This is a genomic window from Novipirellula herctigrandis, assembly GCA_007859835.1.
In the GTDB taxonomy this organism is placed as follows: Bacteria; Planctomycetota; Planctomycetia; order Pirellulales; family Pirellulaceae; genus Novipirellula_A; species Novipirellula_A herctigrandis.
This window is the reverse complement of the sequence record SJPJ01000001.1, coordinates 6,406,317-6,463,987: the sequence shown is the minus strand read 5'-3', so window position 1 is coordinate 6,463,987 and position 57,671 is coordinate 6,406,317. Positions and strand designations below refer to the sequence as shown.

Annotated in this window: 42 protein-coding genes and 1 tRNA gene (2 of these 43 cut by a window edge); 17 read left to right on the top strand and 26 right to left on the bottom strand. The window is 52.1% G+C overall.

Annotated elements, in window-relative coordinates; all coding sequences use genetic code 11:
• Positions 1 to 184, top strand: partial view of an AraC family transcriptional regulator gene (locus CA13_RS23660; RefSeq protein WP_146400893.1) — the end only. It extends 836 nt beyond the left edge of the window; only the last 184 of its 1,020 coding nucleotides appear in the window; its start codon lies off the left edge, out of view; it ends in the stop codon at positions 182 to 184.
• Positions 185 to 660: 476 nt separating this feature from the next.
• Here CA13_RS23660 and CA13_RS23655 read toward each other — a convergent pair whose 3' ends face one another.
• A complete protein-coding gene (locus CA13_RS23655; RefSeq protein WP_146400892.1) occupies positions 661 to 2,529 on the bottom strand; it encodes a hypothetical protein in 1,869 nt (622 codons plus the stop codon).
• Between the two features lie 118 nt (positions 2,530 to 2,647).
• Complete coding sequence (gene gnd, locus CA13_RS23650; RefSeq protein ID WP_146400890.1) at positions 2,648 to 4,099, bottom strand: decarboxylating NADP(+)-dependent phosphogluconate dehydrogenase; 1,452 nt, start codon at positions 4,097 to 4,099, stop codon at positions 2,648 to 2,650.
• Between the two features lie 407 nt (positions 4,100 to 4,506).
• Between gnd and CA13_RS23645 the strand changes: the two genes are divergently transcribed.
• From CA13_RS23645 to CA13_RS23635, 3 genes are all read left to right on the top strand, one after another.
• The gene (locus tag CA13_RS23645; RefSeq protein WP_146393859.1) at positions 4,507 to 5,973 is read left to right on the top strand and encodes an ISNCY family transposase; all 1,467 of its coding nucleotides are present in this window, start codon (positions 4,507 to 4,509) and stop codon (positions 5,971 to 5,973) included.
• A gap of 283 nt (positions 5,974 to 6,256) precedes the next feature.
• Positions 6,257 to 7,789, top strand: a complete 1,533-nt coding sequence (locus tag CA13_RS23640; protein ID WP_419194735.1) for an autotransporter-associated beta strand repeat-containing protein — start codon at positions 6,257 to 6,259, stop codon at positions 7,787 to 7,789.
• 176 nt (positions 7,790 to 7,965) lie between these two features.
• The gene (locus CA13_RS23635) at positions 7,966 to 9,240 is read left to right on the top strand and encodes a tetratricopeptide repeat protein (RefSeq protein WP_146400888.1); all 1,275 of its coding nucleotides are present in this window, start codon (positions 7,966 to 7,968) and stop codon (positions 9,238 to 9,240) included.
• Between the two features lie 77 nt (positions 9,241 to 9,317).
• Here the strand turns inward: CA13_RS23635 and CA13_RS23630 are convergent, their stop codons facing one another.
• On the bottom strand, positions 9,318 to 10,448 hold the full coding sequence (locus tag CA13_RS23630) for a VWA domain-containing protein (protein WP_146400886.1): 1,131 nt from the start codon (positions 10,446 to 10,448) through the stop codon (positions 9,318 to 9,320).
• Positions 10,449 to 10,804: 356 nt separating this feature from the next.
• Between CA13_RS23630 and CA13_RS23625 the strand changes: the two genes are divergently transcribed.
• The 4 genes from CA13_RS23625 to CA13_RS23610 all read left to right on the top strand — a co-directional run bounded on the left by CA13_RS23625 (position 10,805) and on the right by CA13_RS23610 (position 17,051).
• A complete protein-coding gene (locus tag CA13_RS23625; RefSeq protein WP_146400884.1) occupies positions 10,805 to 11,506 on the top strand; it encodes an AIM24 family protein in 702 nt (233 codons plus the stop codon).
• 465 nt (positions 11,507 to 11,971) lie between these two features.
• Positions 11,972 to 15,394, top strand: coding sequence for an archaeosortase/exosortase family protein (locus tag CA13_RS23620; RefSeq protein ID WP_146400882.1), 3,423 nt, complete (start codon positions 11,972 to 11,974; stop codon positions 15,392 to 15,394).
• Positions 15,391 to 16,053 carry an exosortase-associated EpsI family protein gene (locus tag CA13_RS23615; RefSeq protein ID WP_146400880.1) on the top strand — a complete coding sequence of 221 codons (663 nt, stop codon included), beginning with the start codon at positions 15,391 to 15,393 and terminating at the stop codon, positions 16,051 to 16,053. The genes CA13_RS23620 and CA13_RS23615 overlap by 4 nt, the downstream gene beginning before the upstream one ends.
• A 14-nt stretch (positions 16,054 to 16,067) precedes the next feature.
• On the top strand, positions 16,068 to 17,051 hold the full coding sequence (locus CA13_RS23610; RefSeq protein ID WP_146400878.1) for a S1 family peptidase: 984 nt from the start codon (positions 16,068 to 16,070) through the stop codon (positions 17,049 to 17,051).
• A 212-nt stretch (positions 17,052 to 17,263) separates the two neighbouring features.
• Here CA13_RS23610 and CA13_RS23605 read toward each other — a convergent pair whose 3' ends face one another.
• The 17 genes from CA13_RS23605 to CA13_RS23525 form a co-directional block, all read right to left on the bottom strand.
• Positions 17,264 to 18,661, bottom strand: a complete 1,398-nt coding sequence (locus CA13_RS23605) for a sugar porter family MFS transporter (protein WP_146400876.1) — start codon at positions 18,659 to 18,661, stop codon at positions 17,264 to 17,266.
• A gap of 186 nt (positions 18,662 to 18,847) precedes the next feature.
• Positions 18,848 to 20,434: an alpha-L-fucosidase gene (locus CA13_RS23600; RefSeq protein WP_419194734.1), complete on the bottom strand. Its 1,587-nt coding sequence runs from the start codon at positions 20,432 to 20,434 to the stop codon at positions 18,848 to 18,850.
• A 57-nt stretch (positions 20,435 to 20,491) separates the two neighbouring features.
• The gene (locus CA13_RS23595; RefSeq protein WP_146400874.1) at positions 20,492 to 21,268 is read right to left on the bottom strand and encodes an SDR family NAD(P)-dependent oxidoreductase; all 777 of its coding nucleotides are present in this window, start codon (positions 21,266 to 21,268) and stop codon (positions 20,492 to 20,494) included.
• A complete protein-coding gene (locus CA13_RS23590) occupies positions 21,265 to 22,296 on the bottom strand; it encodes a zinc-binding alcohol dehydrogenase family protein (protein ID WP_146400872.1) in 1,032 nt (343 codons plus the stop codon). The genes CA13_RS23595 and CA13_RS23590 overlap by 4 nt, the downstream gene beginning before the upstream one ends.
• Positions 22,297 to 22,321: 25 nt before the next feature.
• Positions 22,322 to 23,554 (bottom strand): UxaA family hydrolase, encoded by a 1,233-nt coding sequence (locus CA13_RS23585; protein WP_146400870.1) that lies wholly within the window; start codon positions 23,552 to 23,554, stop codon positions 22,322 to 22,324.
• Complete coding sequence (locus CA13_RS23580; protein ID WP_146400868.1) at positions 23,547 to 23,888, bottom strand: UxaA family hydrolase; 342 nt, start codon at positions 23,886 to 23,888, stop codon at positions 23,547 to 23,549. The genes CA13_RS23585 and CA13_RS23580 overlap by 8 nt, the downstream gene beginning before the upstream one ends.
• Before the next feature lie 24 nt (positions 23,889 to 23,912).
• The gene (locus CA13_RS23575) at positions 23,913 to 24,569 is read right to left on the bottom strand and encodes an RraA family protein (protein WP_146400866.1); all 657 of its coding nucleotides are present in this window, start codon (positions 24,567 to 24,569) and stop codon (positions 23,913 to 23,915) included.
• Positions 24,570 to 24,596: 27 nt separating this feature from the next.
• The gene (locus CA13_RS23570; protein WP_146400864.1) at positions 24,597 to 25,523 is read right to left on the bottom strand and encodes an aldo/keto reductase; all 927 of its coding nucleotides are present in this window, start codon (positions 25,521 to 25,523) and stop codon (positions 24,597 to 24,599) included.
• Positions 25,524 to 25,777: 254 nt separating this feature from the next.
• Positions 25,778 to 27,460, bottom strand: coding sequence for a sulfatase-like hydrolase/transferase (locus CA13_RS23565; protein ID WP_146400862.1), 1,683 nt, complete (start codon positions 27,458 to 27,460; stop codon positions 25,778 to 25,780).
• A 217-nt stretch (positions 27,461 to 27,677) separates the two neighbouring features.
• Complete coding sequence (locus tag CA13_RS23560) at positions 27,678 to 28,769, bottom strand: sugar kinase (RefSeq protein WP_146400860.1); 1,092 nt, start codon at positions 28,767 to 28,769, stop codon at positions 27,678 to 27,680.
• On the bottom strand, positions 28,766 to 29,419 hold the full coding sequence (gene eda / locus CA13_RS23555; protein WP_146400858.1) for a bifunctional 4-hydroxy-2-oxoglutarate aldolase/2-dehydro-3-deoxy-phosphogluconate aldolase: 654 nt from the start codon (positions 29,417 to 29,419) through the stop codon (positions 28,766 to 28,768). The genes CA13_RS23560 and eda overlap by 4 nt, the downstream gene beginning before the upstream one ends.
• Before the next feature lie 5 nt (positions 29,420 to 29,424).
• Positions 29,425 to 29,745, bottom strand: a complete 321-nt coding sequence (locus CA13_RS23550) for a VOC family protein (RefSeq protein WP_146400856.1) — start codon at positions 29,743 to 29,745, stop codon at positions 29,425 to 29,427.
• Positions 29,746 to 29,975: 230 nt separating this feature from the next.
• The gene (locus tag CA13_RS23545) at positions 29,976 to 31,412 is read right to left on the bottom strand and encodes an aldehyde dehydrogenase family protein (protein WP_146400854.1); all 1,437 of its coding nucleotides are present in this window, start codon (positions 31,410 to 31,412) and stop codon (positions 29,976 to 29,978) included.
• 253 nt (positions 31,413 to 31,665) lie between these two features.
• Positions 31,666 to 32,874, bottom strand: coding sequence for a mandelate racemase/muconate lactonizing enzyme family protein (locus CA13_RS23540; protein ID WP_146400852.1), 1,209 nt, complete (start codon positions 32,872 to 32,874; stop codon positions 31,666 to 31,668).
• A 158-nt stretch (positions 32,875 to 33,032) separates the two neighbouring features.
• On the bottom strand, positions 33,033 to 34,127 hold the full coding sequence (locus CA13_RS23535) for an L-rhamnose/proton symporter RhaT (protein ID WP_146400850.1): 1,095 nt from the start codon (positions 34,125 to 34,127) through the stop codon (positions 33,033 to 33,035).
• 457 nt (positions 34,128 to 34,584) lie between these two features.
• Complete coding sequence (locus tag CA13_RS23530) at positions 34,585 to 35,844, bottom strand: DUF1559 domain-containing protein (protein WP_146400848.1); 1,260 nt, start codon at positions 35,842 to 35,844, stop codon at positions 34,585 to 34,587.
• A gap of 139 nt (positions 35,845 to 35,983) precedes the next feature.
• Entirely contained in the window at positions 35,984 to 36,187 is a 204-nt protein-coding gene (locus CA13_RS23525; protein WP_146400846.1) for a hypothetical protein, read from the bottom strand.
• Between the two features lie 658 nt (positions 36,188 to 36,845).
• Between CA13_RS23525 and CA13_RS35540 the strand changes: the two genes are divergently transcribed.
• The 4 genes from CA13_RS35540 to CA13_RS23510 all read left to right on the top strand — a co-directional run bounded on the left by CA13_RS35540 (position 36,846) and on the right by CA13_RS23510 (position 40,917).
• Positions 36,846 to 36,968 carry a hypothetical protein gene (locus CA13_RS35540; RefSeq protein WP_419194733.1) on the top strand — a complete coding sequence of 41 codons (123 nt, stop codon included), beginning with the start codon at positions 36,846 to 36,848 and terminating at the stop codon, positions 36,966 to 36,968.
• Between the two features lie 526 nt (positions 36,969 to 37,494).
• Positions 37,495 to 38,220, top strand: a complete 726-nt coding sequence (locus CA13_RS23520; RefSeq protein WP_419194732.1) for a FadR/GntR family transcriptional regulator — start codon at positions 37,495 to 37,497, stop codon at positions 38,218 to 38,220.
• Between the two features lie 188 nt (positions 38,221 to 38,408).
• Positions 38,409 to 39,989 carry a sulfatase family protein gene (locus tag CA13_RS23515; RefSeq protein ID WP_146403850.1) on the top strand — a complete coding sequence of 527 codons (1,581 nt, stop codon included), beginning with the start codon at positions 38,409 to 38,411 and terminating at the stop codon, positions 39,987 to 39,989.
• Between the two features lie 148 nt (positions 39,990 to 40,137).
• Complete coding sequence (locus tag CA13_RS23510; protein ID WP_146400844.1) at positions 40,138 to 40,917, top strand: class I SAM-dependent methyltransferase; 780 nt, start codon at positions 40,138 to 40,140, stop codon at positions 40,915 to 40,917.
• A gap of 498 nt (positions 40,918 to 41,415) precedes the next feature.
• Here CA13_RS23510 and CA13_RS23505 read toward each other — a convergent pair.
• Positions 41,416 to 41,490, bottom strand: a tRNA-Pro gene (locus tag CA13_RS23505).
• Positions 41,491 to 41,905: 415 nt separating this feature from the next.
• On the opposite strand from CA13_RS23505, the gene CA13_RS23500 reads away from it, so the two are divergent.
• The gene (locus tag CA13_RS23500; RefSeq protein WP_146400843.1) at positions 41,906 to 43,162 is read left to right on the top strand and encodes a peptidylprolyl isomerase; all 1,257 of its coding nucleotides are present in this window, start codon (positions 41,906 to 41,908) and stop codon (positions 43,160 to 43,162) included.
• A gap of 44 nt (positions 43,163 to 43,206) precedes the next feature.
• Here CA13_RS23500 and CA13_RS23495 read toward each other — a convergent pair whose 3' ends face one another.
• Positions 43,207 to 44,013 (bottom strand): hypothetical protein, encoded by an 807-nt coding sequence (locus CA13_RS23495; protein ID WP_146400841.1) that lies wholly within the window; start codon positions 44,011 to 44,013, stop codon positions 43,207 to 43,209.
• 80 nt (positions 44,014 to 44,093) lie between these two features.
• Positions 44,094 to 47,186 (bottom strand): valine--tRNA ligase, encoded by a 3,093-nt coding sequence (locus tag CA13_RS23490; protein WP_146400839.1) that lies wholly within the window; start codon positions 47,184 to 47,186, stop codon positions 44,094 to 44,096.
• A 410-nt stretch (positions 47,187 to 47,596) separates the two neighbouring features.
• Between CA13_RS23490 and CA13_RS23485 the strand changes: the two genes are divergently transcribed.
• Genes CA13_RS23485 through CA13_RS23475 form a run of 3 tightly spaced genes read left to right on the top strand, consistent with a single transcriptional unit; the run spans position 47,597 to position 53,855 of the window.
• Positions 47,597 to 50,440 carry a leucine-rich repeat domain-containing protein gene (locus tag CA13_RS23485; protein WP_146400837.1) on the top strand — a complete coding sequence of 948 codons (2,844 nt, stop codon included), beginning with the start codon at positions 47,597 to 47,599 and terminating at the stop codon, positions 50,438 to 50,440.
• Positions 50,437 to 52,836 (top strand): hypothetical protein, encoded by a 2,400-nt coding sequence (locus tag CA13_RS23480; RefSeq protein ID WP_146400835.1) that lies wholly within the window; start codon positions 50,437 to 50,439, stop codon positions 52,834 to 52,836. The genes CA13_RS23485 and CA13_RS23480 overlap by 4 nt, the downstream gene beginning before the upstream one ends.
• Positions 52,837 to 52,841: 5 nt before the next feature.
• On the top strand, positions 52,842 to 53,855 hold the full coding sequence (locus CA13_RS23475) for a ThuA domain-containing protein (protein WP_146400833.1): 1,014 nt from the start codon (positions 52,842 to 52,844) through the stop codon (positions 53,853 to 53,855).
• 40 nt (positions 53,856 to 53,895) lie between these two features.
• Here the strand turns inward: CA13_RS23475 and CA13_RS23470 are convergent, their stop codons facing one another.
• The 3 genes from CA13_RS23470 to CA13_RS23460 are packed head-to-tail and all read right to left on the bottom strand — an operon-like array spanning position 53,896 to position 57,409.
• Positions 53,896 to 55,989 (bottom strand): hypothetical protein, encoded by a 2,094-nt coding sequence (locus CA13_RS23470; protein ID WP_146400831.1) that lies wholly within the window; start codon positions 55,987 to 55,989, stop codon positions 53,896 to 53,898.
• Positions 55,986 to 57,008: an ABC transporter ATP-binding protein gene (locus tag CA13_RS23465; protein ID WP_146400829.1), complete on the bottom strand. Its 1,023-nt coding sequence runs from the start codon at positions 57,006 to 57,008 to the stop codon at positions 55,986 to 55,988. Before CA13_RS23465 ends, CA13_RS23470 begins: the two co-directional genes overlap by 4 nt.
• Positions 57,008 to 57,409: a GntR family transcriptional regulator gene (locus tag CA13_RS23460; protein WP_146400828.1), complete on the bottom strand. Its 402-nt coding sequence runs from the start codon at positions 57,407 to 57,409 to the stop codon at positions 57,008 to 57,010. Before CA13_RS23460 ends, CA13_RS23465 begins: the two co-directional genes overlap by 1 nt.
• A 221-nt stretch (positions 57,410 to 57,630) precedes the next feature.
• On the opposite strand from CA13_RS23460, the gene CA13_RS36150 reads away from it, so the two are divergent.
• Positions 57,631 to 57,671, top strand: the start of a protein-coding gene (locus CA13_RS36150; protein WP_473087482.1) for a hypothetical protein. It continues 208 nt past the right edge of the window; 41 of the gene's 249 nt are visible here — the first part of the coding sequence; it begins with the start codon at positions 57,631 to 57,633; its stop codon lies off the right edge, out of view.

Below are 57,671 nucleotides of genomic sequence, written 5' to 3'. Positions count from 1 at the left end.
TCAGTACATAAAACATCTTCGTCTGGGTGCCGCTGCAGCGATGTTGCTCGAGCAACCGACACTCAGTATTACGGACGTAGCGATTCGCTGCGGATTTTCCTCAAGCCAATATTTCGCGACAACGTTCCAAAATCGTTTTGGATGTTCGCCTCGTGTCTATCGGGATTCACATCGATCGAAATAGCCCTGTGGACAATATCGATATTGGCAAATGCGTTGGGGCGATGAATCCGCACCACAACGGAGAACCCACAGAGAACGTTCATTCGCTCAACCTCAATCGCCCCCATTTCAACTCGATCGTTTCCTGCTGGATGCCGTCGGACTATTGTTGGTCGATGCTCCCCCCCAACCCTCGGCGGTGGCGAAGCAACACTTGAAGTTCTCAGCTGAAAGACGTGGTGCAAACCCTAACTTTCCCGCGGGTCCGTCGTACGTGAATCCACGGAGCGCCAACAACACGTTCCAGGCATGCATGGCGAGGCTGGTGTATTCCGCTCCTACAATTTCATTCTCAGGGCTTCGCTTGGCAACTTACCATTAGGCATGGGCTAAGTATGGCATGGGCTAGGCAACGGACGGGGCCGTAGCCCCGAGGGCATCCCCGTTGGCTCCGCGGACTTGGGCTCCATAAAGAAACCTATCCTCCGCAGCGCATTGCTAGAACTCAACCCGAATCGATCTTGGCGTGTTGTTTTCGTGCTTGGCGATTTTTCCATTGTCGTGCAACAATGGCACAATCACGCGAGCCTCTAAGTCGGTTAGAACTTTCGAGCTTTCTTTGCCAATCACTTCGATGGTGTAAACCGAATCATGAAAGACGATCGGCTTATACTCATTGCCCTGGGCTCGTACTGCGTAGACCAATTCTCCGGTGCGTTGATCGGTTACCTTCACGACGGGACTTTCTTCGCCGACAAACTGCAATGATGGCAAGGTCGCCATCGGCTGGCGCGAGTAATTATCGAACTGGGAAATGGTGATTGGCCACCCCGGATACTGTTCCGCCTGGGGGCCTGTAACGTCAATGTTTCGAGGCCAGCATTCGAATGTAATTTTTCGATCCGACTTATTGAATCGGATGATTCCATGCCCAGCACCGTTGTTGTTTTTCGGCGATGGATTCGCATAGGCCTTCATGGTCAACTTGTTGCCAAATCCATCGTAACTGCGTCCCGTATAAGGCAGGGGGCTGTTGGGGTCATGCTCGCCGGGAGCCTCGAGGGGCGCCCACCAACGAGCGTAGTAGTTGACGATCGATGGGACACAAAATGAATAACCAGCGTCTTCCCAAGAGTTGACACCGTGATGAATGACGGTTGCCAAGTGCTGGTCGCCTGCGATATGGACTGCGAACCCACGGCGCATCTCCATCAATGCTTTTTGACGTCCCGTTTGTGGCCAACCGTTGGAGTCCATGTCCGCAAGCAAACGTTGCGTATGACTGCCGCTCAGATGAGCACCACCGCCGAAAATGGTTTGCGAAAGAACGGACTTCATTTCAACACCGTTCCAATCCGCAGCCCATTGCTGAAGAAATTCAAGTTGCCGCTCACCGAGCAATTTCGCTTCCGGAGCGTCGATCGAGTCACGGTCATAGCTTGGATCGTTCACATGGTCAGGACGTGGACCTTGCTGGGGAATCAATCCAGCGGGTCCGGTCTTGAACTTTCGATCTTCGATGATGGCAAAGTCGATACCGCCAACATTTAGGTCGGTATAGTAAACGCCAATTCCCTGCTCAATCGGCGTGGGATCAAAGGGATCAGGCAGGTTACTGCATTGGGCTCGCTGGACTTCATTGACATACTCGGCGGGCTTGATATAGCCACCATCCGCACCGCCATTTAGGTAACTCTTTTTACCAGACTCGCCCCACAAGTTGCCCTGACCAACATCATGGTCATCGGGAATACAAATCGTTGGACGGTCTTTGATGATCTCACCGAATTGGCGACCGAACAGCAACCACGCCGCATAGTGTCGGCTATGGTCGTAGCTTTGATCCCCGGAAAAGAACAGCAAGTCCGGGTCTTGGGCGGAGACATTGCTGACAATGTCGGTGCGAGGACCACGGTCCTTATTCGAGTTACCGGTAAACGCGGCAACCACAATCTCATTTTTATCGATCGGGTCGCGACGAATCGTCCCTTCATAGATGGCGCCACCCGGGTGAGTAACGCGATAAGCATAGTTTTGAGAGGCGTCCCAACCTTCGACACGAAACACAGCTAGAAAATGCTCATCCACCTTTGCTTTGGCGACTTCTTTCCAATCACCATCCGTTTTTGTCTCGAGTGAAACCTCCTGCGCTTCCTCGTCTTTGAGTGGGTACAGATGCGCCGAGAGTTTCAAAACTTCGTCGTGAACAGTGTACATCGCGAAACAAATGACTTGATCGCGAGCAACGTCCGGTATGGTCAACGAGGGTGCTTTACGAGGAATCGTTACTGGCTCTGGTTCACCTTGAGCGATCACCGAGGAGGCGAGACAGAGAGAAATACACAATTGGGCAATGAGCGTTTTCACTGAAAGTGTTCCTTGGATAAGGAAAGTGGAATCGAAGGTATCGACCGGGCGTCGAGTCGTTCGGGCCGGTGGGAACCGGCCCTACACTTGGATCGTCCGTGCTGATATTTGGCGATGATCAAACGATGTAGGAGGAAGATGCAGTATCACCGCCACGGCCAGTCCAATTCGTGTGGAAGAACTCGCCGCGGGGCTTGTCGACTCGCTCGTAATTGTGCGCACCGAAATAGTCACGCTGCGCCTGCAACAGATTGGCGGGCAACCGGCCACAACGGTAGCCGTCATAATAGGCTAGTGCTGCATTGATCGCTGGCATCGGGATTCCCAACTCGATTGCCTTGATCACAACACGGCGCCAAGCGGCTTGGGCATTTTCGACTGCGTCCTGAAAGAACGGGTCCAACAGCAGATTGACGAGCTCGGGATTGGAATCAAAAGCGTCCTTGATCTTGCCGAGGAAGACCGAGCGGATGATGCATCCGCCACGCCACATCAACGCAATGCCGCCGTTGTTAAGATTCCAACCGTGCTCTTTAGCCACCGCACGCATCAACTGATAACCTTGAGCATAGGAGACGATTTTAGAGGCATAAAGCGCCTGCTTAAGGTCATCAACCATCGCAGCTTTGTCGCCGTCAAATGTTGTGCCTGGGCCACTTAAAATCTTCGACGCATCGACACGCTCGTCCTTGAGCGCCGACAAGCAACGCGCGAACACGGCTTCGCCAATAAGCGTCAATGGCTGACCGATATCCAGCGCGGAAATAGCCGTCCACTTGCCCGTTCCCTTTTGACCGGCGGCATCGAGAATCACGTCAATGACTTCTTCACCGTGTTCGGTTTTATAGCCCAGAATATCGCGGGTGATTTCGACTAAGTAGGAGTCGAGTTCGTTCTCGTTCCAATCCTTGAACACCTCGTGCATCTCTTCGTTTGACATGCCAAGACCATCCTTCATCAATTGGTAGGTCTCGCAGATCATCTGCATATCGCCGTACTCGATGCCGTTGTGCACCATCTTCACGAAGTGGCCGGCCCCATCTTCGCCCACCCAGTCACAACAGGGCTCGCCCGCGTCGGTGTGGGCAGAGATTTTCTGGAAGATCGGCTTCACCGATTCCCAGGCTTTCACCGAACCGCCCGGCATGATCGAAGGACCGATCAGAGCCCCCTCTTCGCCGCCGGAAACACCGGTACCGATATAGAGCAACCCTTTGCCTTCGACATACTTCGTGCGGCGAATCGTATCCGGATAGTGACTGTTACCGCCGTCGATGATGATATCGCCGGGCTCGAGATGGGGAATGAGTTTTTCGATAAAGCCGTCGACTGGCTCGCCCGCTTTCACCAGCATCATCACCTTCCGCGGCCGCTCGAGGCTGGCACAGAGCTGCTCAACGCTATGGCAACCGACAAAATTCTTTCCGGCGCCTCGTCCTTCAATAAAGCTATCGACCTTTTCCACAGTACGGTTGAACACCGCCACTGTGAATCCCTTACTCTCCATATTGAGCACAAGGTTTTCGCCCATTACCGCCAAACCGATCAGTCCGATATCCGCTTTTTTCATGATGTTTCCTTGGTCTATTCGAAAGCCTGCAAATAAGTTGAAGTCGCTATCGCCTTAAGATACCCATTTCCGTGGTGAAAGCGGAACTACAGGAAAAACAGATAGTGGTATCAATTTGTAGGAAACGGCCCTACCTTCGTCACCAAAGAAACCCTGACATGCCGTTTCTCGTGCAAATAAGAAAGCACGAAATTGCCAGCACAAACGTCACAACCGTCAAAATAGGCAAGACAGTAAAAACAGCAAAAACAATCCTTATAGCTAGTGTCCGTCCGGAAATTGAATGGCCGCATAAACTGCGATGTTTTTTGAGAAAAAGCTCCCCGAAGATCGAACCCGCAAGCAGGTTCGGGCGTTGGAATTGTTGACTAAAAGCAATTTCAAACGCAAATCTTCGAGGAGTGAACGTGGTCCGAAAGCACTATCAATCTCAGCATCGCTTCGATTGCAGCCCTGTCGCACAAGTACAACTCAACTTGGAATGCCGCGACGAAATCGTTCCGATCCTCGCGGGTCTGCAGTTCCTTTATACCAACAACAAGCTTCGTCACAAAGCTGTCAAGTTAGTCGCAGCCGATCTCAACGAAGACTCTCGTCGAGATATCGGCAGGCCCGGCATGGATGACTGGCACGTCGTTGTTTTGGCGGCTGTTCGGTTGGGGTGCAACTTCGATTACGACAAACTCCAAGACCAAGTCGAGAACCATCGCTCGCTCAGAGGCATCATGGGAATTGGCGATTGGCAGGACGCCGACGAATTCACCTTCAGACGCATTCGCGACACGTTGTGCAAACTCAAGCCTGCAACGATCGAGAAGCTTAATCAAGTCATCGTCACCTCCGGACAGGAGATTGCACCTGAGGCTGCCGCTTCGGTTCGTGCCGATTCGTTCGTTGTCGAAACCAACATTCATCATCCGACCGAAAGTAGTTTGATCTTCGATGGGGTACGCAAGTTTGTTCCGCTCTGCGCTGACTTGGCTGGCATGCTTGAGATTGATGGCTGGCGTCAGTCCGATCACTTGACGAGGAAGATCAAGAAGCTCAAACAGAACATGGGACGCATCGCCGCGAGCAAGAGTCAGGTCAAGAAAGACGCATTGCAATCGCTCTACATGGATCTGCTTGTCCGAACCGAGCAGTTGCTCACGCGAGCCGACGAGTTGGTAAAAACGGCGAAATCGGAGTTGTTCTCGACGGCGATTGTCTCCAAAATCGCGGCAATCGAGCGATGGATCCAACTAACTCGGCAGGTCTGCGACACCGCTCGTCGTCGCGTGCTCCTTGGCGAAAGAGTTCCCAATAGCGAGAAGCTGTTCAGTCTTTTTGAAACTCACACGCAGTTGTACCGTCGCGGTAAAGCTGGGCAACCGAATCAGTATGGACGCTTGGTCTTGGTCTACGAAGACGCCGCAGGATTCATCAGTCACTATCATTTGATGGACCGCACCAGCAAAGACCAAGATGTTGTCGTTGAGCAGACACGAATTGCTCAGCGAAAACATTCGGGTCAGATCGAAACGGCGTCGTTTGACCGAGGCTTTCACAGCGATGAAAATGAGACGGCATTGCAAGAGATCGTTGATGACGTTTGTGTTTTACCACGTGCTCCCGATCAGTACGCCGAACGATTGAAAAACGGAAGCGTGAAGTTTCATCAAACACGTCTACGTCACAGCGGTGTGGAATCAGCGATCGGTGCTTTACAGCGAGGCAACGGGCTGAAACGTTGTCGTGATCGTAGTGAGATCGGCTTTGAGCGCTACTTTGGTTTGGCGGTACTTGGTCGCAACCTACATACGCTTGGCAAGTTGTTACTTGCCAAGCATCATGCCATTAGCGCCTCGGCACAGAGTGATCGCCAAGCGGCGTAGGCAAATACTCCTTTGGAATCGGAGCAACGGAAGGCTATCGGTCTGCGCGCCAGGCGAAAACGGCGTAGAAAACGAGCGTTGTTCGCCACTAAAACCGCCCCAGAGCTAAATCTTCGAAGTACTCAGCGGACGTGAAATCCGCTAAAATCAGCCACTCGAGCAATTTCCGGACGGACACTAGCTAGGGTTGGAAACTACAAGTGATCGAATTATCCTTGGAAAATGCGGCAGGAGTGGTGATTTCAACCAATTCCGAAATAGCTCAATTTTTATGGAGATGACAGTGACTAGAAATCTCAAATTCTTACTCTCGTTTGGCATGTGTTGTGCGTTGGCGACCACAGCCTACGCCGACAGCGCCACTTGGGAGGGAACGCGAAGTGGTACGGATGTTGGTGATTGGTCAACCGAAGACAATTGGGATAGTCCCACGTACTCTGTCCCCGGAGTCGATGACACAGCCACATTTGGCAATACAAGCGGCGCAAAAACGATCTATTTGGGAAGCGACGTAAGCCAAAATCCAACCGCTAGGATCGTTGTTTTCGAAAACGGTGCTTCCGCTTATACGATTGGAGCAAACGGACCGGGCGATCAGACCTTGAACCTGGAAACGACCACCGCTGTCAACCGGGAAATCATCGTCGAGGCGGGCGTCGTGAACAATCAGGTTATCGATGCAAACGTAACGAACTCGACCAACAACGCATCGGGCTTGAGGATCAGCAACAACTCTACCAACGGAGCGACACTGAGTCTCAACGGCGTTGTTAATGGCGGCAACAAATTCTTCACGATGGTGACTGCCGCTGGAAATGAAATCATCCTAAATAGTACTGCCAACACCTCGCTCAATAACGCCAGTTTGTCAGGTGGCGGGACCGTCACAGCAGCCAGCCTCACCGACAACAAGAGCATGAACATCAATTGGGGCACGCTAAACCTCAACAAAACTCAAGATATCGGGGGGCTGCAACTGGGGCATGCAACCATAGGGGATGGTGATGCCACGTTGAATGTTGGCACATCAAATGTGGTCGGTTTGAAAGTTGATATTAACTACCTTGCCGACGATGCCGCGTTGAACAAGGGCTACATTAATGGCGGCAAGATCGAATTAGATAGTTGGTCAACCGCCAAAACGACGACTGCCAATATTGCTAAGAATTCAAATCCAGGTTTCACCGGTTCTGAGGTCATCATTGAAAGTGCCATCGAGCGTAATAGCTCTGACTATCTCTTCGAGAAGTCTGGTGACGGCACTTTGGAACTCAACGGGGACAACACCTATCTCGGAACCACCACCGTCACTGCAGGCACGCTTCTAATCAATGGTGACAGCTCCGCTGCCACCGGTGCAGTCATTGTGAAGAATGGAGCTACACTCGGGGGCACGGGAATCATTGGCGGCCCAATTATCATTGAGTCCGGCGGCATTCTGGGCGGTTCCAGCTTACTCGATGCCGACCTGCATTTCGATTCTGACGCAGAGTTACTATTTAGTTCGACGCTTTCTATCATCGGCGACACAACCTTTGACGACTTCGATGTGACAGACATTATCGGCTTAGACAATACGGTAGAATTGGGAACTTACACTCTCATCGGTGGCACCGGAACAGTCGACTTGTCCACAGGCGTATCCAATGTCGGAGTCGAAAATGCAGCCGACCTTGGTGAGGGCAAAATTGCATACTTCCAGTACGGCAGCTTGCAACTTGTCGTTGCCGCGACCGCTGTTCCCGAGCCGTCAACGTTTGCCCTACTTGGTCTTGGAACGGTCGGTTCGCTAGCCTACCGCCGTCGTCGACGCTAGGCTCACACGCCTAGAACATCAACGAAAATCTTTTATTAGAATTACCAAAACCTCGCCGGTCCTTCCTGCGAGGTTTTGTTGCGTGTGGCGGAGGCTAAACTTCGGCCCACCAGCGTAAAACACGGCAAAATGCCTCGAGAGTTGAATATCCGCATCAAGTTTCTAAGCTAGTTTCCATGAATCGAAAACCAAATCGACGCCTTCCTGTCCCCAGCCTCGCGCTGTGCTTTTTCTTCCTGTGCCTCGTTGCCTGGCCCAAGGGCGACGCGAAAGCAGACCTAATCCAGACTCTGCCCGGCGATAGTACGATTGTGGGAGCGGAAGCCGAAGACGCAGTGGCGCAAGAGCCCGGTCCATTGGCTGTTGCTGTCCAAGCTCTCAACAAGGGCGATTCCCGCCAAGCAGCGGAACTCCTAGAGCCGCTCGCGAACGACGGTATCCCTGAGGCGCAATTCCTACTGGGGCTGCTTTACCAACAGGGTCGGGGCGTCGAACCATCGGAGAAGCAGGCGATCGTCTGGTATAAGAAATCATCGTTGCAAGGCTTTGCACCCGCGATGCTCAACCTGGGATTGATCGAGCTAGAGAAGGCAAAAGAGAACAAGACACCCAACTCGGCCAAGCGTGCCTTACAAATGTTCGAACACGCCAGCAAAGCGGGGGACGCCCGCGGTGACTACTACCAAGGGTTGGCCTATAACCAGGGTCAGGTGGTGAACAAGGACCCGGTGAAAGCGTTTGTTTTTTTCCAGCGTGCCGCGGACGCTGGACTTCCCGTCGCCTGCAATCTTACTGGTCAACATCTGCTCAAAGGTATTGGCACAGCCAAGGATGAACAAAAAGCCTTCTCCTATTTTAAGAGAGCGGCCGAAAAGGGATGGGTCCTAGCCCTCTACAATATCGGTATTTGCTACAAACAAGGTCTTGGCACCGAGAAGAATGCACCGCAAGCTGCCAGATCGTTCCTCCTTGCCGCCCGATCAGGATTCGTGCCTGCATTTGCTCAAATCGGCGCCTGTTACGTGAACGGCGACGGCATCCTGATGGACGAAATTTCGGGAGCGAACTGGTTAGATCGCGGCGCCCGCGTCGGCAACGGCCTAGCTCAACATATGCTGGCTCAACTTTACCTGACCGGCACCGGGGTCGAACAGAATCTGAACGCCGCACTGAAACTGTTTATATTATCAAGCCGGAGCGGAAACCCAGAGGCCCGACATGCCCTGGCTCAATTGCTGGCCCAGGGGCTCGGTCTCCCCGAAAACAAACCCAACTTGGTCGAAGCGCATGCATGGGCCCTCGTAGCAGGCGACAGCATTCCTTCCGCACTCGAATATGCCTCGAAATTGGCGGAAAAGCTTTCCGACGAAGAGAAGGAACTCTCCACTGAGTTCCAAAAAAAGATTCGAGAGGCCGACGAGACTCGCAAGGGAAGTGATCGCGAACAATGATCACGGTCAACAAGGAACTTGGCTCAATCGACAATCGAAATAGTGCTTCATCAATCCACACCTAACCGGTTGCTGATTTACCGAGTCCGGACTCTCACTTTCGTTCCCCAGACCCTTCCGGGCCCCTTGTTGTTCGCCGGGAACCTCTGCTGTTTGGCAAGTTCCCTAGCGACGGGATTGACGTACACGGGCCGATAAACTCCGCCGAACGTTTTGGCGAGTGACACGAGCCTCTGCTGTGCCTCTTCGTCACGAACGGTCATCCCCAACGTATTAATCACGAATCGCCATTGGTTTTCCTCTTTCAGCGTCTCGATTGCTTTGATTGAGGGTCCCCCATCGGACAAGACGTAGACGACGTGTGGGCGGAGCGTCGCGGCCATTTCGATCGCTTCAACCATCTGTCCGCCGATACAAAGTTCAATTGTGTTGAGCCACATGGCAAGTTTTTGCTTGTTCTCGGCCGTCGCCGGTAACATTTCGTCAATCGATGAGGGGAAGAACATCGGGTAGACCTGATCGCTAAACAAGATAACAGAGAAGCTTTGTTTCTGTGTCATCTGACTTACACTGCGAACAATTTCGATCAACGTTGTATGCATTCGCCCTTGCACCATACTGCAAGATGAATCAACGACAAAGACGATCCGATTGCCACGAGACTTAGTACCAAAAAAGGAAGCCATTGTCCCGGAGTTCATTTCCAAACTCTCACCGAGGCCTTGATTCCCCTTCCCAAGACCTGAAAGCATCAGATCCGATGTATCGAACGATGCAGCCAATTCAGGAAGAGGTGTGACGGAGAGAAGTTCCGAGGCGGAGAGGTCTGACATGTCGACGGGTTCCAATTCGACAGCACTCATTTCGGACGCCAACTCTTCCTGCTCTGTTAGCTCCAACTCTTCAAGCTCGAAGTCCGCGAACTCCTCCATTTCCTCTTCCACACCCTTCAATGCGCTTGCGATTTTGAACTCCTCGGATTCTGGAATTGCAACGGACCATAAGCCAAGCACAAACAACAGAATTCCATGCAGCAGTGTGCTGACCAATGTCGGCGCACCATGCTTTAACGCAGCGCGGAGTGGCGTTTCTTCCTCGCACATTTCAGGGACAGTCACGTGACCACGGGGATGAATCTCACGCTCACCGCACGCCAATGACTCGGCTAAAGCACGAGATTCCGATGAGTCTTGGGCAATGGTTGGCATCGTCTGTTCCGCGAATAAGATAAGAAACCCAGTGTGTATTACTATATCGCAATTATCTCGTTTTGTTGTCGCGAAAGTATGCCAAATAGGGAAATTCGGTTACTCAAACTGGGTGAACTGCCAACTCAAAGCATCCATCTCAAAGTTGCTTTAGGCGTGACACCGAGATGCACTGACCACGCACGAAAAAATTCACTCCGTATCTTTTTTGCGAAGCTTCATTGTGTGCAGACCGAATCGAAACACAGGGAACGTACAACACCGTCGTTTTTCAAACCGATATACTCGAGACATGTTGCGATTCACGATTCGACCCGCAATGTTCTTTGCGGGATTCACCACAATGAGGCGCCCTAATGTCAGACAATCGATATTCACTTGACGCGTTTTTAGAAAAGACTCGAGACCGCGATTTGAACCAAGGACTGTTTGAATTGGAATCGGAGCGGATGCTAGACATCAACCTCAATGGCGAGGTTTGGATCAAGATGGGCGCCATGGTCGCTTACACAGGCCAAGTCAAGTTTGAACGCGAGGGAGTATTGTCGCGTGGGATCGGAAACTTGCTCAAAAAGGCAGTTTCCGGAGAAGGGACGGCACTTACCAAAGTCTCGGGGAATGGATCGGTTTTCTGTGCCGATGCAGGCAAAAAGATCACGATTTTGAATCTTCAAAACGAAGCGATCTCAGTCAACGGAAATGATTTGTTGGCATTCGAGATGTCACTGCAATACAACATCAAGATGATGAAAAAGATGACTGCGATGTTAGCAGGCGGACTCTTCAACATTCGCCTGGAAGGTACTGGAATGGTGGCCATCACGACCCATTATGATCCCATGACGTTGCCTGTAAATCCAAATCAACCGGTCATCACCGACCCGAATGCCACCGTGCTCTGGTCCGGCAATATTGAACCTGAATTAAAAACGGACTTGCAATTCAAATCGTTCTTTGGACGCGGTTCGGGCGAATCCGTTCAATTGCGTTTCCAAGGCAACGGATTCGTCGTCGTCCAACCTTATGAAGAAGTCTACTTCCAGCAATCGAGCAGTTAGCGCAAACACGCCGCACTATCCCGAAGTACGTGGCTGGACATTTGATGTTTTGTTTTCCCATGGCTCACGCCGTGGGCTAGTCGCTGCCATCCCTACGCAATGCAGCCCCGTAAGTGAACAACCGGTTTCCTATGCAATTGCTTTCCAATGCAGTTGCTGTTTGTCGTGATGCGGTTGCAATCCTGTGCAATCGCCCTTGTGATTGGCATATCCTCCGATTTTTTCTTCACTTCGACAACTGCTTCGCCCCCGGGCGAGGCACTTCTTCGGCGACGGATGTCGCAACACCAATCGCTCCGACGTCGTTTGCGGACAAAACACGGGTACGAGTTTTCTGTTTTCGACGAAAGACACGGTCGCATCGATTGGTTCTGATCCGCAGATGAAAACGCTTTGAATGGTCTCCAATGATCGGCTAAGCCGATTTCGCATACTGCGTCCAGTGCGAATGAATTGAGACCTTCTGTGCAAACACATCTCCAAGCATTAACAGATCTTTCACAGATTCCCTGTGAACCGAAGTCCGCTGTTTTGCGAGAGCGACTGTTGCCGTATGTGATCATGGTATGGTTTGGGCTGGCGGCATTCAGCTACCGTCACGTCTTTGGCCAACTGTTTGAACAGTGGCAAACAAATAATAGTTATTCACACGGGCCACTCGTCATACCGATTGCGTTTTGGCTTTTATGGTACCGAAGATCGACTTTGCCGGAGGTCTCAAAGCCTTGGATTGCCGGAACAGGATTTCTATTGGCAGCCCATTTCCTGATGTGTTTGGGCGAATACGTCTATTTCCCGGCAATTCAGCGTTGGACCATTCCAATTTGGCTAATCGGAATGATCAGTCTTGTGTGGGGACGCGCCATCCTGGTTTGGAGTTTGCCTAGTGTTTGCTTTCTGGCATTCATGATTCCGTTGCCATTTCAATTAGAAATGATGGCCAATCATTTTTTACAGTGGGCATCGGCCTGGTCCAGTTGCGTGCTACTCAGCCTTACATCAACCATGGCGGTGACCGATGGTTACACACTAAGGATGGCAACTGGCCATGTAGGCATTACAGCAGATTGCAGCGGATTACGAATGACTGTCGCGATTGCCGCACTGAGTTACGTCATCACTTTCCTGAGTCTTGGCCGGGGCCCCAACAATCGATGCGCTGGTACGGACCATTGCAATCACCGTGATGTGGACCGTAGTACGGCAACTCTTGGGCGTGCTCTGAACTTGAGCTTGATGATGTTGCAAGTGATTCCTGCTGCCATTTTGGCGAACGCAGCCCGCATCACACTGATGGCATTTGTAATGGACCGCTTTCGAGTTGAATCCTATACAACATGGGCTCATGACTTTGGCGATTGGCTTGTCCTGCCCATTTCAGCAGTTCTGTTTCTGGCATTCAGGGCCTGGCTTGGCAGCGTAATTCACATTTGGCGAACGGAAATCGGTCAACGTCGGCTAAATCGATCAGGCAGAGAAAGTCAGAACAATTTTATCGATTGGCATCGACCGAGCTTCACGGTGACGCCGTTCGCGAAGATTACAGTCGCGCCGTTTGCTTTAACCGTCCTTGCCTTCGCTTTGATCTGGCACTACGAGTACGAGCGTGACCGAATCACGGCGGAAGCGATGACCACCGCCCGCCGTTACGAAGCAAATGCCGATTGGGCTCACGCTGCGGACTGCTATCAAGAATTGATGTATCTAAATTCATCACCGGAAGAAGCGAATTACAGGCACGCTTGGGTTTCGCGTCAGGCCGCAACAAATCGAGCTGAACGCGAGCAGGTCTTCTTCGAGCTTGAGGCACTCCTCAACCGGGCACCTTTTCATTTGGCCGCTTTGCGAATGCATCTGGATTTGTCACTTGAATTGGGCGAGGCCTCCGCAGCGATTCGCAGTGCGGAGCGTCTCTATTCGATGGATCGTCATGATGCGACCACGATGCAGATGTGCGCGGAGGTCCGTATGCGGCTGCCTTCCGCATCTTCTCGGTTGCCGGAAATTTCGATGGAATCATTGAGTGAACCGGTTGAAGTTTTTGGCCCTGTGTCAAAGTGGCGAGACAGCCTGGTGATCGCAGTTGCGGAATTCGGTTGCCATCATCCTGATTCTGTGGACAGTCGATTGACCAAGGCGATTGGTTCGGTTATCCCGAAGTCGGCAAACCGAGTTGGATCGGCGCATGCTCATTTTCAAAGATGGAATTTCAATCACGTATTTGGGAAAGGAACAGCCTCGCTTGACACCGCTTTGACCTGCATTGACGACGAATGCCCAAAGCAGGTGGCTTATGAGATCTATCTGGCATCAGCCAACGAAGCTTGGGTCGGTAATAAACCAGATGACGCAAAGTCGTTTCTTAAGAAAGCCATTGACGTGAATCAAGCCGATCATCGTGGCTTTGCTCTGCTAGGAGATGTTTGCGAATCGCAACACGAATGGTTGCCGTGCACAACGGCCTATCTTCGGGCTTGGCGGTTGGCAGGTGATCGCCCCTTGGAACTAGGCATCAAATTGGCTGAGGCTCTAATTCGTAGCGAGCATCATTTAGCGTTGGACGAATTGTTAAAGACGTTAGAGCGTCAAGTCGACACCGCGGCTGTCACTCCCAGCCGAACGATGCAAATACGACTTAACCTTGTTCAATCGCAACTGCATATGCGTCAGGCAAGGCACGAAGAGGCACTGCAGACGCTCAAACATTGCCACCTGCTCGCATCTAGAAACTTATATAAATCGGAGGCAACCAACGAATGGGTGGCGACCATCGAATCCTTGCAGGCTCAATGCTTGGTTCGTCTTGGCAGATATGCTGACGCAGCGAGGCTGTTTGAAAATCGGGCTGGAAAAGTCGACGCACCCGCGGACCAATGGACGGCTGCTGCACGAGCTTGGCGAACAGCGGGCAATACCGATGCGGCGGCACACTGCTATCGCAATGCCGTGTTCAAGAAGGGAGACGACTCCGAAATATGGCTCGAGTACGTCAGCCTATTGAAGGACAAACGTGGAATGGATGAAGCGATTAACGAGGTTACACTACGTCAACGTCGCGTTCGCCAAGACTCACCCATTGCCGATGAAGTTCTCGCACAGGCCTGGGAAATCGCAGGCAATCCAAAGCTTGCGATTGAATACTATCGTTCGGCAGCAAAGGGAGATATTCGCGATGTCGCCGCATTGGCGATCGCATTGGCACGCCAAGGCGAGGTGGACAATGCAGTCGAACTCATCGCTAGTGAACGATGGTCCGTTGACACGTCCGTCCGAGCACACACCGCTGCTATCGTGGGTATTAGCGCAGCGACCCTATCGAATGCGTCCAAGGCAACCATCATGCAGATCGTTCAGGATGAAATTGCGAAAACCAGCGACGATGTGCCGTTGCTCCTCGCTGCAGCAAAGTGGTACACGAAATGCCAAGCCACATCAAATGCATTGGAGATGCTTCGCCGCGTCGTAACGTTGCAGCCAGAGAATGTCGTTGCGGCAAACAATTTGGCAATGATGTTGGCCGATGAAGGATGCGATTTCGAGGGAGCAATTGAGCACATTGACAATGCATTGAAACAAACCGGCCCTATTGCGGAATTCCTTGATACCAAGGGCTGGATACTCGTGCAAATGAATCGTGCAGAGGACGCCATTGCGTGGCTAACCAAGGCGGCGGAGCATTCCTCTTCGGCTGACCCCATTGCCCAGCTTCATTTAGCCTCTGCCTACATGGACCTTGGCGATCGTGACCGGGCCAAGGAATATTTAGAATTGGCAAGAGCGGGCCAAATTCGACTCGACTTGCTCAACACCAGTGAACTGCGCGCTTGGTCAACGCTACAGCAAACATTTGCACCGCAACCAATCCCTCATGAGGAAAGCGGCGCATGACCACTTGCACACCAACTCGTTTTCATGTCGTTCTGCTGGGCTGTTCCTTGGCAGTCGCCAGTTGTCTCGTCATGCCTGCTTCGCGATCCGAAGTGGCACAGCAATGTTCATTCGACCTGCCAGAGACTCTTGGCTCATGGAGACAGCTAGAACAATTGAAGCTACAAGAGAGCGAATTAAAAATCCTCCACGCAAGCGATCACTGGCAACGAGTCTACCAACGCTGCGACACAAAAGAAATTATGGTTGTCACCTTGATAGCGGGTCCCAGCGGGCGTTTGGCTAGCCACCAGCCGGAAGTATGTTACGCAAGAAACGAATTTTGCTCGCACAGCGACGCCGTTCGTTGGACGGTGCCGGGTCGTGATGACAAGTTTCGTTTCCAAACGCTCGAACCACGTCAAATCGAGCGACCCGCGATGACCATCGCATATGCGTGGCACGATGGAGACTGCTGGCGGGCGCCACGTGTTCCGAAAATCCAACTTGCCCGCTACCCCGCTTTACAGCGTTTACAGATATCCATGAGGCACCCCAGTGGTATGGCACGAGACGCGCAAAACGCGATGCAACGATTCGTACAATTGACCGTGGATATCACGGACGAATTGCATCTGCGAACCACCTCACTTCCCACCCCCATACCTACTTCTCGTTGATTGAGTCTGATGCTATGAACAAATCAGAGCACGGTGATGACATGCGATACCTCTGTTTTTCTTTTGAACGCGTGGTCGTCTATTGCTGCATCGCCCTACTCGGGGCATGCTCCATTGAACCTGCGATGGGTGGAACAATCCGCCATGACCGCGCCGATTCGAGCTATACAAGTTTGGCGGCCAGCTATCCTGCAGTGGGCGCCCTGACGTGGAGCTCCTATATTTGCTCGGCCACGTTGATTGATGAAAACTGGATCCTCACGGCTGGCCATTGCCTCGATGCAGTGGGGCTATCGCCCAGCGACTGGACGTTTGACCTGAGCGATAGCGGGGGGGGCGTCCATGTTGGCGCAGAACGCTTCGTCAATCCTGGCTGGACGGGCGAATTGTCCGATGGAACCGACATTGCACTATTGCGACTGACAACCAACGAGTACACGGTAGCTCCGGCAATCATCAATACCAATACATCGGAAGTCGGAAAAACGGCAACCCACGTCGGTTACGGTGTGACGGGCACGGGCCTGACCGGCGTCAATGCTCCAGCTGGCACAAAACGGGCGGGCAATAACGTCGTCGACATCGATGGCAGTTCAGTGCAGGGCTATAACGACAAAGTCTTGTTCGAAGATTTCGATAGTGGATCAGCTGGCGACAATTGGGCGGGATCCGCGACGCAACTTGATCTTGAATACTTGATAGCTGGTGGGGACAGTGGCGGCGCCGTGTTCATGGACTTTGGCTCCGGTGAAGTGGTCGCCGGCGTCCACTCATTCATCGCCAGCGTCGACGAGGACTTGGACGCGGACTATGGTGACATTGCTGCTTCAACGCGAGTTTCTTCCTATGCGTCCTGGATCACGTCCACCGTATCGGGCAACGATCCTGTCGCGCCCGAATTAGCATCCTGGGCGATTTGGGCCGTTTTTGCCATCGGACTTCTCTGGCCTTCTCTTTCGCGAACCTTAAGAAAGGACGCCGGAAGTTCCGAATATTGAGTCAATCATTGGTGGTGTTGGGTCAGTTAAGCAACCCTTTGCCAGTCATACCTGCTGTCGAGCCAATTCCATTGAGCAGCTCAGCGATTGTTGCATTCTTTTCGCTTTGCGTCTTGTTCAGCCCCTTAGCCCCCGGAAGCACTCGCGGCAACGAGTAACAACGAACTTGCCTTCTGACTCATTGAGTCGGAACACGTCCTAGGACGTTGGCTTTAGTGACTAAGCCACGAACGTTCAATCTCTTCGATGGTGCGGCCCTTGGTCTCGGGCATGAGGAATTTGATCATCAACAACAGCAGCACCAATTCCGCTGCGAATGCAAAGAAGATGATTCCGGTTGGCATCGTCTGTTGCATGATCGGGAATAGTTGGGCAACAGCAGCACTTGTCATCCAGATACAAACCGTTGCCAAAGCAATTGCCTTGCCACGAATTCGGTTGGGAAAAATCTCAGAGACCACGACGAATTTCACAGGTCCGAGTGCACAGGCAAAGAACGCAACAAACGCGTTGATGGCCAAAACGATCGGCCAGCCCGTGACGTCTTTCATAAATAGTGTGCCGATTACGAGATGGGACAGCAACGATCCAATCGTGCCGATCGTCAATAGTTTGCGACGACCTGCGGAGTCAACATAAACGAGCGCAAAAATCGTCGCAATCAAATTGACGATGGCAATGGTGGCAAATCCGCCGAGAGAACCGCCGAGGCCGAATCCTGCGGCTTCAAAAATTTGCGGGCCATAATAGAACACCACGGAAACACCACAGGCTTCCGAAAGCACGCAAATCAATACAGCCAACAACAACGGATGTCGCAGACGCCGAGTAAACAAATCATTGAACCGAACATCCCCCTCTTCTCGGATTGTCTCTTCGATCTCAGAACGTATCGACCTTGCCTTTTTAATCCCATTGACGCGTCGAAGGATGATTTCGGCCTCTTCTGCACGCTGTTTTTTGACCAGCCACCGAGGGCTTTCCGGGATAAAAAACGCGCAAACGAGGAAAAGGATTCCAGGGAGTGCCTCAGCCGCAAACATGGCACGCCAGTTTTCTTTGACGGCAAACCACATCCAAAATTCAGACAGCGTACGGGAATCCGCGTTGGCTTCTGAGAATCGAAAGATGCCCCAGTTTGCGAAGACACACATCACAATTCCGATCGTGATCGTAAACTGAAACAAGGTCACCATACGACCGCGATGTTTCTCCGGTGAGATTTCGGAGATGTAGAGCGGACAGACCATCGTTGCGGCCCCGATCCCCAAGCCGCCTAGCAGCCTCGCTCCAATCAAGTGGATTGGACTGGCAGCCATCGCACTCCAAGTGGCTGACGCAAAAATCATGATCGCCGCGATCATCAGGGTCTTCTTGCGTCCGAGCGCATCCGCAATCGGGCCGGCCAAGCCTGAGCCAACCGCACAGCCCCAAAGGACACAACTGACATAAAAACCAAGCTGTGCTTTACTAAAATCAAACTGTGCCTCAACCTGAGTATTCGTGCCCGAGACGACAACTGCGTCATACCCAAAAAGCAACCCACCGCACGCCGCCACAAGACAGACGAACCAGAGGTATAACATGGAACCATCAGATTGATTTCGCATCAGTTCGCCACACATTTCAAAAGGCCTTCATTGAAAACACCAAGTTCAAATTGCAGAGACCCAAGTTTTATTAATGACTCGGCATACAATGCTAACTTTGGCAACTCGGCCCCGTTTTTCATTTAAGAGGTTACAGAGGTCACGTTTTGTGCGACATATTCGGATCGGCTTGTGCACATCGCCGAGTCACCGGGGCGTAAACTTCCGCAGCGAGCGACCATTGATGCGCAGCGTCCACGCATGCTCGCACGGTTTGTATTCGGGAAGCTCGATGACCAACCCATCGGGCGTCTGTTGGAATGTCAACGCCGCCTCTACACCTAACATTTCCACAGACTCGATCTTCGCATCACCCTCTTGGCTTGGTACCAAGGATCGGATCGTGAGCTGTCCCTGTGGCGGCCAAGCCATCAGGAAAGCGAAAAGTTCGTCGTCCCCTTTGGTGACAAAACGCAAGTCGCCCGGCACAAACGATTCAATATCCTTGACACCACCATGACGCCCAGCTTCTCCCTTTTTTTCCAAAGATGGCCCTTCGCCGTACACCAACCATGGACGCGTCTCATATAAGCCCGCACCATTGACCGCCATCCACTTTCCGAGGCCAACCAAGATGGCTTCTTCTTGTTCGTCGATCGTGCCATCCGGATGCAAGGGGATGTTCAGCAACAAGTTTCCGTTCTTACTTACAATATCGATCAACATGCGAACGATATCCGGGACGGTCTTGTATCGCGTGCCCACACGGTAATACCAACCGCCGATGCAAGTATCCGTCTGCCACGTTTGATCGGCAATCTCAGCAGTCTTGCCGCGTTCGATATCTCGCACACAGGTGCCATCACGAAACGCTCCATGTTCAGGCGGATTATTTTTGATACACATGGCCGCGTCGTTTTGTCCATCATGCCATGCCGTATTGATGTTGTAGTAATGAGCGACAAGTTGTCTTCCAACACTGCCGTCGTCAAAGGGATAGCCGCCATCAAAGTACATTAAGTCAGGACGATATTGATCAATCAGATCCTTGACCCGCGAGTACCACTGGTGCTGCCATTGTTCGGGTGGATTACTGGGATATCGTGGCGAATCGGTAGAAGGCGAATGGTACAACGACTGATATTTCGGATTAGCTCCGTCGTACGAAATGCCAGCGAAGGGCCCTTTCGTGTCCGCTCCGTGGCTCGTCTGCAACCAACTAAAACTGCGTGCTAAGTGAGTGGTCACACCGAATCGCACGCCATGCTTTTTTGCCGCATCACGGAACTCGCCGACGAGATCTCGCTTCGGGCCCATGTTGACCGAATTCCAGGCGTGATATTTCGAGTCCCAGAGGTCAAAGTTGTCGTGATGAACGGCTAGGATAACCGCGTATTTTGCGCCCGCTTGTTTATACAAGCCAACCAATTTATCGAAGTCGAGCTTCTCTGGGTCGAACTGTTCAATGAGATCTTTGTAGCCAAACTTGGAAGGATGACCGTAAGTCTTCACGTGATGCTCGTACTGCCGATGTCCTTCGACATACATATGCCGAGCGTACCAATCGCCCTGCATCGGCACACACTGAGGACCAATAATCGCCCAAATCCCTAACTTGGCATCTTTGAACCAGCTAGGCACTTGATAGGTTCCCAGTGAATCCCAGGATCGGTCAAAGGTACCTTCTTGCATCGGATACTCGGACCAATCGCGTTCGTCCGCAATGACCATTGATGAACTGCAAAGGTTGCAACCCAACAATACAAGAATGAGTAGTAAACGTGATGATAACATTTTGGAATCTCGCAAAGACGATTTGTAACATTAAGAACAATTGCTTCCCAAGCAATTTCAGAAACCGACGCACGCCCCACCATCGACCGGCAGCACAACGCCGCTCAAGAATTTCGCAGCAGGCGAACAAAGGTAAACGACGGCCCAGCCAACATCTTCCTGCTGGCCAAATTTGGTCATGGGCGTGCGTTGTAGAATCCGCGCTTTCCGGTCGGGATCGCCTTGCAAGGCTTGCTCAAGCATTGGCGACTCGATCCATCCCGGGGCAATTGCGTTGACACGGACGCCCTTGTCGGCGACTTCCGTCGTCAAACTGCGTACCATGCCAACGTAAGCAGATTTCGCAGCCGAGTAGGCGACGACTTGTGACATTCCAATGAACGATGTCATCGAAGCGGTGAAAAGAACATTACCATGTCGTCGCTCGAGCATCCCCGGCAACACCGCTTGCGTCAGTGCGTGAGCAGCAACCACGTGCGTTTGCAGCACCGTGTTGAATTCGTGAGGCGATGTGTCAACGGCCCATTTCTTCAAATGAACTCCGGCGTTGTTGATTAAGATCGAAACAGAACTCTCGGCCGCTTCGGCTGACCTTTCAACCAACTCCGCTGCTCGCTCCATTTCGGTGATATCATGCGTAACATAGCTGGCTTGCGACCCCAACTCTTCCGCTGCTGCAGACAGAACCGATTCGCGACGACCGACCAGCACGACTTTCGCGCCAGCCTTAACCAAACAACTGGCGATACCGTACCCCAACCCACTACCTCCACCCGTAATGAGCGCCGTCTCGTTAGTTAAAGCAAATGGATTTGGAACCGTTGAGTTGGTCATGCTTTTGCATCCACTTCAATTTGGATTTTGGTTACTCTGCTTGGATCGTTCGCCCACCGCTGCATCGCTTTGCCAGCTTCGGCGAATGGTACTGACTGAGTGATCGTGCCTTGGACCGGATAACGTCCAGACCGGAGAGTCTCGATAACGGATTGAAAATTCTCACGCGTGGCGTTGCGAGAACCCAAAATGTCGATCTCTTTCATCACAAAGTATTTCGTTTCGTAGCTGACCGGTCGCTTCGCATACCCGATGTAGACCACTCGGCCTGCGAAACAGACCTCGTCGATGCACGCCCGAAACGTGGTGTCCATTCCCACCGCTTCGATCATGACATCCGGGCCATGACCACCGGTCAGTTCCATCAACCGTGTATGCAAATCCTCGTTCGCCGAGTTCACGGTATGGCTGGCTCCGGCTTTCGTGGCGAGGACGAGTTTATTGTCGGCAACATCCACAGCAATCACCCGTGCACCGGCATTCAATGCTGCGCCGGCGATCGCCCCCAATCCGATCATGCCACAACCGATGACACAAACCGTATCATCCGCTGTAACACGACCCCGCTCAGCAGCATGAAATCCCACCGAAAGAGGCTCGACCAGGGCAAGCTCAACCACACTGAGACCGGGTGCTTGAATCACATTTCTCCACGGAACCGCAATGGTCTCGGTCAACGCACCGTCGCGTTGGACGCCTAATGTCTGATTGAATTTGCAGCAATTTGGGCGTCCCACCAAACATGCCGAACACTCGCCGCACTGTGTATACGGGAACACGGTGACCGTCTCACCCACCGCAAACCCCGCAGGCACATCCGAACCGATCGACAATACCTCAGCGGCAATTTCATGCCCAGGAATACGAGGATAACTAACCACCGGATTGCCGCCTCGAAACGTGTTCAAGTCCGAACCGCAATAGCCGATGCGTCGGACTTTCAACAACACGTCGGCTGGACTCGTTGTGGGCTCAGGAATTTCGACGCAACAGAGAACCTCGGGCTCGGCAATCGTAAACGCTTTCATGGAGAGATCCATTTGTGTGGCAATGTTAGCTGCGACAACCAATTGTCAGTGGCGGGGTGTCTTGGTGCTTGTAAGGAATAAAGAACTCTCGGTGCCCCAATGCTTCGGGCTTGGATGGCTTACCCGAAGCAACTTGCGAGATCAGTTGCAGAAGCTCATCGGCGGCATCATCAAGCGTCAGCTCATCTTGCAAAACACGACCTGCGTTGAAGTCCATATCCTCGCGTAGTTTCTCGTAGGTCTGTGTGTTGCCAGTGATCTTAATCAAAGGAGCAACGGGGCATCCGATAACGGAACCTCGCCCCGTTACAAACAAAACAATCTGCGCGCCGGTCGCGATCAAATCGAGAATACCTTCACTGTCGTTCGCGTTGGTGTAGCCGTGTTGCATAAAATGAGGATCAGGGACGGAATCGAGTAGCCACAACCCAGCGTGATCAGGTTGTTCGGAAACCTTGATGACACCCTCGATCGGTCGAGAACCACTTTTGGCGAATGCCCCAAGACTCTTCTCCTCGATTGTGGTCAAACCACCGGCAAAATTCCCGGGCGAAGTCGACCACTGTTGGACTTGTTGGCAATAGCTCATTGCTTTGTCGTAAGTTGCCTCGATCGTCTTCCTGACGTCCGCATCCTTGGCTCGATTTGCGAGTATTTCCTTGAGCCCAATCAACTCGACGACTTCTTCAAAAACCGCCGTGCCACCTTGTTCGACCAATCGATCAAACGCGCGACCGACAACGGGATTACCAACCAAGCCGGATGTTGCATCGCTGCCACCGCATTCACATCCAATGGTCAAGTCAGAAAGCTGCATCGAAACGCGCGGCACGGATTCGATTTCCTGCCGCAACCGATTCACAATCTGTTTACCATGCTCCGTACTTGTCGTCGTCCCACCGATGTCCTGAATAAAGAAGCCCTCCGCAGGCCGCCCCGATTCGCGAACGACTTCAGCAATCTTGTGTGGCTGCGTGTACTCACACCCCAAACCAACCGATAGAACGGCACCAACGTTCGGATGCCTTGCCAGGGAAAGCATCAAACGAATGGCATAGGCATTATCGTAACAACCAGGAAAGCCAATCACGTGTACGTCCGGCTCGTCTTTCGCGATCGCTTGTGCAACGAAACTTGCACACTCAACCGTATAAATCACCAAGACCAGATTGCGGACGCCTTTGCGACCATCGGACCGCAAATAGCCTTGCCACGACCGGATGGTCGATGCCGTTGTCAAATTTTGCGAATTAGACATAGACATTCCCCTCGGTTGGAGCCCCTGTTTCACCGTCGAGTGTCCCCGACCGTTCGTCGAACTGGCTCTGAACGTTGTGGAGATGCACCCATATGCCACACTCAATCGCGACACTCGCATATCCGATTGCCACGCCGTACTTGATGATTGCGTCACCCACCTTCAGATCCACTAATGCAAATTTATGCCCGCTTCGTATGTCGCCGCGTACTTGAGCAGATTCATGCACAGCATCGCCAACCAAGACACATTCGCCGGGCCTGAGATCACTTAGCGCCGTCGCTACGTTGTCGGCTACGTTGATTACAAACGCTCGATTGTTAGATGTCTTCATTCCTGATCCTGTCATCCGCATGAGTTAAAGGACACCGTACTTTTTAAAGGCCTCGGTGGAACTCATCCCGTTCTCGATCTCTTTGCGAACGAGGTTCTCGGCGGACGCTTTCTCTAGTGCCTTCTCAACGACTTCCGTTTCGTGTTTACGAGGCACGATGACAACGCCGTCAAGATCGCCGAAAACAAGGTCCCCCGGTTCGATCCACACGTTACCAATTTCAATCGGGATTCGGTAATTTTGGACATAAGTTCGTACCCGGGAATCTTGTGCAAACCTGCCCCGGCTAAACACCGGCCAATTCTGTTCCAACACGCGCGGCGTGTCTCGATGTGGCCCATCCACCACAGCCCCAACACCACCTCGCATGCGTGCGGTGGCCGTCAAAATCTCGCCCCATAGAGCCGAGTTCATACTGCCACCGCTGAGATACACCTCGCCTGGTTCGATCTGATCAAGCGCCTCGGTCATCAATCCGAACGGTCTTTCCTGTTCACCATGAATATCACAAGTAAGCACCGGCATGGCGCGACCAGCAATTTTCATCTCCAACGCCAACGGTTGGATCTCGCGTGGCAAGAATTGGTGGTAGCAGCCCAGACTGTCGAGGATATCTCCCACCACGGGCGTGTAGAGCTTACCGCACATTAATTCAAAGAGTTCTTTGTCGTTTTGCCACATGGGCTAATTCTCCGTTGCAAAACATGATCAAGCATCGACCGTTTGCCAAGTTAGGTTGTGAACCGGTTCAAGAATTTCCAACACTCCCGATAGCAGTTCGGTATCCAACGTATCATTGATGTGTCTCACATAGCTTATGACCCTATCCGGATTCGCAGTCCCAACGATCGTGGTCGGAATTTCGGTGTGAGACACGGAATACTGCAGGGCTATTTTGGCAAGATCGCTTCCCTTTTCCGCGCAATATTGAGCCGCCTCGGCACATTTGATTCGCAATTGCTGTGGAGCAGGATGCCAATCCGGAAGCGTACCCGCATTCAATAACCGCATCGCAAACGGCGCTGCATTAAAAATCGCAATGCGCCGCTCTTGTAGCGGAGGCAAAAGATCAAGTAACGCCGTATCGTTTAAACAACAGTGGCAATAGGACTGAATCTGATCGACGTTAGCGCGGTCAAGTATTTCCCGGAATCTCTGAATTGGCAAACCGGTGACACCGACGAATCGAACTTTGCCCGCGTCGCGTGCGCGATACAGAGCAGGAATCGTTTCGGTGACCAATTGGTCTATGTCGGCGAATTCAGCATCGTGTACTTGGATGAAGTCAACAAAATCGACGCCCAGTCGAGCGAGACTTTCATCAATGCTGGCGGAAACACGTTTTGCAGAATAGTCACAATCGGATTGTTCAAAACCATAGCGTCCCACTTTCGTGGACAGCAGGTACTCGTCTCGCGATACGCCGCGCAGCGATTTTCCAAGTACGGTCTCAGCCGACGTGAAACCGTAGAAAGGCGATGTATCCAACAAGTTGATCCCTAGGTCTAACGCCTGGCGAACAGCTCGAATCCCACGGTCTTCGTCAAATCCATCGTAGAAGGAACTCAACGCTGAACCACCATACCCCAACACGGAAACCTTCAGCCCCGTTGCACCTAACGTGCGATATTCCATAGGTGATCCATCCTAATGATTGCGGCAACACTTGAGCGACAAGACCAATATTGAGAGGCAATCGGTAACGCCGCCGCTCAAATGTGACTTCACATGATACCCGCAAAGGCTGCGTCTTTATTGGATAATTCGCTAGCAGAGAAAGTCAGACGACTTAAAGTGCTACCAGCACAGAGAAGACTCTCGAATCGCTACACCGGATCGCGGTCGATCCCCGTCGCCCGTGATGGGCGGCCCCGACAAGAACGCCTCGCCTAGTTTTCGGTTGCCATTTTTGCCCAATAGGCCTTCTTTTCCTCACCTGATGCAACACCATCTTTATTTGCATCGATGCTGTCGAACATTTTGTCGACTTTGACATGATCCCAATTCCAACCGTTCTTTTCCCATTTTTCCCGTTCACGTTCGACAAAGTCATCGCGGGTGGAATCCCCCTTCTTCAACGGTTTCATCTCCGATACTTCAACTGGTGTCGCCTCAGACGGATCGATGCTAAATGTCTGGTCGAAGTGCGGCATTCCGGTTTCGTCCCATTGATCCTTTGCCTGACGCTCATGGTGCCAACGCGGCTCGATATGACTTCGACTCCACTTTTCCATCTTGGCCACCATCGAATGGAGTAGTTCAGGATTTTGAGCACTCAAATCGTGTTGCTCACTCACATCGTCTTCGATATTGAACAGTTTCCAAGGTCCATTTGCATCACGCAACACTTTCCAGCGATCTTGTCTCGCACTAGCATCGCTAAAACCAGCACGATGACGTACCACAAAAATCATGTCGCCCTTACGTGGGTTCTGGGCTGCCAAAAAATCGTTCCAAATATCTTTCCCGTCGAGATGCTTCCCTGCCGGGATGGTTCCGCCGCCAAGACCTGCGAAAGTGGGATAGAAATCGAGCGAAGAAACGGGATACTTAAAACGCTTCCCAGCCGGAACATGACCGGGCCAGTGGAAAAACATTGGAACGCGATATCCACCTTCGTAGACGCTCCCTTTTCCCTGAGCAAGCGGTCGGTTGGTGGCTCCGGCTGAAGTTTTCCCTCCGTTGTCACTGAGAAAGATAATCAACGTGTCATCAAATTCATGGTTACTCTTCAAAGACTCGACGACCTCCCCCACACCACGGTCGACCGCATGCACCATGGCTGCATAAGTACGACGTTTTTCGTCCTTGACATCCGCATACTCCTTCAAATCGTCCTCTTTCGCTTCAAGAGGTGTATGCGGAGCGTTGTAGGCAAGAAACAGGAAGAACGGTTGATCTTTCTTTGCCGCGTCGTTCACAAAACGCACTGCTTCACGCGAAAGAGCATCCGTGATGTATTGTGTCTCGTTGACTTCCTCACCGTTGTGTTCCAGCGGCAACGAGTACTCGTTGATATTCGGATTCCCAGCACGACGTTGGCGTTCGTAAATCGGCCTATACTTTTCCGGAAAATACGAGTGACCTCCACCGAGGAAACCATAGAAGTCGTCGAAGCCTCGTGTGTTGGGATGAAACGGCTGAGTAATCCCCATGTGCCATTTCCCAATTGCTCCGGTGTAATAGCCAGCGTCTTGAAGAACCGTGCTAATCAATGTTTCATTGATGTCGATACCTTGCTTGTTGTACTCCTCGATTCCATGACCACTATTGGGAAGATTAAACGGGGCGCCAAACTCATGCGGATAGCGTCCCGACATCAGCCCCATACGACTAGGACCACAGAAAGGATGCGGCACGTAGGCGGAAGTACAGATGGTTCCACTTTTTGCGAGCGCATCCAACTCGGGCGTGCGGATGTCGGTGGCTCCATTAAAACCGACATCCGAATAACCGAGATCGTCGCACATGACGACAACAATATTCGGACGCAGGGGGGCTGCGAAAACAGCATTCGTGCCCAATGGGGCAAGGACGCAAAAGATCGTTAGCAGTTTCGTTGTGGCATTCATTGAATGGGGTTGCCTCAGTAAGGGCCGATCGGTGTCAAGCTCTGTGGCTTCTTTCGGTTTAAAGTCATGCAGGGTTGGTGCCCAAACGAGACCGATTCCATCCATTTTCGAAAACCGCCATCGTGCCAAGGAAATCTCAGGTGTATTTGATTCCCGGTGTATTGGATTCCCGGTGTATTGGATTCCCGGTGTATTGGATTCTTGGCTGGCGAATTTGCTAACGTACGACACGCCCTGAGGCAGACCCGCCCATAAGAGCTTCCGCTTCACTTCGCGTCGTATAATTGAAATCACCTTTGATCGAGTGTTTCAAACAGGAGGCGGCAACCGCAAAGTTCGCAGCGGTTTGTGGAGCATTCAATTCCGGTGTGGTCAAGGCAAAGATCAGACCACCGGCAAAGGAATCGCCGCCACCGACACGGTCAACAATGTTCTTGATCTCGTAAGGTTGATAATTACCTTGCTGATCGAGTGGCGCAAAAGCCGAACGGTCAGAAACCGCGTCATATAGCATCGCGCCCCAATTGTTGTGCGTCGCTGAATGACTCTCGCGCAGTGTGATGGCTACCTTACTAATGTTTGGAAACTGTTTCACGACTTGACGTGCCACATCCGGATAACGCGACGTATCCAGCGTCCCAGCATGAACATCGGTGTCACCAGCCTGGATTCCAAGAACATCATGGCAATCTTCTTCGTTGGCAATCACCACATCAATAAACGGCAAAATCGTGCGCATCGTTTCTTGTGCTAGTTCACGTGCCGATTTGGAGTCATCCCACTTCCATAGTTTTCCGCGAAAATTCAAATCGATCGACACCTTTGCCCCGGCGGCTTTCGCTTTTTGCGCGGCCACCAAAGTGGCTTCCGCAGCACTCTTTGACAGCGCCGGAGTAATCCCACTGAGATGCAACCACTGGGCACCGTCAAAAATGGCATCCCAGTTATATTGGTCCGCTGGGGTGATCGAAACAGCCGAGTCGGCGCGATCGTAAATCACGTTACTGGGTCGTTGGTTGGCACCTGTTTCTAAAAAGTACAGTCCAAGCCGACCATCATCGGTACGCAACACATATTGCGTGTCGATGCCCATCGCACGGACCGAATCGATTGTTGCATCAGCCAAGGCATGCTTTGGCAACGCCGTCACATAACGAGCGGTGCCGCCAAAATTACAGATCGACGCCGCGACACTGGCTTCCGCCCCGGCATAGGTGACTTCGAATTCACGTGTTTGGCGAAGGCGAAGATTTGCGGGGGCCGCCATACGACCCATGATTTCACCAAAAGTAACTACGACTTGACTCATTCTTTCGAACCTTTCTTCGATGCTTTGATAACGTCTGCCGCACGGGCGGCAATGCCAGCCCAATCCTCGTTATTGACTAGTTCTTGTTTAACGATCCACGATCCGCCGATAGCCGATACGTTGGGCTCTTTCAAATAATCCAACATATTATCCGCATTCAGTCCACCCAGCGGGAAGTATTGAATCCCCAAATGTTTGTAGGGGGCGGCCATACTGCGCAGATATGGGATTCCACCGGAAGCTTCTGCTGGAAAGAATTTTACGAATCGGCAACCAAGCTCAATCGCGGTTTCGAGATCCGATGGCGTAACAATCCCCGGTGCAAACGGCAAACCCACTTCCTTTGCAGCACAAACCACACGCGAATTTAGCCCCGGAGCCACACCGAAATGGGCTCCGGCGGATTTGACGTCGGCAACGGTTTCAGGTGTCAGGATCGTACCGACCCCAATCAACATTTCAGGCACTTCTGCACAAACAGCCTTCAGTGCCTCCATCCCGGCGGGAGTACGCAGCGTCAATTCGATCGCCTCGATGCCCCCGGCCAGCAATGCCTTCGTCAAAGGGACTGCGTGTTCGACCCTCTCGACAGAAAACCCAGCGACCACGCCGGTGTTTTCCAATCGCTCTAAAATTTCATTGGGAAACATCGTTTCTATTCTTTCACTTCCATGAATTCGACGGGCGAGCCATTGTGAATAATGAAAGCCACGCGGACGCCTTCACCCGGAGAAAACGTCTCAACGAGAATCTCTTTCCCCTCTACCGCTTCTTCAATGTTGTCAACGAGATAGGCAACGTGCGGAAGTTTTTGCATCATTTCCGGCATCGGAGTGTCTGAGTCGAACTTAATCCATTCAACACCATATTCATCTTTTGTGAAATCGGTGTAGTGAATTTTTCCAGGCTCATAAAATCCATCCCAATTTTTTTCATCCGTCGTGGGAATTCCGATATGGCTAAATGGATATTTCACGTTCTGGCTCCTGGGTTTTCTTGGTTGATTTGGTCTGAAAACTCGACGCGAGTTTAGGACCGAGAGGTAAATAGGGATAGGCTTCTGGCGAGCAATAAAATACAGGGCCGGTTCGTACGACCGATTGAGTGATGGCTAGGTAACCGGTTCACCGAAAAAAGTCCCTAGGAGCCAGCCCCTACCTAAAGAACTTAGGTAAACAATTCGGTGGACAATGCCAAACGACGTTTTTACTTGTCGATCAATATCGAAACTCGTTTGAGCGTCAGGTATTCCGTCAGGCTGTAACGCGAGCAGTCTTTGCCGACGCCACTTTGCTTGACGCCGCCATGAGGCAACTGCACTGCATAATGAACTTCATTGACACAGACACTCCCTGCATCAATATCCGCAGCAGCACGGAGGCCACGTGACAGATTCGTCGTGTAAACGTAGGCGGCAAGTCCATACTCGGTATCGTTTGCCATCGCAATCACGTCGTCATCATCGGAAAAACGAATCACTGGTAACACAGGCCCAAAGATTTCGTCGCATGACAAACGCATGGTTCGCTTGACGTTACTGAGGATTGTCGGCTCCATGAAGTAGCCTTTGCTAGGCTGGCTGGGAACCTTGCCCCCGCATTCAACCGTCGCACCCTCTTTCTCAGCGGACTGAATCAACTCCAACATGCGATCGCGATCTTTCGCAGTCAGCATTGGCCCCATCAAATTGCCTTCTCCTCGACCGGCTCCCAAGATGATATCGGCCGCGTTCTTTTTAGCCGCAGCAATGAACGCGTCGTAGACCTTCTCGTGAACGAAACATCGATTAGGCGAAACACAGACCTGACCGGTATTGGCAAATTTCAGCCCCACGACACTGGCTGCCGCCGCCTCCACATCCGCATCGTCGTAAACCACCACCGGTGCATTTCCGCCAAGTTCCACTGAGAAGTGCTTTACGTTTGTGCAAGCAGACTTCATCGCGCCGACACCGGCGCGGGTCGAGCCGATCATGGTAAACATCGATGGAATGTCGCTTTCTAACAACGGTCCCGTCACGTCGTAATCGGTACCGCTAATCACATTCACGACGCCACCCGGCACGCCCGCCTCGACAAGCAACTCGGCACATCGGAGAGTGGCGAGCGGCGTCAGTTGCGATGGCTTAATGATTGCCGTACAGCCCGACGCCAAAACAGGCCCAAGTTTGTACCCAAGGTTTAGCAGCGGAAAATTCCACGCCAAATATCCAACCACGACGCCGAGCGGTTGACGTTGAATGTAATGCAGGAAACGCCCGTCCGGGTCGGGAATCACCGGTTGGTCAATGCGAGCCGCTTCTTCGCAGAAGAACCGTAGACACGTTGTGAGCATGCCAAAGTCATAATCGGCGTTGCCAATAGGTTTGCCGGTTTCGGCAATCAATAAATCGACAATCTCGTTACGATTTTCCTCAAGCAGATCGGCGTACTTCAAGATCATCGTCTGACGTTGCGACAAAGGCATGCGCGACCAAGTCTCAAACGCATCCTTGGCGGATGAAAGCGACAATTGAATCGAGGCGGCATCCACCTCGGGAACCTCGGCAATCACCTCTTCGGTTGCCGGATTGATCACCGAAAACGTTTTCTCTGTCTTGACCAATTGACCGTTGATTAACATTGCAAATTTTTTGTCGCTCATCGTTTCACCTTGATGGACTGTTGGGAGTGTTTAGGTTTCGACCGCTGTACGTGATGGTTAGGTTGCTTGGTATCGACCTGAAATTTGTATCGACCGAAAAAACAGGGATTGGCTTTCAAGCAGGGCAGTTCGCTAACGCTTTTTCATCATGGACGTGGGGCCAAGTAATGGACGTGGGGCCAATTAGGCCAGGGTGTGCCCCGGCGCCGCAATGCCCGGACGGGGCTTAGCGTACATCCAACTTAAAAATGCTCTAGTGACTAGCAACACTAGCCACGTAGCCGGCAGGAGCGAGGCCAACATGTATTGGATCCTTGACTTCCGTTTCCCGAATTTCAAATGACTTCATCGCAGCCTTATTGACGGTAACACCGAGTCCCGGTCCGGTGGGGACTTGAGCAATGCCATCTTTCACCACCACGGGGACTTCAAACAACTGATCTCGCAGCGCGTTTGGCGTACGATCGTATTCCAGCAGCGGAGGAGCAACTTCTTTACGACCCGGCTCACGATAGCCCGAAGCGAGGAAGTGAGTCGCTGCGGCCAAGTTGAGCATTGTACCCCAACAATGCGGCACAACGTTGATCCCCATTGACGACGCCACATTGCGAATCTTTAACGCCTCGGAAGGCCCGCCACAATACGCCAAGTCAGGTTGCGCGATTTGAACGCCACCCGTCGAAAGGAGTCGCTGGAATCCGTACCGCGTCTGCTCGCATTCGCCGGTGGCGATCGGGATGTCGACCTTGTCCTGTAACTGGCGAAACTGGTTTTCAAACTCAGGCGACAACGGTTCTTCAAACCATCCGAAATCATGTTCGCTCAACACGTGCCCGATCTGAATCGCTTCGGGCAAATCGTAGGCGTGATTCGAGTCGGCCATCATGGTCATGTTCGGAAGCGCCTTGCGCATCGCTTCGACTTGACGGATATCGAACGACAAGTTCTTACCAACCTTGATCTTCAAGGCCGTGAAACCTTGTTGTTGGTAACCGGCTGCCTCATCGACTATCGATGCGATCAGGTCCGATTCTGGCATTTCTTTGAAATACATACCGGTGGCATAGCAAGGGACTTCATCGATATAGCGGCCTCCCATCAATTCCGAAACGGACTGGCCCAAAACCTTGCCGCGAAGATCCCACAATGCCATATCAATACCGGACATTGCGCCCATCATGACACCGCCACGGGCGAAATCGAGGGAAGCTCGCCACATCAAGTGCCACAAGACATCGGTTGCCAACGCATCTTTACCCAACAAGCGTGGAGCATAGAAACTTGTGATCGCAGCTTGGTAGACCTCAGCGGGACCATAGCACTCGCCCCACCCCGTCGTACCGTCCTCTGCGACAATTTCAACCCAAAGCGTATTGCGAGTGTCATAAAACCACTGAGAAAAACCAAACGGAACCTCAAGGTGGTCACGCAGATGATGCGTTCGAATGCATTTAATTTTCATAGTTATTTTGCTGTGTGAAAGATTAGATGAGAATCAAAAACCTAATTTGCGGAGGGATCACCCATCCGGTTTGAATATTTCTTTGAGCATCGTGACGCAGAGAATCACTCCAATAAAAACGATCGGCATGAGCCTAAAAAAACCAAGCCAGATAGCAGCTAAGCCAAAAAGCCCTCGTGCAGCGGAGCGACGACCGAAACACGATCCGGAACCAACTGTTCATCTGCCTTCAGCGTCGAGGCATAAGCCATGACCACGGTCGCGATGATGATCACCAAGACTCCGAGAGCCATCAGCTTGAGCGGACCTTGCATTCCTTTCCACTCCCCCGTAATCAACGCAGCGATATTACTAACGATTAACGAAAGCCCCAACATCACTGGCCAACAAATCATCGTGCCGATGTCACCCATCAACGCCACGCCTTGACCGTACGTACCCAGAGCGGCAAACCACAGCAAACCAGCAATAATCGACCATTTAAGTGCCGAGAACATGCCAGGAGTTTTGAATGAACCAAACGACTTGTTCTTAATCAGCAAGAAGATTGCGTAGCCAGCATTCATCAGATAGGCACCGGCGAGCACAACGATCCAACGCGCCAAAGCCGTATTGCGTGGCAACGCACCGGCTTCTTCTGCCAGCTTGCCGATTTCCGATGTGTTGTCAAAACCAACAGCAAGCATCGCCGATAGAATGCCGCTAAGCGAGGCAATCACGAGCCCAATACGAAACGCCTTGCCCTTTTTGATTCCTTCAATGTTCGCGTTCCCTTCAGCCAACTTCTTATCACGTTGCAATCCAGCAATCGTCACAATCACCACCGCGATTGCCAACAAAGCCAACCCTGTATAGAGATAAGGCAGACTATCGGGGTTCACTGAATCGTACCGCAAGAACAGCGGAATCAGAGCACCGGCGATCGAGCAAAGCCCCATCACGATGCCGTAGGTCAACGACATACCAATGTAGCCAACCGAGACCCCAAACATGATGCCGCCAACTCCCCAAACAAAACCGAGCAGCGCACCAGTGATGAGTTCATTGGTCGGCGCCGAAGCGATCACGGCACCAAGATCGGGCACCACCATCAAAGCCCAAATCAACGGGAAGATCACCATTGCGACCGTCGCATGAACAATCCACCAAGCCTCCCAAGCAAGCGGCTTGACATACTTCATGCCCAACCCAAACGTGCCCTGAAAGACGCTGGCCAGCAACACCAGCAATAGAGGAAATAAGAACTCATTCATAACCTAGCGTCTCCAATACAATTTCCAGAGTGCGTCCTCGCCGACAAACAGCATCCACATTGCAACACGCAGCGTAATCCTGCAAAGGTGAGTCGGCACGCCACCATACACAACCCCATATGAGCGGTGTATCGCATCCCGCCAAAAGCCAAAATGTGTTCCAAGCTTTTAGCATCCAGCCAATACGCTGTTCCAACCACAAGTATTCCATGCCATACATGCGGCCAGCTTGCCATATTGTAATACCTGAAATCGCGTTGATAGTCAACTAACAAGACATGGAAATTGACCTGTTGCGACGAAACCGCATCTTCTAAATCGCCGCAGCCCAACGAGGTATGACTAGGGAATACCAACTGGCACCCTCAAACCAACCTCTAAGGAACAAAAAAGGGCCCCATTCCTAACCAAGGAATGAGGCCCCATCTGTCAACTCTCAAGCCTGCGATGACCAAGCTTAGATTTCGTCGCTAACCGTTTCCTTTGAAGCACGCGTTCCGAGTGATCCCCAGAGCCCGAAGGGACTCTGCGAACCTGGTGTCACGTAAGGACCACCGCGGCGCACTTGGGCGCTGTTTTGGTTACCTGCTTCGATCGAGTCAGTGATAAACTTCACTGCACCATCGGTCATCAAGACATGACAACCACCTTGGTGACGACTACTTGGCGGCGCGGTCGACTCCCCAGTGGCGAGCCATTGCGGTTGATTTGGCGACGAATTGCAGACTTCCCTATTAGGCGGAAGGATCGTAAGCATGCCGGTAAAGATCGGTGTGAACCGTGCCCAGCAATATCCGCGACGCTCTTCAACCGGCGAAGTCAAGCTCGCAGGGTTAGGACCCGATGTCGCCCAGAATTGTGGACGAAGAGGATCTTTGACGGACTGGCATGCAATTGCGTTACCAGCTTTCGAATGGCTCCAAGAATCCGATGTATTTGGGTTCTTAGCAGCCTCGGTACGAGCGTCGTGGTCACCTAGGTCTGTAGCGATTTCGCCCATGCAGATCGTGTTGGAGAGACCATCAAGGATGTCGCGGAACCTCGACTTTTGCCTAGGTTGGAACACACCTCGATTGGACTCTCTTGCCATTTCGTACATTTGGGAGTTGGTGGCCCCATTGTGCCAATAAACTCCCATGTTACTGCGTGTCATGGAATCACCAAGGCAGACGGCGTAATTAGTACGCCCTTGAGCAGGAAGCCCAACGCCAGGATCACTAGGGCAACGAAACGACGGAATATTGGTTAACCAAGGGTCGTAACGATTGTTCGCGTGACTCGCCAGGTTTCGCCCTGGATTAGGTCCCATTGCTGAAAATATGGAGGTAGGATTCTGGGGCGATGCCAAAGGATTGGAGATCTGCTCCCACAAAGCTTGTTGCTCAATAAATGGAGTCAACCCCACCAAAGCACTCAATTCAAATCGGTTATGCCCTGGAGGGCCCCAAGATGCACCCGCCCATGACGTGGACTGGCCGTCGACCAAAGTCGTCCCGGTGGTTCCGGTGCCATGCCTGGGCATTTGGCTATAGGCACTGTGGTAGTTGTGAATAGCCAAGCCAATCTGCTTGAAATTATTGCTACAGCTCATCCGCCGAGCCGCCTCACGTGCTGCTTGAACGGCGGGCAGCAGCAACCCAACCAATACACCGATGATGGCGATCACCACCAACAATTCCACCAACGTAAAAGCGCGTTTGCGTCGAATCATTTCCATCTATCTCTCCAACATTTCAAAAAAGTAAATAAGGCAGCCAAACATAAAGGCCACCATCCTTAGAACACTCATCAATGACTGCGAACCACTGACACAACACTGAGACGCACCAGAGAAAGCCACAGCCTGATACTTGAAACTACTCCCCTTGCGATTCACCCTTCGCTGGCCCCATTCCTTGACCGGCAAAATCCTCTTCCGTCACATTCAGCTCTGGGTTATCCGCAATGAACTGCTGCAACTCATCGGTTGTCGTAGTGACCGTGGGTTCAGTTGAATCGCCGCAGCCCGGAAGCACCGGAACCACTAACGCGAGGAGAATTAGCATTCGCATAATTCGCATGAAAGATTCCCTGTAATAGGAGCAGAAAAAAAACTAATTGATTGATTGATCATGCGAACATGATGCTGACGCAGCAAAACGACGCACGCGACACGACGGCCCTTCCAAGAACAGCCGGACTTTCACATTTACAGATATATGACAAGGACTCACTAGCAACCGAATGACGGCAAAGAAAAGCTCCATCAACTCTTGGATTAGCTGTCGTCTTGAAAAAAACCTCATAGACGACGCCGCACATTGCCAACAACCTTATTGTACGACAAGCTGGCCTCCGGTCAATAGAGAAGAGCCTATTTTTCGGATTTTCACGAACTTTCGTAGCCACGAGCACTACGCCCAGGGGTAGGCGGGGGGTATTGATCCCTCGTGAGTGAGGCGAAGTGGGCGATCCGGTGACGAGCAAAAAATGGCAATTAAGAGAGATCTAAACACATGCCGGCATCCTTCCAAATGACCTACTGGCAGACGCATTTTCCGATGCCAAAACACTCGAGCACGCGTCGATCCGACAAATCGACACACAACCCTCGCATCAAACGAAATTCGAATCGATGGAAAGAATCGAACCGCCTAACCTCTGACAACAAATTTGGCGAAAACCAAATGGATTGAGCTTGGCTTTTTAGCATGGCATTTTTGCACGGTGATCTTGTCCATGATGATCTTGTCCATGATTTTCGGTGGAGCCCCCCATGCTTTGCCAACTTTTGATTCGGTGCTTGCCAAGGTGGACGTGTTGGCTGTGGCGGACGAAGCAACGAACCCTTCGCGCCAATAAAAACCATGTTGGACTCGTTGCGGTTGACAGTCTCACCGCAAACCAATATTCCGGTCAAATGCACGAAAGGTCACAGTAAGGATTCGAAACGCTCTCCCAAAGTGCGTGTTGATCGACAAATGACGCCGAGACAAAAGTGGCAAATGGAGACGATCTCGCATTCATCAACCGCTTGGTCCGTGAACGACATGCGCGACTCGAGTTGTGGTGTAAAAGAACAACGGAGACGAAACAGACATTGGCCGCTCAGCGAAGATGGCCCGCTCGGCGAAGATGGCCCGCTCGGCGAAGAGACTACCCACTTTCGAATAGGATTCCAGCAAGTGAGTGTGACGGCTATAGTGGTGGCAGATCAACAATAGGGTCGAGTCTTCTCGGAAGATGGAGTTATACCGAAACACTCGTGAGGCGTGGCGTGTTTGATACATACTCACTTCATATCCATCTGAGATCGTTTCGCTCGAGATAGACAAAACGGGGCCCCCAGACTAGTGTATTACAATAACACTTACGTAAAGGGCCGATTATGATTAGGACGAACATGGCAAGCATCCGAACCCCCCGAAATCTATGCGGTCAGGTCGTTCACGATCTAGGATCACGGATTCTGGCAGGCGAGGTGAAACCCGGCGAACCGCTGCCTCAAGAGACAACGCTTTGCGAAGAAATGGGCGTTAGCCGAACCGTGGTCCGCGAAGCGATCAAGTCGTTAGCGGCCAAGGGGCTAGTGGAATCTCGAGCCAAGCGAGGAACGATTGTCCGCCCCGCTCGGGTTTGGAACTATCTCGATCCGGAAGTGCTGGAATGGCAATCACAATCGGATGTGAATGGCCAACTGCTTCGCTATCTCACGGAGTTCCGACAGGCGATCGAACCTACCGCAGCAGCGCTTGCAGCGGAGCGTGCTAGCGACGACGAACGGGCATTGATCCAAGAGGCTTGGGAGGAGATGGCAAGGGGAGCCGGCAGTGTCGAAGCTTTTCACTTGGCGGATACCCGATTCCACACCGAAATTCTACATGCAACGGGAAACCCCTTCTTTGCGCCGGTTGCCAATGTGATCAGTGTGTCGCTCGAAGCAAGTTTGGAAGTTACGAACCGTCAGCCAGTAGAAAATCTCGCATCCGTTCCTGTACACCAGAAAGTCCTTGATGCGATTTTGGCGCGCAAACCTAAGGAAGCAAGCGAAGCGATGCGCAGCCACCTGAAAGATGCAGCGGATCGCATCGAGAGAGTACTCGGCTCAGGTTAACTCTCTCGGCAAACATCGGGGCTTGTTTGCATCAATGAAACGTAAGGCAACCATCCTATTTGCTTTTTGATGATAGTTTTTTGAAACGACCTCCGAGGATCACCATGCTACAGTTACATCACAATTCCGCGCATTCAATGAATCGGAACCGGTGTCCGCGGCGATTGCAATACGCTTCGCCACTGGGCATGACAACACTTGGTGTGTCCATCATTGCGTTGCTTATGCTGCTAAGTCTGCTTCCTGCATCAACGCTACAGGCCGGCTCCAACGATCGTCCTAACATCATTGTCATCATGGCTGACGATTTGGGATACGGTGACGTTTCGTGTTACGGCGCAAAGGCAATCACGACTCCCAATATCGATCGCTTAGCGAACGAGGGGATTCGTTTTACCAGTGGCTATTGCTCCGCCTCCACATGCACACCGACTCGCTACTCCTTATTGACTGGAACTTATGCGTTTCGCAAACAGGGAACTGGCATTGCACCACCGAACAGTCCAACGCTCATCCCCGCCGGAACCGTCACATTGCCTTCGCTGCTGCAATCGGCAGGCTACAACACAGCGGTGATCGGAAAATGGCATCTTGGCTTGGGCGAGGGGCAGCCAAATTGGAACGGTGACTTGAAGCCCGGGCCGCTGGAAATTGGGTTTGATCATTGCCTTCTATTGCCAACGACAAACGACCGAGTTCCTCAAGTTTATGTCAACGATCACCGGGTCGAAAACCTCGACAGCTCCGACCCGCTTTGGGTTGGAAACAAGAAACCCACTGAAGATCATCCTACGGGGGTATCGCATCGCAGTACGCTGAGACTCGATTGGTCGCACGGACACAATCACTCCATCCATAATGGGATCGGGCGCATCGGTTACTACACCGGAGGCCATGCCGCTCGTTTTCGCGACGAAGAATTAGCCGACCGGTGGGTCAATGATTCGGTTAAATGGATTGAACAGAACCGTGATGAACCGTTCTTTCTCTTTTTCTCGTCGCATGACCTCCATGTTCCACGAATGCCGCACGAACGTTTTCAAGGAACGACATCTTTAGGTCTGCGTGGTGATTCGATCGCCCAACTCGATTGGTGCGTCGGTGAATTGACCGACGCGTTGGATCGACTTCAAATTGCCGATAATACACTGATTGTTTTTTGCAGCGATAATGGCCCTGTGCTCGATGATGGCTACAAAGACGAAGCGGTCGAGAAGCTTGGTGACCACAAACCTGCTGGGCCATTTCGTGGCGGAAAGTACAACGTTTACGAAGCAGGCACTCGAACGCCACTGATCGTTCGTTGGCCCGGCAAGGTTCAACCAGCCGTCTCGGACCAAATCGTTTGCACAATCGATCTGGCCGCCAGCTTGAGTTCGCTCGTCGGAGTTCCCCTTCCAAACGACGAAGCCTGTCGAGACAGCTTCGATGTCAGTGACGCTCTGTTGGGAAAACCCGGTGCAGTCGGCCGGCCTCATTTGATCCAGCAAGACAATGGCGTGAAAGGCAATTTCGGATTCCGCGTTGGAAACTGGAAACTGCATCGCTACGGTGCAAAGAATACGTACAACGTGGAGCTTCACATGAAGAACTCCGCCATCGAACCGTTCCAACTGTTTGATCTGCAAACCGATCCCATGGAAACGAAAAACGTAATTGATGAGCATCCCGAAATTGCCCGGCAAATGAAAGAGGAACTTGACACGCTTATCAAGCAAGGGCACAGTCGACCCATTTCGCAAACCGCTCCGACGAAAACACCTTCTTAGGATTGACTCTACACAGGAGCCGATCCTTTGCCGGGTCTCCGCTCGCATCGAAACGTGACACGGGGGCGTTTCACTTCGGCAAAGTCTTAGACGCCGAAGCGCAAAAGTGATGGGATTCAGGCATTAGCATGATCAGGAATAGCCAGAAATGCGAAATCAGATAACGCGAATTTCAAGGAGGCTGACGACATTGTTGCGGCCGGTCTGGTGCTGGGGCATGGTGCCGGCAGCGAATCTCATTGTGATGCTCACGTTTCTTGTGAGCTGCTCCGGCGTTCGGGCTGCCGATGGCACGCAAGCACTTCCTCCGATCGAATGTCCGCTTAGCAAGGCAGGAATCGACAAGACGAAGTTGAAACCATTCGAAGAAGTCGCGGATTACATCAAGTTCCTTGAGCGTTCCGATCGTGCAGAATGGCAGAAACCGAAAGCCGTTGTTGAAGCGTTGGAATTCAAGGGAACCGAAACGGTCGTGGATCTGGGATGTGGTTCAGGCTACTTTACTTTTCGATTATCGAAGGCTGTGCCGCAAGGCAAGGTGATCGCCATCGACAATCAGCCCGAGATGGTTCGCCACATCCACAGAAAGGTGCTGACCGGAGAATGGCCAAACATCCGAGCACAGGTTGGAAAATCGGATGATCCTGGGTTGCCGAGCGATGCCGATTGTGTCTTCGTTTGCGATGTGTTGCTCCATGTTCGCGAAAAACAAGAGTGGCTCAAGACACTTCACTCGGAAATGCAGCGTGGAGCAAAGCTCGTCCTCATCGACTTCCGAAAAGGGGAGCTACCAGAGGGGCCACCGGAGGCGATCAAGGTTCACAAACAGGAAATACTCCGCCTCTGCAAGGAAGCTGGATTTGTCCTAAAGCAAGACAAACCTGGTCTGCTGCCATATCAAGAGTTTCTTGTTTTCCTGAAGCCCTGAGGCGACTTGCCAATTGTAATGCCGCGACGGTGGCCTTCGAGCCTTCTCCGTTTTTCAAGCTGCGGACTCTTCGATTTCAGATCGGCAAGTCGATTTTGAGTCGGAGCAGATCAGTCGAAAGCGAGCCCGTTGTTGAGGCGTCGGCCTTTTCCGCCCCGCTTCCCAACCACCATCATCTTGATCCATCTCATACCCAATCGCCACTCTCAACACCGTGCGTCAACTTTGGGGGACACTCCAATGCGATATGGGAAATGCAGACAGTGCTGAGCCTCCCAGCGATCTCCAGGCCGCCTCATTTGTGATCGTTAGGGGGGCGAACTCAGTAAGGGCATGGTGGAGTAATTGGGGATTTCAGAAACAGCCTTCCAGAGTGAGCAGAATCCCCCCAAGACATCAAAGGGATCAGCGAACGACTCTCGCCAAGAATTCACAAAACACCGTGCTAACAACACGAAAAAACCCCGCAAACATTTCTATTTACGGGGTTTTCATTTATCGGGGCGACATGATTCGAACATGCGACCTCCTGCTCCCAAAGCAGGCGCTCTAGCCAGGCTGAGCTACGCCCCGGATGGGTTGCCCGGAGTTTGATTCCGGTGCAAAGAAGAAAGGAAACGTCTGGTGAACGCCAACTCCTCTTTCGTCCGCACAGATTAGCGGACGAACGAGTTTTGCGAAAGGTTCACTTCCACCTCTATTTCGAAGTTTTTGCCTGTTTTGGCACGTCGGCAAAAAGTTTTGTCCAAATACTTTCTGTTTGAGCCCAGCAGAGGCCTTGTTGGGTCCAGCGGAGGGTTTGACAAACCCTGACAAACGGCTTCGTCAAGGGTTCTATCGGGGGCTCGGTTCGTTTTTTTCTCCGTGTTTTTGAGCTGCATTATTCGATAAGCTGCATTCCTCGATAAGTTCGTGAACCAGACCCTCGGTCAGGCTGTAAGGAATAGCAAAGTCCGTCTCTGCCTATCTGAATCAAACGGTTTTCTCGATGTTCGCTCCCCCCGCGCGTTTGCCGCTCGCCCTGTTTCTCTGCATTTGTGCATCCATTCCGCCTCTGACGACGGCACAGGACTCTGCTTCGCCACAAGAAACGAAGCCTGCACCGGAAGTGACCCCAGACGCACCTCAAGAGCAAGCCGACGCTCAGCCCCCGTCGTTTGATCCATCGAAAATGGAACTGACTCCGGAGGAAGAACGGATCAAGGCGAAATACAACGATATTCGCGAGAAAACGCGAGAATCAATCCTGAACATGCGAGAGCTTTACACGCGTTACGCCAACAAGGCTGATCGGTCGCCTGAAGCATTTGAGCGTTTTCACGAAACCAGCATCGCGTCGCGGAAGTTGTTGGATGAACTCTATCAGGCTGCCTATGAAATGCTGATTCTGATCCCTGACCAAGAGGCTGCACAGTATTTGTTGACAATGGTGGAACACAACTACACGAACAGCAATTACGACGAGTTGACAATGAAGGGGGGGGCGTTGTTGATGGACTTAGATTTCAACCAAACGTTCTTGTACCGAGCCGTCTCTCGTGCTTCGATTTGCACCGGGGAATTCGAAATCGCCAAGAAAGTGTATGAATACATGAATCGCGAAGCGTTCGATGACCTAGACAAGCGATTTTCGTACCAGATTGAGACGCTGGAAAAACAATGGGCCCAAGAGAAAGAGCGTCGTGCCGAAGACGCAAAAAACAACCTTCCTCGCGTCCGCCTTCGAACAACCAAAGGAGACGTCGTGGTGGAGTTGTTTCTTGAAGATGCCCCTTCCACCGTTTCAAACTTTATTTCGCTTGTGGAGGAAGGTTTCTACGATGGAATCGATTTCCATCAAGTGCTTGATGACCTATTGGCATTGACCGGAGACGAATCGGGACAAGGCGATGGCAACTCAGGCAAGTTCTTGGTCGACGAGCATCTACGCGAAGGATCGCGGAATGCGTTTCGCGGATCGTTGGTGATGGCAAAACTGCCGCGCGAGGACGGGAGTTTTCTACCTGATACAGCCAGCACCCAATTTGCGATCTTTTTCACGCCGATTCCTGAGGTTCGCGAGAAACAAACCGTGTTTGGCCGCGTGATCGAGGGAATGGGTTTGCTTTCTGAAATACGGCGAGTCGATCAAAACAAAGAAAAAAAGAAGGACGAGGTCGTTCTGCCACCCGACCGGATTATTGAAGCAGAGGTCATTCGCAGGCCGGAGAAAATGCCAGAGCCTGTCTACCGAACCTATCAATAACGATTTGATCGCTCACGAGACGGTTGATTGTGATACGACAGAGGCTACTGAAACGAGAGCCCTGATGAAATTGCAGCTACCAGCAACCCACCGCCGATGCCTCCCATCACTAGCGAAACCAGAAGCAAACGCCACGTGTCGCTGAAATTCTTGGCAACAAAGTAGAAGACATAGAAAGGTGCTAACCAAACCAACAGGCCCGTAACAACATCCTTCTGAAACCCTTTGACGATTAGCATGATTGAAGCCCCGCTTGAAATCGTCAAACAGGCACCGCCCGCTAATGCAAGGAAAGTCGCCACAGGATTGAAATTGCCCGCGCCATCTTGCCGTTTCGCGACATTGATCGCGATCACGGCGATTAAGGTCGATCCAACCAACAGCACCAAGATTAGAGCCAATATCCACCATGGCAAACCGGCTTTGCTAAGCATGCGGTCTTGGGTGTCCTTCGTGCGTATCATGTCTTCGGCCGCTTTTTCGAGCGCAAGCGTCCCATGGCCGATATCCACGCCAACGGTTTTGTGAGCCTCCAATCGCCCGCCCGTTTCCATGTTGTACCCACATTTGGTACACAACACGGCTCCGGCCTTCATATTGGATCTGCAGGCCGGACAGACCGCTTCGACCGTTTGGGTGAACCCTTCTTCTTCGAACAACTCATCCATCGCGCCCGGTGGATTCGGGGCGGGTGCAGCAACCGCCGGCTGAGCAGGTTGCGACGCGACGGCTGTCCTACTTGCAGGAACCTTCAGCACCGAAGCACAACCGGGACACTTGACCGCTTTGCCCGCCAAGTTGTCAGGAATTTTTAGCGTTTTGCCGCATTGGCACTTTAGTGGGATGGGCATGATAACAGTAAAAAAGCCGGGGAAAGCAACAGAAATCAAACGCAAGCCTATTGTAATCGAACCACTCGATCACGGGAAAACTACGTCAATTTTTGTTTTAGCCTTTCGATATCACTTTGCACCGATTGCAGTTGTTTCTTCAAATCGTCCAAGGATTCGCGTTCTTTCAGAACCACCGCTTCCGGGGCTCTTGCAACAAAGTTCTCGTTCGAAAGTTTCTGTTCCTTGCCCGTGATTTGCTTGACCACTTGGTCGCGTAATTTTTCGAGCCGCGACAATTCTGCATTCACGTCAATGAACTTCTCCAAATCGACATGAACATCGATATCGAGGCTCGTCAAAGCCAACGGGGCATCGATCTCGAATGGTGCAGCGTGTTCGCCAAGAGCGACAACGTCGGCTCCCGTGAGTGCTTGAAAATAGGACCGCATTGGCTCCAGCAGCGATTGACTCGATTGGCTACAGCGGATCGCGACCGGCACGACTTCCTTCGGAGCAATGTTTTGGCTAGACCGAATACGCCGGATCGCCCCGACCACTTCTTGGAACTCATTGAATTGTCGTTCGATCGATTCGTTGTAATGACTCGCTTCAGCAACGGGCCAATCCGCTGTCATCACAAATCGCGGTGCCTTGACCGGATTTGCAAGACCACGCTCGGGCGCCGCATCATTGAGAAATCCCCATATCGACTCGGTCACAAACGGCATAATTGGATGCAGTAGTCGAAGCAGTGTATCGAGCCCATGCGCGATCACCGATTGCGTGACGCCTCGCAAAGCATTGTCTGACAATCGCGGTTTTGCGATCTCGATATAGAAGCTACAAAATTCGTTCCAGGCAAAGTCGTAGAGGATTCGCGACGCTTCGGCAAAATGGTAATGCTCGATTGCCTCGGTCACATCACGAGTTACGGTCGACAACCGGCTCAGTAACCAACGATCTTCCAGTGGCAATTCGGCGACGTTAATGGATTGTGGCTTGTAGCCATCAAAGTTCATCAGCGTAAAGCGTGCCGCGTTCCAAAGCTTGTTGACAAAGTTACGAGCCGTTTCAAACTTTTCACTAACAACAGCTCCCTTGGGCAGTGATTTATCCGCTTCGGATTCCGCCCACTGAGTCGAGAAACTTTTCTTGCACTGAGGACATTCAACCGCAGGTACCGATTGGTTCTTTTTTGTTTGATCGATCAGCTTTTCACAGTGCGGGCATTCATATTGAACTGGCATCCGCACGTCTTGCGTCTCGGTTGCCAAGCGAGCCAAACCAAACCGCAGCGCATCGGGGCCGAACTTGTCGATCACATCAATCGGATCAACGCCATTCCCCTTGCTCTTGCTCATTCCTTCGCCGTTACCATCCAAAATTTTCGGATGGATGAAGACTTCGCTAAACGGAATTTCACCAAGATTATTCAGTCCCATCAACACCATTCGGGCCACCCATAGCGTGATAATGTCACGCGAGGTGATCAGCGTACTGGTGGGATAAAAATACTCAAGTTCAGGCGTCTTTTCGGGCCACCCCAAGGTACTATGAGGCCATAAAGCGGACGAGAACCATGTGTCCAAAACATCCGCGTCACGGGTCAACCCGAGCGATTGGACCTTCGTTTCAAGCTTGACATCCTCGTCCCGCAAACAAACAAAGATCGCAAAGGTCCCCGCATCCTCGGCGTCGATGCGTTCGGCAATCTTGCCCGATGCGTATTCGGGAAATGCCTTCAATTTCGATTCGATCGCCTGTGCTTCGGCTTCGGTGATTCCGCCAACGGCCCAGATTGGAATTTGATGGCCCCACCACAATTGGCGACTGACGGGCCAATCCCGTTTTTCGCTTAACCAATCGAGATAACCTTTGCGGTACCGCTCGGGGAATATCTTTACACGGTCATCCGTCACGGCGTCCATCGCCGATTGAGCCAATTCCGCCATCGCGACAAACCATTGATCCGCCAAGTACGGCTCGATCGGCGTCTTACTGCGATCGCTATGGGGCAGTTCAATTTCACGGTCTTCGATATCGCCAAGCAATTCAAGCTTTTCCAAATCTTCAACGACCTTCTTTCGGCACTTTGGTATCGTCAAACCTTCGTAAGTGCCTGCTTCGCTGTTGAGCGTCCCATCGGGATTCAGAATATTGATCATCTGCAAATCGGCCCGTTTGCCAACTTCGTAATCGTTCGGGTCGTGAGCAGGCGTGATTTTCACGCACCCTGTACCCATTTCAGGCTTGGCCCACTCGTCAGCAATCAGCGGTATTTCGCGATCCACCAGCGGCAGCAACAATTTGCGACCATCAAGTGCCATATCGCGAAGTTGGACGAGCAGCGGCAGCATTTCCTTAGACCGTTGCTCTAACGCATCAATTTGCTCTTGAATTTCTTCTTGCTCTCCCGACGATGCAGCGGCAAGTTTTTCCCCAAGCTCTGACCCCACTTTCTTGAAGGCCGATTCAGGATCGGGGTGGACGGCAACCGCTGTATCGCCCAGCATCGTTTCAGGCCGAGTCGTCGCAATTTCAATTCGGGTCGGTTCACCCGGCTTGGGATCGACGACGGGATAGAAAATGTGCCAAAAGTGCCCCTTCTTTGTTTCGTTAAAAACTTCGTCGTCACTGACGGCCGTTTGCAGAAATGTATCCCAGTTCACCAGACGTTTGCCGCGATAAATCCGCTGCTTACTGAACAAATCAAAGAAGGTTGCTCGCACAGCCGCGGCACAGACATCATCGAGCGTGAATCGAAGCCGTTGCCAATCACACGAACATCCCATCCGCTTGAGTTGCCCCAAGATTCGGGTTTCGTATTGGGCCTTCCAATCCCAAATCCGCTTGACGAGCGCTTCGCGGCCCAGATCGTGGCGAGATTTGTTCTCTTGTTCCTTCAATCGCCGCTCGACGACCGCTTGCGTCGCAATCCCAGCATGGTCGGTTCCCGGCATCCAAAGAGCTTCGAATCCCTGCATCCGTTTGGTACGGATCAAGATATCTTGAAGGGTGTTGTTCAGCCCGTGCCCGAGGTGAAGTGCTCCGGTCACGTTCGGCGGCGGAATGACGATCGAAAACGGCTTTTTATTGGGGTTCGGTTCGGCGTGAGCACACCCGGCCGCATCCCAGGCATCAGCGATTTTCGCGGCAGCTTCGGTGTGATCGAATCGAGTGGGAATCGTCATGGCTATTTACTATCGATATTCATGAATGGATCAAAATGGGAGCTTTGAGCTGATAGATTACCGATTCGACAAGAAATCGCCTATCGGAGACCCGATTTTGTATTTTTCCCTTTGGTCTAGCGAATTCGACTCAAAGCGGAGGGGGGGGGTAACCAAACAAGGTCGCCCACGCAATTCCTTGGGGAGGCGTGCCCGCAATTAGCGAGTGTCAGCTCCCAGACCAAATTGTGATGCGAAGAGTGGATGCGAAGAAAAGAATGCACGCAGTACCTGACCTGCCCTCGGGTTTGGGCGTCTATTGTTGAAACCGGCGCGCGGATCGTCGATGATAAACGCGGTGGATACTCCCACCGATACTCCCGCCGATACCCGCACTGTTCGTCCGAAAGATGAAACCGAATCTATCTAGCTTGTCACGAAGACTTGGGTTTCTAGCATTATTTGCTGTTTTTATCGTCGTCAACGCTCCCTACCAGTACGACACGATTGGCTTGAGCGGTGGGTTTAAAGATACGAAGTTCGATTTCCCATTGGACCAGGAAGAAGGGTTAAGCACAGTCTATCCTACCGAAGCAGGGTGGCCCGCTCGGTATTACATCGCACACTCGTTCGATGATGTCGCGACATCGACAAGCTGGTCATGGCTTGCCATGGTCATTGACTTGGGAGTGGTACTTCTGAGTCTCGGCGCGGTTGTTGGCTATTCGAAAGCGACAAGGCGAAAGGTGTCATCGCTGAAGTCAAGCAAGTATTCCATTTCACTTTCGGATCTGCTCGTGCTGGTCCTGCTTGTTGCGTTGCCGATGGGATATTGGCAGCTCCAGACCTATCGTTTTCGCGAAGAAACAGCAATCCAAAAGAAGCTTAGTGCCGTTGGCACCGTTCAACTTCAATTGATCGTTCCCCGTCTGATTCATTCACGTTTGCCTTGGACATTGTCTCGCTACTTGGTTCGAATCACTCAGGTGGATCTGACGGAGCCGAACGATGACGCGATTTCAGCGGTTTGTGAACTCCCCCACTTGCGAGCACTGCGAATCGGTGGTGGACAATACGACTTGGCACCACTGCGTCGTTTGCCGTCGATGCGTTATCTACAAGACCTTCGCATTGCCGGTCGATCGCTAGATGCAACGACGGTCGATGCGATCTCGTCGTGCGACTTGGTTCGGCAATTGAATGTGTCGCAGACCAATTGCAGCGGGCCGTCACTCAAGGCGTTTTCGAAGATGCCAAGAATGACTCGTTTGATGGCACTGGACACGGCCATTCCGTTTGATGCTTGGGAAGAATCGCCGCTCAGGAACCAATTACAGTATTTAACCATCTCACGACCTCCGACCGGCCAATCGGCGGAGGTTGCCTTTCGCGATTGGCCAAAACTTGTCGAACTCTATTTTCGCTCGCTTGATGGCTACATGAATTGGCAAGTCTTTGATGTGACCATTGCGGGAATGCCCGAGCTAACCAAAATCCGGATGGATGCTTTTCAACGTGTGGACATGAAGCTTGAGCAACTTCCTAAAATGACGAGTCTCGGCAGCGATTACACCAACATCACGCGGCGTGTTGCCGAAGGCGAGAAGGCGCCTGTGATTTTTTGGGGGCGTCATGTCTCGCTATTCCAGGTTCCTCAACTGGATATTTTGTGGTTGTATCCGGATGGTTTCGAGTCGCTATCAATTGACCAATGTGATTCGCTCAAGACTCTAAAGTCTTCATCGCAATGTACCAACGGACCGTTGGCGATCGGATTCGACCACGAGATTGACGTCATCAGTCGTCGTCGAGTGGTCGAAGCATTCGGCAGCCAAACCGAAGTAAACAGCATTGGTTTGATTGGTTTTTCGTTGGACCAAATTGACCTTTCCCCACTCAAACAGAACCAACAGCTCCGTGAACTTGATTTGCGAGACAGCATCATTCCTAAGGGGAAATTGGAGACGTTGTCGTCGCTGCCGATCACCAGAGTGAATGCCATTAAAGCGCGGACGGACCGATCTTTCGTAAGCGAACTCAATCGTTCCTTTCCGGAATTGGATCGGATTGGAATTGACGCGGAAACGACCGCGATTCGAATCGAAGACAAACCAAACCTACGAAGGATCCAATTTAGCCATCACCGAGAATCGAAAGTGAACGCGTTGCGACTTGTGAATTTGCCCCTTCTTGAAAGCCCCATGGTGGTGAACGAGTACGGCCAATATTGCTACGTCAAAAATGCGCCCAAGTTGAAAGGCCTCGCTCTGCTGTCTCCACTTCCGAAGATGGAAATCGAAGGCGTGGAAGGATTATGGTGGTTCATCGCTGGCGGAGAAGGTTTAAATGACTCCGTGGTGCAAGAAGTCTTAAAAGCGAAGTCCTTGACTGAATTGACATTGGCCTACCCGAAAGCGAAACAGGATGCGTTCGCAGGATTAACCACACTTCAATCGCTTGAAAGTCTGATCGTTCCCGGCGCTCGCCTCGATCCAGACGTGATTGCGCAGTGGCAAGTCCCGAAGTCGCTAAAGCGTTTGAATCTTAACGACTGCGGCTTGCTCGCAGCGGCCGTGGAGCATGTCGTCAAGCAAGGCGATTGGGTTGAGCTATCACTCAATCACAATGAAATTAGCTCAGCCACGATCAGAGCATTCAGCCAGTCCCCGAGACTTGCCAAAATCGCCGTCGCTGGTTGCCAATTCGACGACGAAATGATTGCAGCGTTTGGAAACATTGCTGCGGTAACAGACCTGGATTTTTCCACCGCCACGATTCCACAGGGTGGCTTGGCTAAAATCCTTTCAAAGACGAACAAATTGGCAACGCTCGACTTGCGAGGTGCCAATGTCAATTCACAAGATTTACAGGCCGTGATTGCATCGTATCCATCGTTGCGGTTCAAATTGGAGCCAACTGACGCTACTCTTCCAATTTTGACATCTTTGACCAACAGCAAGCGTTTGATTCGACCGGAAGAAGAATTATGGAATCGAATGCAAGCCAACCAACCTATCCTGCGAGGCTACTCAATATCGGGACAGCCGATCTACACCGATCCATCGAAAATCCCGAGTCCGCCACAACTTGCCCCCCCTGAATTGTCATTGGCACTCTTTCGTCCCGAAACGGCCCCAAGCGATCAATCGTCAACTTTCATGCAGATGTTTAACGGATTCTTTGTTGCACCGTCTTCCGTCGCGATGCCAGCGGAAACCGAAGTATCGGTCGACAACCAAACGATCGATGCAACCGAAATGGAGACCGAACAATGACCCCAAAAACACAACATCGTATGATCCGAATGTCGACGATATTTTGCATGATCGCGATCCCGCTCGGATGTGAGCCAGCCCCAGAAATCCGAGTTGCAACAAACAACATCGATTCGCTCGGCCTAGTGAACACGTCTGAATCGGTGCAATATCGGTGGCCTGTCGTAGCAGGAAAATGGGAGGTCTCGCGGCCAACCGGATTCACGTTCTTGCGAAGGATGAAACCAGGTGAACTCGGAAAGATTGCCGACCAGATCGACCGAGATCGACAAGCGAAAATCGAATTGGCGAAACAATCAGATCAGCCCGCTCCATGGACGATTGCTTCCACGGATGTTGACGAAAAAACGGCAAGATACATGGCGGTGGCCATCGGAGAAATCGCTCCAGAGTTGGAAAAAAAACTGACGGTCGAGTTCCCTGCGTCGGTCCGATCAGCAGAGGTGAGGTTGGATATCACCGGAAAGCACCTGTTTTTACTCGACGACGGCATTTGGGTTAGCAAGCTACCTTGGCGAGAATGGTGGACAACCGAGACGACGCCTGCGCAAGAAACCGATATCACTGGATCGCCAAATGATTTCCAGAGAATCGGACTTGATGCCAACGAAGACAACGCCGATGGCGAATCGGCAAAAGTCAAAGTTGCGTTCTTTCGAGATCCGTCGCGACTGTTTGCAACCAAAGGAAACACACTCTCACTGATTGATTTTGAAAAACGTGAAATTTTAACGTCACTCAAGACGGCGATTCCAATACGTCATTTGAGCGTGTCTTTTCAAACAGGACGCCCGATGGTGGTCGATCAGGAGGGCGGAATCTACTTGGCCAATGTCGATCTCGACCGGATGGACAAAATTGGCGAGTGTGACGTTCAACTTCCAATGCCTCAGATTTCGCTCGACGCAACTCGCATCGTTACCCTGCAAAGCCCGTCCTTAGGACGCGTTTTCAAATTGGATGATTTGGGAGTTATCGACGAAATTGATATCCCGATAAGTGGAGCCACCGATCTGACCGCGATCGGCTGCACGAGAGCCTACGATTATTGGATTGGGAAAGACATAGTAATTACGCGGCCAGAATATCCCAATAGCGAGGATGCAGATCAAAAAGGATGGCCAATGACACTGTACTGGGACTTTGAGCAAGTCTTTGAAACCCGGAACGATACAGATTCGTCGGAGAGTCAGTTTTGCATCGCCGAGCGGACGACCGCCAATGGAAGTCGCGAGCGTGTCTGCATGGACATGTCGTTTGGTGATCGCATGTCGTTTCGCCCATCTCCTGTTCCGGGTGACAAAAGTGACCGTATCGTTGCTTCCCAAAATGGCGGTCGGATTGCCTTGGTCAATGACACGACCATTGAGCTTTATGACCGAGAAATCCAGGTACCTCAGTCAGTCGCCGCAATCGGAAAGCTAGCCAAATGGTATGCCTGGGAGAATCGGTTTGATGACTTGGAAATGTTACATCGCGTTCTTCGACAACTACCCGAAACACGGTTTAATCGCACACCAGAGCAGCTCTACGAGGCGATGTTGACGGCCATCGCATCGCAATGGCTCTACACGCTACAACAAACCACGCAACAATCGCTGAACGAGGAACAGCGAACCCTTGCCAAAGAGCGACTCGATGGATTCGTCAATTGGAGCAAAACAAAAACACCTCTGGCGCTTTGCGCCGCCATGTCCTACCACCGCAAGTTGGCCTGGGCTGCACGTGGAAATGGTTGGTCAAGTGACGTGACGCAGAGCGGTTGGGATGACTTTGAAAAGCACAACAAGATTGCAATAAATTTGTGGAATGAGATTTCTACGCTCGATGACATTCCTGCGGTCGCCTATTACGATTACTTCTTACTTGCACGCGATACAGGGATAGAAATGGAGCAAGTCGCGGAACCTCTGGAAACCTGTTTACGGAAGTATCCTCGCGAAAGTCTCATTCACCCGCCGCTGATGCAATGGATGTTGGAAAAGTGGGGCGGAACGCGAGGTTCGGGCCCTGCCTACATCCATGCGGTTGCCGACGCGGTCGGGTCGGCAACGGGCGATTGGTTGTACGAACGGAGCATTGAGTCGATTCAGAATAGCTTTGGGTATGCGTTTTTTGAATACTCCCAAGTGAACGGTTCTCGCGTGCTGCGTGGAGTAGAAGAAGGCATTCGATCAAACTACTGGCAACACAACAGTGCCCTTACAGCGATGTACCTCGTTGAGCAATCGCATAGTCGTCTAAATTCGCCGCCGGCGCACAGCCCGTATAGTATTCAAGCAAAAGCGACTTGTGAATCACTCGCGGAATACTATCGCCAGCGTTATCCTATGCTCAGTAATCTCGGTGTCTCGGATCGATATCGTGCTGCCGTTACCCGTTATTTGGAAAGATAAGAAACATGAAACGACTGAACGCTTCTGCCCTTGCTTCGATGCTGCTGTACTCCTTCGTTTCACTAACCTATTCCTCTGCGGCGGATCGACTGGTCTTTGAACCAACCGATGGAAAAGCGAACGGCAAACACATCGTCTTGATTTCGGGTGACGAGGAATATCGCAGCGAAGAGTCATGCCCGATGTTGGCCAAAATATTGAGTCAACATCATGGATTCAAATGCACGGTGCTGTTTGCCATCGACAAAGAAACGGGCGTGATCAATCCAAACGAAATCGGAAACATTCCCGGCACCGATGCGTTGGCCAATGCCGATCTAATGATTCTGGCTACCCGATGGCGAGTTTTGCCCGACAAACAATTGGCTCCGATCTTGGATTACTTGAATGCAGCCAAACCGCTGATTGCCTACCGCACCGCGACTCACGCATTTAAGAGCGGTCACTACGGCGGCTACGACTGGGCCAATTTTGGCTTAAACGTGATCGGTGAGAATTGGCTTAACCATCATGGCAAACACAAAGTCCAAGGTGGCCGTGCCGTGATCGTCCCCGAACACGCAGATCATCCGATATTGCATTCCGTTTCGGATATTTTCACACCATCAGACATCTACGGAATCAAGCATCTTGACCAAAACGGTGCGACCGTACTGCTCAGGGGTGCGGTGACCGAATCGCTCGATCCCGATTCGGCGATTCTTCAGAGCAAATTGAACGACCCGATGATGCCGTTGGCTTGGCTGAAACCCTACCCATCGCCAGCTGGCGATTCCGGTAAATGTTTTGCCACGACCGCCGGAGCGGCAGTCGATTTTTTGAGCGAGGATCTGCGCCGTTTACTCGTCAACGCAAGCTTATTTCTCACCGACCAATCGGTTCCTAAAGAAGCAGACGTCTCTTTCGTCGATCCCTTCAACCCATCGTTCTTTGGATTTCAAAAACCGGACTTCTTCAAAGAGCGAAACCTGAAAGTCGAAGATTTCGACCTCGGCAAATCAACAAAGGTTTTGCCATAGCTCACGATGGGCGTCTGAAACAGCCTCTACTGCCGCGTGTCTAGTTGTGACTTACATCAAACACTTCAATCCCGACTCGCTCGGGTTTTGACCAATCGGCGTCGCAATGCGGGCAGACCGCTTCGTCGACTCGCTTGCGTTTACCACACGATGGGCATGCTACCGCTGGCACTCGAGCGTGTAGAACCAGCACAGAGAGTGACGCGGCGATTCCGAGCAGCGGTACCAGCAGGTACCAACGACGTGTGTCGCGTTGCGAAAGATTTCTTCGTTTGGAAGCTACGCGTGTGAGCCAACCTGCGAGCACCAGATGCAGTAGCGTCACCACCACGACCGTGACGATGTAGGAGCGTGTCGCGGCGGCAGTGTATGAACCACCGTTCCACTTCGATTCGAGCATCGCACCAGCACTGGTGACAAGATTTAACAGCGGTGGCAGCGTGCCTTGCACCACTGCTGCGGAAATCAAATCAGCCGATTCGGCAGCCAGCAGATACTGTTTCGTTTCTAGGACAGCTCCCTCAGCATCGACGCGAACGGTTAAGGCTCGGTAGCCTGTCGCTTTGATCAGTGAGAAACCGTCGTCACCATGATCAACGATTCGCGCACGCGCACTACCGGGAACTGCGAGCCATTCCGCTGGCAAACTTAGACTAAAACGCTTGACGAAGGAATCGGAGGGAGTGTCCATCGGATGCAAGCCCGCGACCAAGTAAACGCTTAACTGGTCGCCATCGAGTAGTACGGCACTGGCCTGCTCACTGGCGAGCTTCGGTAGATAAATAGCCGCGTCAATCCGTTGATCGACCAAAGTGGTCAGTTTGGCCTTGTAGACGTCCACTGCGTAAATGCCGGACGAATCGATCAGGGTTCGACCGAACGTTGGCGACTGTAAGTCTCGCTGTGTATAAGTCGCTTCGGTATACCGTGCCCACTGACCTGGATTGGCACGCCCAAACGGATTCTCTCGCGAGCCGAAACCACCTCGATCGAACCAGTCGACGAGTTGGTTGCCTGACGTTTGGCTGTCCACTCCAAGCCGATACAACAAGAAATAACCATCGCGATGATAGAATCCCACCCTGTCATCCAAGCCAACGCTTGACTTGTCGATGGGACTGAACACACTTCCGCGCGACACGGATTGCTGGGTAGTGAAAAACACTGGCTCTAGTAGTGGTAGTGAGGGAGCTGTATAGGCAGGCTCGGGTCGCTGGTAGCCGTCTGCCAACGGCGTTTCGATCGCCTCGGCTGCCTGCTTCACTACCACGTCGTATCGTCGTTTGACTCTGTCCCATTGGTAGCCCTCGACCGTTTGGTACAACCGCCCCGCGCCATCCAGTCGCAATCCCGACAGCTGATAGGGTCCCGCGGCACCGTATTCATGAGCCAATAAGAACGCCATCAGCAGGGAGAGGCCAGTCACAGCGAGCATACAAATCGTCAAACCAGCGGACGACAGCCGGCCACCCCAGGAATGCGATTCGACGCGTGGCGTTTGATTCCCCAGCACAACGTAGGCGTGTCTTGTGATCACCATCAACACGACAAAGGAAATGGCGGCGCAGAGGCCCCACGTCGAAAACGAAAACCAAGTCTTGGCATCGACAGCAAAGGAGCCCAGCACCATAATGCCGATGGCAGCGACCAGCGGCAGTGTCCGCGAACCGATCCACCGGGCACGACGGCAAACCATCCAGACCGTGGCGGGATAGAACGCAAATCCAGATAACCACAAAAGGAAACCTGACCACAACTCGATTGGTGCAATCGCTAGCTGCTGGGGCGACATCGCCATCACGCGCCATGAAAAGAACGCATACGGAACAAGGAAAGCGATCAGATGAACGGCAAAGGCTGTCGCCACTTTTGCCAAAAAATTCCGAGTCCGTGAAAGCGGCCGGGAAAACAACTGCCCGCGAACTTCCGTCCGCAGCTCCGGAAGCGTTTGCAGTAGCCCAATCGCCAACGCCAATAAGATGGAAACGGTCACGATCGGCAAACCGACCCCCGATTCAATGGTTTGATAATCGTTCGCCGGATCAGGGAACGCAATCCACAGAACGAACACCATCGCAACCATCGCAATGGGCAGTAAACGGACTGCTTCACGCCATTCTTTCCAATAGATCATCGTGCTTGCTCCCCATTAGTGACAACCGAGCTTGAACTCATCTCCTCAACTTTGTGCCCGTTCCTTTTTGCGAGGAACGAATGCTCAGCTCGGTCACGCGACAAGTAGGCAACCACCAATTCGTCGAGCGATGCGGCCAAGGTTTCCACGCTGCCTGAACTCAATTTCGCCAATTGTTCGGCGACATCGTCCGCCGCATCGGCGACACAAACGGTACAGTGTTTGCCTACCATTCGGGATTCGACCAAACCATCGATCGCCGCTTGCATCTGCGAAACAAGCGACTCGTTTTCGCTTTCCGCTGGCACGTCGAAGGCATAACGCGTGACTCGGTTTTGGAATTCAGCGACGCTGGCGTGGATCAACAACCGGCCTGCGATCATGACTGCTATTTCATCCGCAATTCGCTCGACATCATCAATCAGGTGAGTACTGAGTAGCACAGTGCGTGGTCGATCATCCGTAGTGGTTTGGGCAGCGAAATCGACCAGCGTTTCGTTGAGCGATCGACGACTGACGGGATCGAGTCCGAGCGCCGGATCGTCAAGAACCAGTAGCTCCGGATCGGCTGCCAGGGTAGCCGCCAAGCTGACGCCAGCACGCTGGCCGCGACTAAGGTCGCCACAACGTTGCGAGGTCATAATCCCAAAATGATGAACGATCTCGTCAAACCGACGGTCGTCAAAGACCGTTTGACCATCACGGGCAAAGCGGGCCACTTCGGTGACCTTCATCCACGGATAAAGGTAGTGCCCTTCGACGAGATACCCGATTCGCGATAAGTGCTCGGGGGACATCGACTGTGAATCGACGCCCAAGGTTTGGCAGGTGCCACGTGTGGGAGCAAGCAACCCCATCATCATCCGCAGCGTTGTTGTCTTGCCGGCTCCGTTGAGCCCCAAGAGCGCAGTCACCTTTCCGCTGGGAACGCGGAAGTCCAAGTTGTTAACGACGCATTTGGATTCAAAATAGCGAGTCAAGCCGACCGCATGGATTGCAGCAAAATTTGGTTGATCCATTATCGATTCCCCTGGTTAGACGCGACCATTTTTGAGAATTGTTTCTCCACCATTGCCAACACTTCTTCTCCCGAAAAGCCCAACAAGGCCGCTTCGCTGACTAACGGTTGGATCATCACGTTGACACGCCGAGTCCGCTCGGCCTTGGTAAATATTTCTCGCCGTTCGGCGACAAAGTAGCCGCGACCTTGATGGCTCTCGACAATCCCATCACGAATCAATTGGGCATAGGCCTTCGCAACGGTGTTGTGATTGACGACGATTTCGGCTGCTAAAGCGCGGACACTCGGCAGCGGGTCGCCAACGGACAATTTGCCGCAGGCGATCGCCGCGCGAACCTGCTCGACAATCTGCCGAAAGATCGGCACGTCGCTGCCGGTCGTGATTTGAATTGAGAGCATAACTTACCTCGATCACCTGCTGTACCATTTCATCTAGTACAGTAGACACAAGCGGTTTGTTCGTCAAGAGAGAATTAGGCTACAATGCGATCAATCCACTGGCACAAGCAACAACCGGGCCACGAGCAAGATTGAATTGCCTCTTCAAAACTGGTTGGATGGTGCACTTGCAACAATCACTTCCGTTCACGCGGAATCCCACCCCAAATAAGCAGCTAATTATGCGGAACGTAATCGCAGTCGTCTTACTCTTGGTCGCAGC

Coding starts and splice junctions, on each gene's coding strand:
- CA13_RS23600 (WP_419194734.1), bottom strand. CDS start 20,434: ATGTTATCATCACGTTTACTACTCATTCTTGTATTGTTGGGTTGCAAC.
- CA13_RS23495 (WP_146400841.1), bottom strand. CDS start 44,013: ATGCCCATCCCACTAAAGTGCCAATGCGGCAAAACGCTAAAAATTCCT.
- CA13_RS23535 (WP_146400850.1), bottom strand. CDS start 34,127: ATGAATGAGTTCTTATTTCCTCTATTGCTGGTGTTGCTGGCCAGCGTC.
- CA13_RS23460 (WP_146400828.1), bottom strand. CDS start 57,409: ATGCTCTCAATTCAAATCACGACCGGCAGCGACGTGCCGATCTTTCGG.
- CA13_RS23615 (WP_146400880.1), top strand. CDS start 15,391: ATGACCACTTGCACACCAACTCGTTTTCATGTCGTTCTGCTGGGCTGT.
- CA13_RS23595 (WP_146400874.1), bottom strand. CDS start 21,268: ATGACCAACTCAACGGTTCCAAATCCATTTGCTTTAACTAACGAGACG.
- CA13_RS23630 (WP_146400886.1), bottom strand. CDS start 10,448: ATGCCAACCATTGCCCAAGACTCATCGGAATCTCGTGCTTTAGCCGAG.
- CA13_RS35540 (WP_419194733.1), top strand. CDS start 36,846: ATGATGATCTTGTCCATGATTTTCGGTGGAGCCCCCCATGCTTTGCCA.
- CA13_RS23575 (WP_146400866.1), bottom strand. CDS start 24,569: ATGTGGCAAAACGACAAAGAACTCTTTGAATTAATGTGCGGTAAGCTC.
- CA13_RS23635 (WP_146400888.1), top strand. CDS start 7,966: ATGAATCGAAAACCAAATCGACGCCTTCCTGTCCCCAGCCTCGCGCTG.
- eda (WP_146400858.1), bottom strand. CDS start 29,419: ATGTTTCCCAATGAAATTTTAGAGCGATTGGAAAACACCGGCGTGGTC.
- CA13_RS23585 (WP_146400870.1), bottom strand. CDS start 23,554: ATGTCTAATTCGCAAAATTTGACAACGGCATCGACCATCCGGTCGTGG.
- CA13_RS23610 (WP_146400878.1), top strand. CDS start 16,068: ATGAACAAATCAGAGCACGGTGATGACATGCGATACCTCTGTTTTTCT.
- CA13_RS23465 (WP_146400829.1), bottom strand. CDS start 57,008: ATGGATCAACCAAATTTTGCTGCAATCCATGCGGTCGGCTTGACTCGC.
- CA13_RS23625 (WP_146400884.1), top strand. CDS start 10,805: ATGTCAGACAATCGATATTCACTTGACGCGTTTTTAGAAAAGACTCGA.
- CA13_RS23515 (WP_146403850.1), top strand. CDS start 38,409: ATGACAACACTTGGTGTGTCCATCATTGCGTTGCTTATGCTGCTAAGT.
- CA13_RS23545 (WP_146400854.1), bottom strand. CDS start 31,412: ATGAGCGACAAAAAATTTGCAATGTTAATCAACGGTCAATTGGTCAAG.
- CA13_RS23580 (WP_146400868.1), bottom strand. CDS start 23,888: ATGAAGACATCTAACAATCGAGCGTTTGTAATCAACGTAGCCGACAAC.
- CA13_RS23565 (WP_146400862.1), bottom strand. CDS start 27,460: ATGAATGCCACAACGAAACTGCTAACGATCTTTTGCGTCCTTGCCCCA.
- CA13_RS23560 (WP_146400860.1), bottom strand. CDS start 28,769: ATGAGTCAAGTCGTAGTTACTTTTGGTGAAATCATGGGTCGTATGGCG.
- CA13_RS23490 (WP_146400839.1), bottom strand. CDS start 47,186: ATGACGATTCCCACTCGATTCGATCACACCGAAGCTGCCGCGAAAATC.
- gnd (WP_146400890.1), bottom strand. CDS start 4,099: ATGAAAAAAGCGGATATCGGACTGATCGGTTTGGCGGTAATGGGCGAA.
- CA13_RS23530 (WP_146400848.1), bottom strand. CDS start 35,844: ATGGAAATGATTCGACGCAAACGCGCTTTTACGTTGGTGGAATTGTTG.
- CA13_RS23470 (WP_146400831.1), bottom strand. CDS start 55,989: ATGATCTATTGGAAAGAATGGCGTGAAGCAGTCCGTTTACTGCCCATT.
- CA13_RS23475 (WP_146400833.1), top strand. CDS start 52,842: ATGAAACGACTGAACGCTTCTGCCCTTGCTTCGATGCTGCTGTACTCC.
- CA13_RS23520 (WP_419194732.1), top strand. CDS start 37,495: ATGATTAGGACGAACATGGCAAGCATCCGAACCCCCCGAAATCTATGC.
- CA13_RS23540 (WP_146400852.1), bottom strand. CDS start 32,874: ATGAAAATTAAATGCATTCGAACGCATCATCTGCGTGACCACCTTGAG.
- CA13_RS23605 (WP_146400876.1), bottom strand. CDS start 18,661: ATGCGAAATCAATCTGATGGTTCCATGTTATACCTCTGGTTCGTCTGT.
- CA13_RS23510 (WP_146400844.1), top strand. CDS start 40,138: ATGCGAAATCAGATAACGCGAATTTCAAGGAGGCTGACGACATTGTTG.
- CA13_RS23480 (WP_146400835.1), top strand. CDS start 50,437: ATGACCCCAAAAACACAACATCGTATGATCCGAATGTCGACGATATTT.
- CA13_RS23570 (WP_146400864.1), bottom strand. CDS start 25,523: ATGGAATATCGCACGTTAGGTGCAACGGGGCTGAAGGTTTCCGTGTTG.
- CA13_RS23500 (WP_146400843.1), top strand. CDS start 41,906: ATGTTCGCTCCCCCCGCGCGTTTGCCGCTCGCCCTGTTTCTCTGCATT.
- CA13_RS23525 (WP_146400846.1), bottom strand. CDS start 36,187: ATGCGAATTATGCGAATGCTAATTCTCCTCGCGTTAGTGGTTCCGGTG.
- CA13_RS23590 (WP_146400872.1), bottom strand. CDS start 22,296: ATGAAAGCGTTTACGATTGCCGAGCCCGAGGTTCTCTGTTGCGTCGAA.